The sequence below is a fragment of the Pseudarthrobacter sp. H2 genome (assembly GCF_050157045.1).
Classification (GTDB): domain Bacteria; phylum Actinomycetota; class Actinomycetes; order Actinomycetales; family Micrococcaceae; genus Arthrobacter.
In genome coordinates this window covers 5,047,845-5,102,907 of sequence record NZ_CP189594.1, presented here as the reverse complement: position 1 = coordinate 5,102,907, position 55,063 = coordinate 5,047,845, and the positions used below count along the sequence as shown (strand labels likewise).

The following is a 55,063-nucleotide window of genomic DNA, read 5'->3' as shown; positions in this document are numbered from 1 at the left end:
AGCGGCGGCTGGCCGGGCACCGCCCGCCCGTGGACCTCGTAGTACATGCGAAGGCCGTGGTTGTCCGCGTAGCCGTGGGTGAAGGTCACACGGCATCCTAACCTCGGCTGGCGGGCGGCGATAGTATGTGCCAGTGGCTGACAGGGTTTCGAAGCGCGACGTCATCGCGTTTCGTCTGGGCGCCCACCACCTCACCGAACGGTTGGGCGAAGGCGGGCTGCTGGACGCGGCCGGCCGGTGCGGGATTCAGAACAGCCCGCCCGGGTCGGCGTTGCTTGCCCTGCACGCCAGGGTGCGAAACCTCACGCAGGAACAGCTGGCCCACGCAGTCGCCGAGGAGAAGAGCCTGCTGCAGACCTGGTGCATGCGCGGCTCGCCGTTCTACTTCCCGGCGTCGGACGCACCGGTATTCACCACCGGCTTGCTACCGCCGACAGAGGAGGCGATGCGCCATTTCGTTCTTGGCGTGGAGCAGGCGTTGGACAAACTCGACATGAGCCTCGTCGAGACGGTCGGGCTGACCGGCGCCGAGATCGGTGACGTGCTGTCCGGGCGCAGGCTCGCCATCAACGAGCTGGGCGCGGAGATCGCCACGCGGATTGCCCGCAGGCTGCCGAAGCGACAACGCGGCATCTGGGCGGAAGAAGGTCCCTACGCCCCGGGGCAACCGCTCGGTGAAGGTGTCGTACACTTCTGCGTCCGCATCCTCACGTTGCAGCGGGTGGTCTGCTTCGCGCCGCGCGCCGGAAACAAAGCACCGTTCGTCCTGGTCTACGAGTGGCTTGGCCTTCCGATTCCGGACATCGGCCCGGAGCTCGCGCGCGCCGAACTGCTTCGCCGCTATCTGCGCTGCTACGGACCGTCGACACGCGGAGGCTTCGCCGCGTGGGCGGGGATCCATGCCGGTGACACCGACCCCTGGTGGAGCTTGGTCGAGGACGAGCTGACGCAGGTCGAGTTCGGCGGCACGTCATGGATCCTCACCGAGGATCTCGACGCACTGCGGTCGGCACCGATGCCGAAAGGGGTGCGCCTTCTCCCGCCACGTGACCCCTATACCAGATGCGCGACCGCGAAACGATCGTCGACAAGAAGTTCCACCGGGAAGTGTGGAAGACGGTCGGCGAACCGGGCACGGTCCTCGCAGGCGGCAAAATCACCGGCACATGGCGTCCACGCAAGAGCGGCCGGAAGCTGACCATCACCGTCAAGACGTTCGGCTCGCTGCCGGATCGGGACAAGAAGTCGCTACAAGGTGAGGCCGAGCAGGTCGTGCCGTTGCGAGGCGCGTCGTCCGTGGACGTCGAGTTCGACACCTATTGAACCTCCTCGCCACGAGCGCCCGCGTGATCGCGGGGGGTCGGGATTCCGGAGTGAGGAACCCTTTGGGATGCAATTGGTCCGGCCAAGCCCCTGGTCGGATGAGCGGGGCGCCACTCGGGCGGGTTCCGTTGGCATGCAGCTCTGCGCAGTAGGTGACTGATGACATCTGCAACGCCCTGATGAACCAAGAAGCAGGTTCACACCGAGCGGACGACGCCGGGACCGCCCGCCGCCGTCCGCCGGCGCTTGGTGCCGCTCCCCTGCAGCGCCGACCAGCCGCCGTCGGACGCGAGGCCGAGATGTGGGGCACCTCGCCGGATGTTTCCGAGCCGGACCGGGCGATGTTCGAAACCGCTGTCATCGAAGTTGCGGCCAATCGTCCGGCACGGTTCCGATGAGGGCGGCACGGTCTGCAACCTCATCCTCGACAGCTACTGGACGCTCAGCCGGACCCGAACCGCCGAGTGGTGACATGATGGGCGCATGAGCCGAGTCACGTGCGATCTGACCATCTCCCTCGACGGATTCGCCGCCGGCCCGAACCAAAGCCTGGCGGAGCCCCTGGGCGAGGGCGGAGAACGCCTGCACAGGTGGCAGTTCGAAGAACCCGAGTCCAACGCAGCCGAGCTCGAAGGCATCCTTGCGGCCGGCGCCTACATCATGGGACGGAACATGTTCGCAGGGCCCGGAGCGTGGGATGAGGAATGGCGGGGATGGTGGGGTGAGGAACCGCCCTATCACGCACCCGTGTTCGTTCTCACCCATCATCCACGCGAGCCTCTGGAGATGCAGGGCGGCACCACGTTCAACTTCGTGACCGATGGGATCGAATCCGCGCTGGCCCAGGCACGGAAGGTCGCTGGCAGCAAGGACGTGGCCATTGCCGGAGGAGCGCAGACCGTCCGCCAATACCTTTCGGCGGGGCTGATCGACGAGCTGCGGCTCCACATCGCGCCCATCGTCCTGGGAGCGGGCGAGCGGCTGCTGGACGGCGTCGCGAACCTCAAGCTTGAGCCGACGGAAGTGAGCGGTACCCGCCTCGTCACCCACGTGCGCTATCGGGTAATCCCCTGAAAAGCTGACGCTCAAGGGAGCGGATCGAATCAGGCGCGGCGTGCCTGGAAGGGGCTGATCATTGAGGCTGCCACGAGCAGGAGAACAGCGATGAATCCGTTGCTGACGACGGTCATCGCTGCCGGTGCCGTGGCATTCGCGTACCGGGAGATGGCCGATAGCGTTGTGGAGTCCCGCGACTTCGTGGCACTCCCGGCGATCGAGGCTCAGGCGCTGGGCCGGCGGCGGGCTCCTGGAGTCTACGCAGACCGACTTCTCCCGTGCCTAGCGATTTCAGGCAGCCTCATAAGGTTGGGGCTTCTTGCTGCGCCAGTCTGATCATGCGCAGTTCGTCCTCCACCGCGCGGGAAGGCCAATAGTCTTTCGCCAGCTCACTTGCCCGGATTTTATCTGCTGCCGGGAAGAGCTTGCCGAGCAGCCCTGCCGCCTGAAGCAGGGCGATCAGCGCTGTGGTCCTGGCATCGGCCGCCTTGGCATCAGGCTTCGCGGCAACGGGCGCCGTGGAATCAGCCGCCCCGGCATCGGCCGTCCCGGCATCGGGCGCCGTGGACTCAGACGCTCCCGCATCGGGCGTCCCGGCATCGGTCGTCCTGGCATCTGGCTTCGCGGGTTCCGACGGCGCACCGCTGAGTGCGGCCTGGATCTTTTGCAGGATCGCAGCCTCCGGACCGTGATCCTTCTCCGGGTACCGCGTGGACTTGAACAGACCCAGGTGCTTTTCGCCGACATGTTCCACGATGCCCAGTGACGCCATCCCCTCGAAGACACGCTGCACTTCGGCGCGGCCCTCCAGCATCGAGACCCACCGCTTGGGACTGTGGGGCCGTGATTTGCCACGGATGAGCTCCAGCTCGTGCCGGAAGTCCGTTTGCGGGGCGGTTCCGGTAGCCCTGACACGCTTCCCCTGCAGCCCGATTGCACCGATCAGGTCCAGCTCGGCCAATATTGCCCCTGCCAAAGTTGTCCTGAGTGCGTACACCGGCACTTCAGGTTTGCCGTCTTTGTCGTTCGTTGCCAGCAGGAGGAATGCCTGGGGAAGGCTCAGCTCCGCCGCCTTAGGTTTTTCAGCATCCATACCATCATGGTGGCGCAGTTGGGCAGCCACCACAATGAGGACTACAAGCGTCTACGTCGGCATCTACATTGCCCTGCCGCTGGCCGACCGCTTCTCCAAGATTGCGGCAGCAGTGCGCGGACGACGGCGGGACCTCCCGCCGTCGTCCGCCTGCGTTTGGCATGGTGCTTACAGGGCACTTAGCCTGACGGGGCCCCTCGCAGATCAGACGTGCTGGTCAACGAGCACCGGGTTGCCATCCGGATCCAGGACGATAAAGCTCGCCGGCCCCGTCGTTTCCTCGTCTGCCTCGGAAAGGAACTCCGTGCCTTTGGCCTTCAGTTCCCGCTGGAGATCGCGCACATCCGTGAACGGGTCCACCGCCTCCGCGTTCTGGTTCCAGCCCGGGTTGAACGTGAGCATGTTCATCTCAAACATCCCCTGGAAGAGGCCGATGACGGTGTCACCGTTCTTCAGAATCAACCAGTTCTGCGTAATGTCGCCCCCGAGGCTGCTGAAGCCAAGTTTCTCGTAGAACGCAGCAGAAGCCGCGATGTCCTTGACTGTGAGGCTGATCGAAAAGTCCTTGACTGTGAGGCTGATCGAAAAAGCGCCGAGCTGCATGCGGTACTCTCCGGGGGACGGATCTTACCGATGATACCCGCGGCTTTTCAGTCGGAGCCGCGGGACGGGCCACGCCGGGGTGGTCAGGCGGCCAGCGGCAAGTCGAAAAGCTGCTCGGCAAGCCGGATTAAGTGGCGGGGAGCGTCGGATTCATCTCCGCGGCTTCCGTGTCCGAGGAACACCGCCGTTCCGTTGAAAGCGTCGTCGAGATAGACGCCGGCTTCGCGGATGAGCACTTCGGCTCTGACATTCTGGGGCAGGCGGTTGCCCTCGTCGTTCAGGTATACATGCCAGTCTCTGCTGGTGATGGATTCAAAGTTTCCTGCAACCAGTTTCTGCAGGGCTGGCATGTCCGTGTCCACGGTTTCGATGCGCACCGGTTGAGTGAGGTGGGCCGGGACGATCAGGGCGTTGTAGGTGGTGTTCATGGTCTTGTCCTTGTGACTGAAACGAATGGCGTGCGGTCCCGGTGGCGGCCGCGCGGCGCGGCGGGAGTGGGGCGGGGCAGCCGATTGGGGCTCGGAGTCTCGAATTCGGCTGCCGCGGCATGTTAGCGCTGGTTTTTGCGCGGCTTTACGAACTGAATTTCACTAGTTTCGCTTTTAGCTCTTTTATCGGCTCTCTTTTCGAGAATCGATTTTCCCGCTTTTTTGGCACTGACGCTCCTGGGCGATTTTCCTGACAACGGAATCACACACCTTTCTATGCTTTGTGTCTACCCGATACCATACACACTTATATTTTTTATGCCAGTCCCTCGAAAAGGCACCACAATCGGAAAATTAATTTCCGCTTGCTGAATTGCATCCCGCACAAATTCTGCCTGGACGGGCGCCGGACACACGACGACGGCGCTCCCTCCCGCCGTCGCCCGTTGAAGCTTGGGAGGCCTCGCCGCCGTCTGGCGTGTCGCAGCCGGAGCGGTCGCGGGTACGCCACGTTGCTGGCACACTGGGCCAATGAACGAGGCGCTCTCCCCCTCCCGAAAGCCCGGCATCCGCGCTGCGATGTTTGTTGATTTCGACAATGTCTTCACCGGCCTGCAGGCACTGGATCCGCTGGCGGCGAAGCGGTTTGCCGAGGACCCCAAGCACTGGGCTGACGCGTTGTCAGCGGGAGGTTCCGGAGAGGACGCCCGTCGCTTCCTGATCCGCAACTGCTACCTGAACCCGGTTGTGTACTCGAAGTACCGGACGTACTGGACCCGCGCCGGTTTCCGCGTGATCGACTGCCCGTCGCTGACGCAGCGGGGCAAGAGCAGCACGGACATCAATCTGGTGCTTGATGCAGTGGACGCGCTGTCCGGCAGCGTCGGCATCGAAGAGTTCTTCATCGCCTCGGCCGATGCCGATTTCACGTCCCTGATCCAGCGGTTCCGGGCCGCTGACCGGATGACCACAGTCATCGCAGCCGGCGCCGTGGCCTTCGCCTATCGGGAGATGGCCGACCATGTGGTGGAGTCCCACGACTTCGTCGCGATCCTCAACGGCACTGCTGTGGAGCCGGTTCATGCGGCGGCGCCCGGGAAGCAGCAGAACGCAGCCACGACGAAAACCAAGGCCACCTCGCCCGCGATCCGTGAGGTCCTCGAGTTCGTCCGCACCGCTCCGGGACCGGTGGTCGGGGCCATGGTGGCCCACCGGGCACTCACGGCGGACCCTTCCCTGAAGACGGACTGGGGCGGCTGCGGAAAGTTCGGGACCTGGGTGTCCCAGATCGGCCAGGGCGTCGAATATTCCCCGGCACAGGGAGGCTGGGTCTGGGACGCGAAGCGGTTCTCAAGCGAGGATCTTCCAGCGCCGACTGACCGCCAGCCCGGCATCGAGGAGCAGGTCACCAGGGTCACGGACGTGCCGGCACTTTCTGCAGCCCAGTTCCGGCAGATGTTCCAAGCCATGGAGGCCAGGCTTCGCGAGCATCCGCTCAACCGCACCGAGCTGTCCCGGCTGGTGCGGGATGACTGCGTCAGCGCGGGCCAGCCGGTCTCCCGCAACGCCGTGAGTTTTGTCCTTCAGGGCCTGGCCTACGTCAATTTCCAGCTCAATGACGAGGCGACGGCGGAAGGCCTGGCCGCAGCGTGGACCGCAAACGTGGAGGAACTCTGCCGGGTGGCGCTGCTGGAGTTCGACGCCGCAGAGAAGCTCGCCGTACGGCGCTGGGCGAGCGGCGGACTACTGGACGCCTGACCTGCGACATTTCCCAGGCCAGCCACACTCTGGCAGTTCCCAAACGTCCGTTTCTCTCGTTTCGCCAGTACCCGCTGGTTACCCTGAGCGTGGGAGGGAAAATGACAGTTCGGAGCGCAGGCATTCTGCTGTACCGCCGGAGCCATGCATCGGAATTGGAGGTGTGGATAGCGCACATGGGCGGACCCTTCTGGGCCAACAAAGACGCCCGCGCCTGGTCCATTCCCAAAGGGGAGTACACCCAAAACGAGGATCCTCTGGCGGCCGCGCATCGCGAGTTCGCCGAGGAGATGGGCACTCCTGCACCCGCCGTCGACTACATTCTGCTGGGCGCCTTCCGGCAACCCTCGGGCAAGGTCATCACCGTCTTCACGGCCGAGTCGGCATTTGACCCCGAACGAATCGTGAGCAACGCCTTTGAACTGGAATGGCCGAGGGGCTCCGGCATAGTCCGGAGCTACCCTGAGATCGACGACGCCTCCTGGGTCAGTGAGCCCGAAGCCCGCATCAAACTGGTAAGCGGCCAACTGCCAATCCTCGACGCCCTCGTCCAGCACCTCCTCAACCAGTCCCGAGCTTGACCAAACGCAGCCGAGAACTAAACCGGCTTGCTGACGGGCCGCACAGGCTTCAGACGCGCGGCGGCGGGTATCGTGTGAAAAGCTTCCCGACGGGCCCGGAGAGCCATCGGCCGTACCCCAGCAACATCCAAGGAGACACCCATGACCAGCACTTTCAACGTCGTGGTCCAGTACCGGACCAAGCCCGGCACCACCGACGACGTCCTCAAGCATCTTCACACCATGGCCACCGAAACCCGCATGGAACCGGGCAACATCTCATACGAGTTCTTCCGTGGCGTAGAGGACGACAGAAAGATCACCATCCTTGAGAGCTACCGCTCCGAGGAGGATTTCGAACTGCACCGCCAGACCCCACACTGCCTGAACCTCGGTCCGGCCCACATCATTCCCCAACTGGAATCACGGACTCTCTCCACATACGTCACGGCCGCCAGTCCTGCTTAGACGTCCTGGCGAGCAGCCAGGACGTCATGACCGGTGCCGGCTTTCTAACGCCGACCCGATCTGCGCGGGACGCTGCGTACGTGGAGCGGACGACGGCGGGACTCCCCGCCGTCGTCCGCTTGCGTTTGGTCCCGCCGACCTACAGCGCCGACCAGCCGCCGTCGGACGTGAAGAGGACGCCGTTGACGTTGGTTCCGCCGGCGCATAGCGACCAGCCTCACAGCTCGAGGTCTCGCTACAGGCGAGTCAATTGGCGGACCGGGACACCAGCCAGCCATGACTTGACGTCCTCGAGCGCTCCGCCGTAGAACTGCGCGTAGCTCTCGTGGGTGACATATCCCAGATGCGGTGTCAGGAGAGTGTTCGGGGCGGCCAAGAGCGGATGACCCGCCGGCAATGGTTCCTGATCGTAGACATCGACGGCTGCGCCCCGGATCCAGCCTTCTTCAAGGGCACGAATCAGGGCGGACTGGTGCACGAGGGGTCCCCTGGCCGTGTTGACGAGCATTCCGCTTGTGCCCAGCAGCCGTAGTTCAGCTTCACCGACTGTCCCTTCGGAGCGCCGGGACAGGCGGAGGTGAAGTGACACGATGTCGGATTCCCGGAAGAGTTCGTCCTTGCTGACTTTCCGGACCCCAGCGGCTGTTGCTGTCGCCTCGTCCAGGTTCTGGCTCCATGCCAGCACATTCATGCCGAAAGCGTGCGCGTAGGCCGCGACCTTGTGCCCGATCTTGCCCAGCCCGACTATCCCCAGGGTCTTGCCCGCAAGTTCGGAACCAACAGAGTGCTGCCAACGTCCGGCCCGGAGCGCGTTCTCTTCAGCGGTCAGGTTTCGGGCCAACGCCATGAGCAGCGCCCACGTCAGTTCAGGGGCGGCCGACGGCGATCCGCCCGTTCCGCAGACGGTGACGCCATGCTCCTCGGCCGCGGCGAGATCGATGACGGCGTTTGCGGCGCCGGTCGTGAACAGCAATTTCAGGCGGGGCAGCTTCGCCAACACAGCTCGCGGAAACGGTGTCCTCTCCCGCATGGCGACAACGACGTCGAAGCCCGACAGGGCGTGGACTGCGTCGGCTTCCGAGGCGAAAGGCGAGCTGAAAACGGTAACGGCCATGCCGTCCGCAGCCAGGGAGTTCCAGTCCGCGTAGTCGCCCGAAACCTGCTGGTAGTCATCCAGAATTGCCAGCCGATACTCGGTCATATTTGTACAGTCCCCTAATTCCAGACGGGTTTCCTGAGAAGGTGCATGGAGTTCTGGCTGTCGGCCAGATTCACCTACCCTGCTGCGATCCCAGTGTAAACGGGCGCAGCACGTGGGCCACAGGATCGGTCCAGCGACCCCGCTCCTGATGCGGCGGGAAACCGCGAGGTCGGAGCCATGACCCTCGCCGACTCGAACGTCATGGCTCTGATCACCCCCGGCATAGGCACTGCCAAGGACGAAGACTAGATACGCAACTGACGACACGGGCTCTGTCCGCCTCGAAGGGCCCCACTTTCGTAGACTCAATGGAGATCCGACATGTCTCGTCTCCAGAGACAAGCCCGCCACAGGAAGAGCCATCGATGAAGATTATCGTCCTAGTCAAGGAGGTTCCCGACACCTACGGGGACCGAAAACTGAACCTCGAAACAGGCCTCGCCGACCGGGAAGCCAGCGAGACAGTCATTGATGAGATCGGCGAGCGGGCCTTGGAGCTGGCACTGAGCTACGCCGACAAAAACGAGGGCACCGAGGTCGCAATCCTCTCCCTCGCTCCCGAGGGTGCAACCGCGACGATACGCAAGGGGCTGGCGATGGGTGCGGGGAGCGCCACCCACGTCTGTGACGAGGCGCTGCGGGGTGCGGATCTTGGCCTGACCGCTGAAACCCTCGCAGCGGCGATCCGTCGCGTTGAGTTTGACCTTGTGATCACTGGCAACGTGTCCACCGATGGGTCCGGCGGCATGATTCCCGCGATGCTTGCCGAATTGCTTGACGTGCCGCTTGCTACCGGCCTGAGCTCCGTAGAGATCAGCGACGGCGCCGTGTCTGGCTCCAGGCCCCTTGAATCCGGCGTGCAGAAGGTGTCCGCGAACCTGCCCGCGGTGATTTCCATTACCGAGGCGCTTCCCGGGCCGCGCTTCCCGAACTTCAAAGGGATTATGGCCGCGAAGAAGAAGCCCCTGGCGGTGCTTACCCTCGCAGACCTCGGGATCACGGCCGACAACCCGGACGCGGCCCGGTCGATCATGCTGACCGTTGCAGAGAAGCCCCCGCGCGCGGCGGGCGTAAAGATCATTGACGAGGGTGACGCCGGCGAGAAGCTGGCTGACTTCCTTGTTGAAAACCGACTGGCGTAAGGAGTATCGACATGACTGAATTCCCTCGTGACGCAATCCTCGTCGTCGTGGAAACCCGGACTTCCGGTGAACTCGAGAAGGCTGCAGCCGGGCTCTTCGGCGCTGCCGCTGCAGTTGGCACGCCCATTGCATTGGTACTTGCCGCACCCGGCGCCGGGAGCGCCGCCGCCGCGGAGGCCGCGGCCCTGGGTGCCGCGCGCGTACTGGTCGCTGAGACTCCGGATACGTCGGCGCTCGGCGTGCCGGGCGTTGACGCGCTTGCCGCCGCTGTGGAGCAGGTGCAGCCAGATGCGATCCTGATTTCGCATTCTCTGAATGGGCGTGACCTCGCCGGCCGCTACGCTGCCCGTTCGCGTGCAGCGATTTCTGCCGATGCGATCGGCGTGTCACGTGATGACGAGGGCGTCGTGGCACACCACTCCGTCTACGGCGGTGCCTACGATGTGACGTCAACGTCCACGTTTGGGGCTCCGGTGATCACGGTTCGCCAGGGCTCCATCGAGGCGCGTGCTACGGCTCAGCCGCAGGCGTCCGAGACCCTGGCAGTGCCGCGCTCCGGGAAGCCGGCCGCGCGGATCGACTCGTTCGAGGAGGTAGTTGCCGCCACCTCGCGGCCGGAGCTGCGTGGTGCCGCGAAGGTTGTCGCGGGTGGCCGCGGCCTCGGGTCGGAGGAACAGTTCGCCCTCGTTGGACAGCTCGCCGATGCACTCGGTGCCGCCGTTGGCGCTTCGCGTGCCGCGGTGGATGCGGGCTACATCCCGCAGTCGCAGCAGGTCGGCCAGACCGGGGTTTCCGTGTCATCACAGTTGTATATTGCGCTGGGCATCTCCGGCGCGATTCAGCACCGGGCCGGCATGCAGACCGCGAAGACGATCGTCGCCATCAACAAGGATTCAGACGCGCCGATCTTCGAGATCGCCGACTTTGGCGTGGTGGGCGACGTCTTCAAGGTTGTACCCCAGCTGATTAGCGCACTTGAGGCTCGGAAGAAGTAGTGATGGCAACTCAGTCTCGGTCTATTCGGCGGGGCCTGCCGCGCGTCGAAGGCGGTGACCCCTGGCCTGCAGCAGGCGAAGCGCCCGCACGCACTGTCACGGCAGGAGCGGCAGCCCCGCCGGTCCCCGCTTCTGGGGTGGCACCGGTCACCGCCGGGCCAGCGGCCACCGGGCCCTCCATCCCCGCTGCCGGCCAGGAAACGACGCCGGCAATGGCACCGGATGCGGCATTGTCCGCTCCGGTCCCTGCAGTGAAGGCAGGCGCCGCGGTGGCGCGGCCGCTTCGCCGTGGCCTGCCGCGCGTGCCGGGCGGCGAGCCTTGGCCGCCAGCGGGCGAGGCTTCGGTATCAGTGCCGGCCCTGTCCGGGGCTCCCGCCGCAGCCGCCAGGCCCGCGCCGGCCGCAGATACTGCTGCAGATACTGCTGAGAAAGCAGTGCCGGCGGCGACGTCGCCGGCTGCTGCTCCGGCCACCGCCGCACCCGCACCCGCCACACTGACGATGGGAAGCATTCCGCTTCGTCGCGGGCTTCCCCGTGTCCCAGGTGGTGAACCCTGGCCGCCAGCTGGACTTGCTCCGGCGGCCGCTGCCGTTCCCGCTGTGCAGGCGGGTCACGAAGACATAGCACAGGCCCCGGCTGCCGGTGTGGTGGAGGCTGCCAGCGTGGTGGAACCCGTTGCCGAGGTGCAGACCGTTGCCGAGGCTGCCAGCGTGGCGGCGACCGTCGCCGAGGCGGAACCGCCGCGGACCGCGAGTGCACCGGCGGTCACCGCCGCCCCAGCATCGGCGGCACAGTCCTTCGCCGCTGAAAAGCCCGTCGCCGTCGAAAAGCCCGTGAGGCCAAGGGCCGCGGCAAGGCTCTACGGATCGCGCACCCTGGGTCAGTGGATCAAGCTCGCCGTGCTCCTCGCGCTCGGCGCCGTGGCCGCCGCTGGGATTCTTGTGCTCGCCGCTCGCGGTGTCACGACGCTGCCGGGCGTGCCGGAATTCCTCGAAAGGTACCCCGGCGCGTATGACCTGCCCGATACGGCCGAGCCCGGCTTCCCATGGTGGGCGCAGTGGGCGCACTTCTTCAACATTTTCCTGATGGTGCTCATCATTCGCTCCGGCTATCAGGTGCGCACCGAGCAGAAACCGCCGGCGTTCTGGACGCCGAAGCGCGATGGCAAGAAAATCAGCATCAACCTGTGGCTGCACCAGTCGCTCGACATTTTATGGCTGGCCAACGGACTCATCTTTGTGGTGCTGCTGTTTGCCTCGGGACGCTGGGTGCGGATCGTACCGAGCAACTGGGAGGCGTTCCCGAATGCGCTCTCCGCGCTCCTGCAGTACATGACACTGGACTGGCCCGTTGAGTCCGGCTGGGTGAACTACAACAGCCTGCAGCAGATCATGTACTTCGTGGTGGTGTTCATCGCGGCCCCGCTCGCGGCGATCACGGGTGTGCGCATGAGCGAGTTCTGGCCGAAGGACGCGAAGACGCTGAACAAGATCTACCCGGTGGAGGTTGCGCGCGCGATTCACTTCCCGACGATGCTGTTTTTCGTGCTCTTCATTCTCGTCCATGTGTTCCTGGTGTTCGCGACCGGTGCGCTGCGAAACCTGAACCACATGTTCGGCGGCACCGACGCGGTGAATTGGGTCGGGTTCTGGCTCTTCGCGGCCGCAATCGCCATCACGGCAGCCGGTTGGTACGCGGCCCGCCCGCTTGTGCTCGCTCCAATCGCGAAGCTGTTCGGTCAGGTGAGCAGCCGCTAGGCTTCACCGCCTGCGCAGGGAGGATCCCGTGCCGCGCGCCGCTCAGGCGCTCTGGCCCGGGATCCTCACGTGTTGTGCTGTCCGACATCGCGTTCAACCGGACGACCCCACCGCGGGATACCCTCCGACGTCGGCTGCCGCAGCCGCACGCTCACCGCTGGCACATGGAAGGATTCACTTATGACTATCGATAATGATGATGCCAACCTCCCGGCGCCAATGGACTCCCACGGCACAGACGACTCAACCGAAGTCAGCCGTAGTTGGGACCACATCGGGGCCATCATTGTCGATGCGTCCCTGCAGCGACGACAAAACTACCACGCGACGGTCAGGCCGCGCGTTCTCGCTCTGGTCGAGGCTTGGCCGGATGCCGCCACGACCAGTGGATTCCGGCAGCGCCTCGACGCGGGGACGCTTTCCGAAGTTATCAGCTGGCCGTCGCCTGGCCGTCTGGCCCAGGTAGAGGACATGACGCACGTGCTCGAGAGTCAGGGCATCGAGACGGTAATGGAACTCCGAGGAGCGCTTCGTGACCAAGCCACCAGAGCCGTTCTCCGGGAGGCTCTTGGGGCCGTGCGGCATGTCAGTCCCAAAACGCTGGACTACATCGACACCCTGAGCGGAATATCAACGGGCGGGGCTGTCGAAGAGTAAATGCGGGGAGTGGCAGGCTGCGCAGCCCTGTCCGATCCGGCCTTCCAGGGTGACGTCGGAGGCAGCGGCGCAAGCCAAAGAGTCGGCGCATCTTTCGGACCTTTCATTGGACGGGGAGGCGCCGCATGATAGGCGCATGACTCAAATCGCACCAGCCGACGAATCCGCTGTTGCCAAGGCACAACGCGAGCTCGAAGCGGCCGGCGTCCGCACCGTGATCGGCACGGTGGTGAACGCTTCGGGCATCACGCTGGCCAAGAGCGTTCCGTTGGCCCGGCTCAAAGCCTTCCACCAATCCGGGATGGGCGCTGCCCCCGTCTGGCATGTCTTCACCATCGACGGCGGGATAGCGTTCACGGACAGCATTACCCCCGTTGGCGATATGCGCCTCAAGATCGATATCTCGGGACTCCGTGTCCTGCCGGGTGGGCGGGCGTGGGCACCCGGCAGCCTTTTCGAACAGGACGGGGCCGCGTCTCCGGCCTGTGCCCGCGGCCTTCTGGCCGATGTCGACGGCAGGCTCGACGAGGCCGGATACCAGGCACTCGTGGGCCACGAACTTGAATTCTTCCTCGTCGCCCCGGACGGTTCAGCGCTGGAAACCGCACCCTGGGTTCCGTACGGGGCAACCGGTCTTCTGGACCGATCGGAATTCCTTGATGATCTGCTGTCGGCGCTGAACCAGGCCGGCGTTCCGATGGAGCAGATCCACGCCGAGTACGGCAGAAACCAGTTCGAGTTTTCCCTTCCCCCTGCTTCGCCGGTTCGGGCCGCGGACACCGTGGTCCTTTCCAAGATCATCGTTGGCATCGTCGCCAGGGTCCACGGCATGCAGGCCTCGTTCTCCCCGCTTCCCTTTCCCGGCACCGTCGGAAACGGCGCCCACCAGCACTTTTCGCTCCACAAGGACGGCCTGCCGCTGTTCTCCGGCGGCAGCGGGCCGCACGGCATCTGCGCCGAGGGGGGCGCGGCCATTGGCGGAATCATCGCAGGACTCCCCGATATCCAGGGTTTCCTCACGGGATCAATCTTGTCCGGAAGCCGCCTGACGCCCGGCACGTGGTCGGGCGCCTACTTGTGCTGGGGCCTGGAAAACCGGGAGGCCTCAGTGCGCTTTCTGAACGAGGGCAAGAGCAATCCGCACGGAGCCAACGTCGAGGTGAAAATCGTCGACCCGTCGGCCAACGTGTATCTGGCGTCCGCATCCATCCTCGTGCTCGCCCTTGACGGCATCCGCGGCGGGCGCAGGCTTCCGGCAGAGATCCCGGGTGACCCCGCACGGCTGTCGGAAGGCGAGCGGCGCCGGGCCAACGTCCTGCTGCTCTCGGACTCCCCCGCCGCCATCATCGAGACGCTGGACAAGTCAGGCCTTGCACGCGGACTTCTCGGAGATGCCATCGTCGATACCACGGTGGCCGTCCGGCGCTACGAACAGCGAATCTCCGCGGAACTCTCGCCGGACGAGCTTGCTGAACGCTTTCGACTGGCCTGGTCGATCTGATGGCGGGCGGTTCTTTCCCGGACTTCGTCGAACAAGTCAGCCTTGTTGATCACCACGTGCATGGCGCGTTTCACGCTGACGGTGATGAGGCACGCTTTCAGAACTCGCTCAACGAAGGAAACACCGAACCACTGGCCAACCCCGAGGACGCCTACAACACACAAATCGGGCTCGCCATCCGGCGCTGGTGCAGCGGCATTCTTGATTTGCCACGGCACGCCTCACCGGCGGACTACTGGAGCCGGCGCTCCGGGCTTGGAGAACTTGAGGTCAGCCGGCGCATGACCCGCGCTGCTGGCGTGAGTGACTGGCTGATCGACACAGGCTTAGATGCCGCTGACTACCTCGGCAAGGTCGGGATGGCCGAGGCCTCCGGTGGGCGAACCCACGAGATCGTTCGGCTGGAACTGGTCGCCGAGTCGCTGCTCCAGGAGATTGCCAACCCGGCAGATTACGTCGAAGAGTTCGGTCAGCGGCTTCGAGAGCTCACCCTCAGCGCCGTGGGCGTCAAAACTGTTCTCGCCTACCGCGGAGGATTCGACCAGAATCTCAGCCGACCCACACCGGCTGCGGTGGTTGAAGCAGCCCGCCGCTGGCAGGAGAACCCGCGCGCCGGCTCCAACGCGAAGCTCACCGACGTGACACTCATTGCCCACGGGATCCACACGGCGGTGTCGATGAAGCTTCCGCTGCAATTCCATGTGGGATTCGGTGACCGAGACCTGGACCTCCACAAGACCAATCCCCTGTACCTCTTGGATTTTCTGCGGTCCCCCGAAGTCCGGGACACACCGATCATGCTGCTCCACTGCTATCCATTCGAGCGCGAAGCCGGCTACTTGGCCCACGCCTTTGAAAACGTCTACATCGATGTGGGCCTTGCCGTGAACTTCACCGGGTCACGGAGCCGGGATCTGGTGGCCCGCTCGTTCGAACTGGCTCCCTTCACGAAAATCCTTTACTCCTCCGACGCCTTCGGCCCGGCCGAACTCCACTACCTCGGCGCGAGACTGTGGCGCACTGCAATCACCAAGGTAGTCGGCGGATGGATCGACGACGACGACTGTTCCGAGGCGGATGCACGCAAGATCGTGCAACTCGTCGCACACGACAACGCCCGCCGCGTATACGCGCTCCCCTGAGCGCCGGCCCGCAATCCCGAGCAAGCAAAACGGACATCTGTCAGACCCCCAACGCAAGCGGACGACGGCGGGACCTCCCGCCGTCGTCCGCTTGCGTTGGGTGCCGCTCGCCTAAGGCGCTGACCAGCCGCCGTTGGAAGCCACAAGTGTGCCGTCAACGACGGCTTCGAGCTCCTGCAGGCGAGGGAGAGCCCGTGTCGTCAGCAGGTGCTCGCGGGTTTCGGCGGAGACAGCCATGCTGTCCTTCCATAGCGAGCGGCCCGCCATAGCGCCGCCCGCGCCATTGGCCACCGCGATCTCGACCTGCTTGATGAACGTCTCGTGGTCAACCCCCGCAGACAGGACAGCCCACGGCACGCCGGCGGACGCCTCGGTGACCGCGGCGCTTGCCTCGGCAGATCCTGGGTACTGCAGTTTGAGCACTTTGGCGCCGCATTCGGCGGAGAGCCGTGCAGAGTCGGCAACAAGGCCGGCGAACGCCGCGACGTAGGCCTCCTCGCTTTCGCCTTCGAGACGGTAGACCAGGATCTCTACGATGAGGAGGAGACCCTCGTCGGTGCATGCTTTGACGAGTTCGCGGATTTCGTCCGCGACGCGCGAGCCTGCATCCTGAAGGTCGGGGCGCATGTACCAGAGCATCTTGGCGACGTCACCGCCGAGTTCGCGCGCTCTGCGCGGCGACATCCCCGGGACGAACTTTGTGTAGCGCAGGCCGTCGACCGTCTCGAATCCGGAAGCGTCAAGACCGACTACCAGGGCGGTGTCGCGGGAGAGCACGCCCTCATCCGCGACGCGGGGCAGGGCAACTTCGGGATCGAGCAGGATCGCAGGAGCGGCGTTTCCCAGGTAGCGGACCAGGTCCGCCTTCGCGTCGGAGAGTTGCTGGGCGGTGATCGAGTTCGGTCCGTCGGGTGCGTCGTTCATCACGGCTTTCATTCCGTTGCGCTGGTCGGCGGCCACGATGAGCATTTTGCCGCCGGGAGTCGAGATCGCTGCCATGCCGCGGCGTTCGAGCGTCGTGAGTGTATTCACTGGGTTCTCCTAATTGGGTGGTTTTGGTCTATTGAGGGTCTGGAGTCGGCGGCCGGAAACACCGGTAAGCAGCGTGGTGCGGGCACGACGAATCGCGCCCCGTATGGGGTGCCGCCCTGGGAGGTGTGGCCCTCGGCGGAAGGTTGGCGTGGAACCGCTAGCGGCAGCTCAGCGCACGGCCTCCCGCCCTGCGAAGTCCGCCAGGAAAAGCTCGATCTGTTCGTGCGGCCTCAAGAGGCCGTCAACGCGGATATGCGCGACGCCGGGAGGCTGCGTGACTTCGGGAGAGAGGAAACGCTCGGGTTCCTTGATCTTGTCGAGGTCGCGTGCGGCGCCGCGGAGCTGCATGCGTCTCACCACCTCGCCCTGCGGAGTGTCCATCCAGGCGAGGTGCACCCGCGGGGCAGGAATTGAGAGCCGCTCAACGAGTCGTTCCCATGCCGCCGGGAACGTGCGTTCGGAAGTGAACGGGGCGACAACAACCACGCTGTTGCCCAGAGCGAGATTTTCCCGGGTGGTATCGAAGAGGCAGGTGTAGCGGATATCGTTCACGCTCGCCCGCGCGGCGGGTTGTGCTGTGGGGACGTCCACCAGGAACTCGCCGCCCATGTGTTCGAACAACGGGTTTGTGACAGTGTCCAGGTCAAGGATGGTCCAGCGGAGCTGGCAGGCCAGATCCTGGGCAAACGTTGTTTTGCCACTTGCCGGCACTCCGCAGACGATGATCGCCTCGGATGCGCGTTCTTCGGTCATGTTCATGGTCATCCATTTCAAGGTGAGGTCAGTTCGCGGCGCCCCTGCGCCGGAAGAACGGTCAGCGGCTGGTGTAGCCGCCGTCGATGGGGAGGGATGCTCCGGTGATCATGGAAGCGGTGTCACTTAGCAGGAAGACGATGGGGCCGGCGACGTCATCGACCGTGGCCCACCGTCCGAGGGGCATCTGCTCAAGGAAGGGCCCGCCGATTTCCGGCCGTCCCCAGTAGAAGTTGGACATGTCGGTCATGACCACTGTCGGGTTGACGCTGTTGACGCGGATGTTGTGCTTGCCAAGTTCCAGGGCGGACACCCGGGTGATGTTGTCCAGGGCGGCTTTGGACGATCCGTAGGAGATGTGGCCGTGCAGCGCGACCATGCTGGCCTGGCTGGAGACGTTGACGATCGCGCCGCCGTTGCCTTCGCGAATCATGGCGGGTACCGCATATTTGATGACCAGGAGGGCGCCGCGGGCGTTGACGCTGATGACCTTGTCGAAGACCTCGATGTCGGTGTCCTGCGGGGTCGCGATTTCTCCGCCGAAGCCGCCGCAGTTCACGACACCCCACAGTGCAAGGCCCTCGACGGCTTCCCTGATGCTTTCTTCGGAGGTCAGGTCGAAGGCCAAGGGCTGCGCGCCAGTTTCGTCACTAAGCGTTGCCAGGGACTCGAGCGTGCGGGCGCTGGCGATCACTTTTGCCCCAGCGGCAGCAAGCTGCCTCACGGTGGCAGCCCCGATGCCGCCACTTGCTCCGGTGACCAGGATGGTGCGGCCGCTGAAGCCGGTTGCTGTTCGGGCTTCGACTGCTGTGCTGGCTGTGGGTGAGTCGGTCATGAGGTTCTCCTTGTGGATATCGAAGGTTCGGTGAGGTCCTGGACGGCAGTTCGCGCTCCGGACCGTTGCAGGGCTTCCCGGGCCTGCCGGTACGCGGCCGCGAAGCGGGCGTTCCGCCCAAGGTCGCCGAATACGTCGGTCAGGTTGAGGAAGGCGCCCGGTTTTTCGTGGTCCGCACGGATGGCTGCGCGGAGTTCGCCTAGGCGCCGGTCGGTGATGTCTATGGGTTCGCCTTGTTCGTCAGTTCCTTCGAGAAAGCGCGCCCAGGCTGCGATCACCAGGGCCGCTCGGTCTACGGGGCCTCCGAGGCGGAGCTGGTCACGGACGACAGGGAGCACGAATTGGGGATCCGTTCGGAGGCGTCGACCATTTGGCGGGCGAGGGTGTCCCTCACAGCGGGGTTGGAGAAGCGGTGGATGAGTTCGTTCCGGTAGGCGTGCAGATCCATGCCGGACACGGGCCGCAGCGTGGGTGTCGCCTCCAGTTCCATGTAGCCGGCGATGAAGTCGGCGAACAGCGGATCCACACAGACTTCATGGACATACCGGTGACCCGCGAGGTAGCCGAGGTAGCTCATCACCTGGTGGCTCGCGTTCAGGAGCCGGAGTTTCATCAGCTCATAAGGCTCCACGTCGTCCACCATCTGCACACCGGCGTCTTCCAGGGGCGGTCGGCCGGTAGGGAACTTGTCCTCGAGGACCCATTGTTCAAAAGGCTCGGCAATCACCGGCCATCCTTCCGAGAAGCCGTAGGCCGCGGCCACCGCAGCCCGGCCGGCGTCGGTGGTGACGGGAGTGATGCGGTCCACCATGGAGTTGGGAAAGGCTACGGTTTCGCTGATCCAGCCAGCCAGCCCCGGATCCTTGAGTCGGGCGAAGGACACGAGCGCCTTGCGGGCGACGTTGCCGTTTCCCTGGATGTTGTCGCATGACATGACGGTGAACGGGGCAGTGCCCTGCTCACGCCGCTGTGCCAGCGCTGCGGTGATCAGGCCGAACGCGGAGCCTGGAACGGTGTTCGGGTCCAGGTCATGGAGGATGTCCGGCGTACGGGGATCGAATTCCCCCGTGGTGTCGTTGATGCTGTAGCCGCCCTCGGTAATGGACAGGGAGACTATGCGGGTGGCAGGATCGGCAAGTTTGCGGATGACCGCTGCGGGATCGTCGGGCGCAAAGAGATATTCGGTGATGGAACCGATGATTCTGGCGTCCTCGGTGCCTTCGGCGCCCTTCAGCACCAAGGTGTACAGGCCGTCCTGGTTGGTGAGGACATCGTGCATGCGGGCGTCCGAGGGCAGGACGCCGACCCCGCAGATACCCCAGTCCTGAGAGCCCCCGAGGTTTAGAAGCCGGTCGATGAACATGGCCTGGTGCGACCGGTGGAACCCGCCGACGCCGAAGTGAACGATGCCTGTCCGGACGGCGCGCCGATGGTACGAGGGGATGGGTAGCCGGTCCTCCAATTCTGGAAGGGCCGCTTCATTCAGGGACGTCATGTCATTCTTCTCTTCGGTCGGGAGAGTTGGGACGGTGCTGTTGCCCGCATGTGAGGGGCGGGCAACAGCACCGGAAAGCCGGTTAGCAGGAGGATTTGTAGACGTACTGGGCGCCGTCACCGCTGATGTTGTCCGCGGTGATCTGCTTGAACCCGGTCTGGATCTCCTTCTGGGTAGACTCACCCTTGATGGCCTTCATGGCCTGGTCCACGCCCTGCGTGCCGATGGATGCAGGTTCCTGCGCGATCAAGGCCTGGACGACGCCTTCCTTGAGCTGCTTGACCTGCGCAGGCCCGGCATCGAAGCCGACGATCTTGACCTGGTTCTGTTTGCCCGCCTGGCGGATGCCTGTTGCCGTACCTTCTGCTGCGAAGGTGTTGGCTGCGAAGACGCCGACAATGTCCGGGTCCTTGGCCAAGGCAGCAGAGACGAGCTTTGCCGCTTCGGCGGGGTCGTTGTGGCTGTACTGCACACCGAGATACTCGAAGGACGAGTCAGCTTTGGCGCCGTCTTCGAAGCCTGCGACACGCGCATCGGCTGTCGAGACGCCGGGGTCGGTGGAAATGACCAGGACTTTGCCCCCGCTGGGGCTGAGGTTCTTGATGGCCTTGAAGGCCTCCAGGCCGCCGCCTTTGTTGTCCGAGGCGATCGCCGACGCGGCGAACGAGGGGTCCTGCACCGTGGTGTCAACGAGGACCACCTTGATGCCGGCGGCCGCAGCCGCCTTCAACGGCGCCTGCATCGCGGCCACATCGGTCGGCGCGATGAGGATGGCGTCCGGCTGGGATGCCACGACGGAATCGACGATCGGCTTTTGCAGCGTCGGGTCGAACTTGGCCGGCCCCTGCGTGTTAACCGTTGCGCCAGCCGCCTTGGCAGCAGCGTCGATGCCGCACTGCATGCTGACGTAGAACTCGTCGCCGGCGACACCCTGGATGAACGTGAGCTTGGGCTGCTTTCCGGCCGCCGCACTCCCTGCCGAGGCGCTTCCGCCTGCGCAGGCCGTGAGGGACGTTGCGGCGAGGATACCCGCAGCGAGCAGGGTCACTTTAGGGGTTAACTTCATTGTCTAGCTCCTGTTTGTTTGAAAGGGTTAAGTCGGAGGGAGGTCAGCGGGATCGTCGGCCGAAGACCTTCTTCTTGCCGTCAGCCTTGGCGGTATGTCCCCGGGCTGCGGCAGCCCGGCGGCGCTGGTCGACGTAGACGGCGACGACGAGGACGGCACCGACTGCCACCTGCTGCCAGAACGGCTGGATGCCGACGATGACGAAGCCGTTCTGAAGCACTGCGGGGATGAAGAGTCCGACGACGGTGCCGAAAATGGTGCCGACGCCGCCGAAGAGTGAGGTTCCGCCGATCACGACGGCGGCGATGACGTTGAGGTTCGTCGCCGACTGACCCGCGATGGCGGTGGTGCCGTACTGGGACAGTGACAGGATGCCTGCCACGCCGGCGAGGCCGCCGGAGAGTGCGTAGATGGAGATCAGTTGGCGATCCACTTTCACGCCGACCCGTCGGGCGGATTCCTCGTTGGAGCCGACGGCGAAGGTGTAGAGCCCGAATCTGGTCCGGTGGAGCACGATGCCGAAGATCAGGATCAGGACAATCGCGATCAGGGAAATCGTCGGCAATGTGGTACCCGGGACGTTGCCGTACCCGATAGTGTCCTGGAGCACGGCCGGGACTTCCCGGATGTCCACGCCGCCTGTGATGACCTGTGCCAGCCCCAGGGCGCCGCCAAGTGTTCCGAGGGTAACGATCAGCGGCGGCACCTTGGCCTTCGCGATGAGAACCCCGTTGAGGAGTCCCCAACCGAGCCCGCATCCGACGGCGACCAAGATACCCACAATGGCCGTGCCCCAGCCCGAATCACCCATGGCCTGCATGACCTTTGCAGCCACCACCCCGGAGAAGACAAGGTTGGATCCAATGGACAGATCGATGCCCGATGTGACAATGACAAACGTCATTCCGATACCCAGGACGCCAAGGATGGAGACATTCTGGATGATCTGGCGGACATTGCCCCACGTCGGAAATACTTCCGGCGCCAAGGCCGAGAAGACCAGGAAGATGACCAGCAGAACAAGCAGGATCTGGAACGACTGAACCTGGAGCACCTGCCGGAGCGAGTGCGTGCGTGAAATTTCGGTTGCGGTTCCGGCAGTGCGAGGTACGGCTTCGGTGGTGGTCATGAGTGTGCTCCATCAAGTGCGCCTGTCATTGCGCCGACTAGTTCTTCCACAGATGTTTTCTTTGCTTCGTAGGTGGCCACGCGGCGTCCGAGCCGGAGCACCTGGACGCGGTCCGCCACGTCGATGACGTGCGGCATCGAGTGGCTGATGAACACGACGCCCACGCCTTTGTCACGGACGCGGCGGATTGTCTCAAGCACGTTTCTGGTCTGCACCACGCCAAGAGCGGCTGTCGGTTCGTCAAGGAAGATGACGCCCTTGGCCCAGGCAACGGCCCGCACAATGGCGATTGCCTGCTTCTGGCCGCCCGACATGCTGCCGACGGGGTCGGAGAGGCTTCGAACCGTGGCGCCAAGTTCATCGAAGGCTTCCCGTGACTTGGCACGCATCGTCTTGTTGTCCATGAACCCGAGCCGCCCTTGAAAGCCGGGCTTGGGGATTTCGCGGCCCAGGAACATATTTTGGGCCGCGTTCAAGTGTGGCGCCAGGGCTAGGTCCTGATGGACGGTTTCGATGCCCAGGCTGCTGGCCTGGCTCGGGGAACCAAGTTCGACCTCACCGCCGGCAAACAGGATCTTGCCGGAATCCAAGGCCAGGTTTCCCGACAGCGCCTTCACGAGGGTCGATTTTCCGGCGCCGTTGTCGCCGATGAGGGCAACCACCTCGCCTGCGTGGACGTCGAAGTCGACGCCGTCCAAGGCGCGTACGTTGCCGAAGCTGCGGGTCAGGCCGCGGGCTTCCAGAACCGGGATTGTTGTCATGGTGTAACACCTGTCAGCTGGTACGGGACGGTTGCAGAGGCTCCGGCCAAACAGCCGGAGACACTTCGTCGTGTTGTCACTTCTGTCTTCCTCTTCGTTCAGGCCTGGCGAAAGTCTCGCGGCTGTTGGCGTACCTCAGGTCGATGATCAGATCGGCCCGTTCCCGGGTGGAGGCGACAACATCGGCATTGCGTTGGTCGCTGCCCAGCGCCCATTCCTCCGCTTCCTCAGGCAACTTGCCGAAGCCTTCGTGCCGCCTCAGCAGCCGGAGCTGCCGCTCGCCGTCGCTGACGTCCAGGAACCAGACCTCGTCGATCTGTTCCCTGCATTCCCGCCAGCCTTCGGCGTCCAGAAGGAGATAATTTCCTTCGGTGATGACCAGCGGTACGTCGCGGGCCACCGGTACCGCACTGCCGACGGATTCTTCCAGGCTGCGATCGAACACCGGGGCATAGACCACCGGTTCGTTGTTGGTCTTGAGCCGGCGCAGCAGGTTGGCATATCCCCACGGATCAAAAGTGTCCGGAGCGCCTTTCCGGTCCCGGGAGCCGTGAGCGGCAAGGACCGCGTTGGCCAGATGGAAAGCATCCATGCCCACCAGGGCAGCCTGGCCACCCAGGGCATCGGCGATGGCCTGCGCCACCGTGGACTTTCCGGCACCGGGCGCACCAGCTATTCCCAGGATGCGCCGGCTTCCAGCGGCAGCAAGTGCGTCGGCCCGCTCCACCAGCTCCTCCAGCGAGCAAGTCAGCCGCTCAGGCCCCTGGGCTGGTGCCGGGGGCCGGTCTTCAGCGGTGTTCATCACTGCCTCCTCCGTTGGTCATGCCACGGTGAAGAAGCTCTGCTGCTACACCTTTGAAGCGCTGCCTGAAACGAACCGGTAGGTCCTGATCGCGGGGCTCGAACTTGTGTTTCGAGGACTCGCTGTGACCTGCCTGACAAAAACCTAAGGGCCCATGTCATCGATGTCAAGGAAATTTCAAAAACTCATGTCATCGATGACATGAGTTTCTTGAAGTTGCTGTGATCATGGGGCAGGATGGGGTGGGCGGCCGATTGTCACCGATGACATGTTCAGCGCTGGCGTCGTCCCCGCTTTTGAACAGCGCCGCTGTAGGGTGTGCCCAGCGAACAACGAAGGAGCCGAACCGTGACGACCATGCAGGATGTGGCCACGCGTGCCGGGGTGAGCGCCAAGACGGTGTCCCGGGTCTTCAATGATGACCCGCACGTCACGGAAGACACGCGGGAACGCGTTCAGTCGGCCATGCGCGAGCTCAAGTACGTGCCGAACATGCTCGCGCGCACGTTCCGCGAGGGCAAGTCAGCCGTCATCGGCATCGCCGTGCCCGACGTCGCGGATCCCTTCTTCGCCGCCGTCACGAAGGGGATCGAGCTGGCGGCGCGTGAACACGACATGGCCATCGTCGTCACCAGCCTCGGAGACAACCCGGCACTTGAGCAGAGCATCATTGAAACGACGGTCCGCCGCCAGATCGACGGCCTCATCATCGCCCCGATCGCCGCCGACCAGTCCTACCTCGCGCGCTGGCAGGACAGCTTCCCCATCGTGTTCATTGACCGCATCCCCACCAAGCTTCACGCGGACTACTTCGTCGAGGACGACTTCGGCGGGGCCTTTGAAGCGACGCAGCACCTCATCGCCCATGGGCACCGCCGCATCGCCATCGTTGGAGACTCAACCGAGGTCCCCACCACGAAGCTCCGCCTCGAGGGTTATCGCGCCGCCCTTGTGGATGCCGGCCTGGGGCAGGACGATGACCTGGTTGCGCTCGGGTCGCGCGACGCGGATGCTGCCGCCCACGTCTGCAGAACCCTGCTGGCGCTGCCCGATGCACCCACCGCCATCTTCTCCTCAAACGCCCGGTTCTCAACCGGCGTCTTCCCGGCACTTCAGGCCTTGAACCGAACCGACATTGCGCTGATCAGCTTCGGCGACTTCCCCATGGCGGATGTCCTCCAGCCCTCGGTGTCGGTCATCGATCAGAACCCGCGTCAGGTCGGACGAGTCGCCGCCGAACGCATCCTCGCCCGAATTGCAGCACCCACCAAGAAATTCAGGCGGAAGAACGTCATTCCCGTCAAGCTGATTGAACGCCAATCGTGCCAGTCGCCCGTTGCCCATCTGCTCCCGCAGTCAACCATTGATCCGCGCATATAGCCTGCTGAGCGGCGGACGACGGCGGCGCCGGAGCCAGCGTTGAGCTCAGATGGGATGACGACGGCGGGACCCCCGCCGCCGTCTGCTGAGGAGGAAGGTGATGGGAGAGCCGAGGCAACGGGCAGGAACATGGAGCGCCGATCCTACGCCGCGATGAACAGTGCCCAGTCAGGAAAGGGATCCAGCGGCAATGGCGGCCCGGTCTCTCCGGGTCCGACGGCGCCGGCAGGTACGTCGAGCCAGTCAGGCGGTTCCAACTCCCGGCCTTCATCCGCGTGGCCGAGGTACTGCGGCCAGTGTGGTGGTTCCCAGTCTTGTTGTTCGCTGGGATAGGAGCGCCCCGCAGGTGAGATCCAGCCGGGTGGCTGGTCCCGGGTCGCGTCAACCGGCCTCCATGCTGTGGTGTGTCTGAGTCGGTGGTGCCGCCGGCATGGCTGGCCCAGGTTGGTGACGCCGGTGCCGCCTCCCTCGGACCAAGCCAACAGATGATCCGCTTCGTTATCCAGGGAATGGTTATTACAGCCCGGAAAAGGGCACCGGCCGTCCCGAAGCCGCAACCATTGGCGCATCGCCTTCGGAACCCGGTAGCTGGTCCGTCCGATCTCCAGCGGCGCTCCGCTGCGCGGATCGGTCAGCACACGCAGGAACGATCCGGCGCCATCCCCCACAAGCCGGCGGGCGATGCTCGGCGGAACGGGACCATACCCGTCCAGCGTGGCCGGTTCCGTCACGGCGCCCAAAAGAGACAGCACCGGCACGGTCACCAGGACCTGCGCCTTGGGTGACGGAGTTCCTTCCGCCACCCCCGCCAGCAGCCAGTCAGCGGCGACGTCCGCACGGAGCTGGGTCAGGGTCCGGGATTCATTCGGCCCCTGCAGGGCACGGGCCGCTTCCGTGGCACGGGACCATCCAGCCACCGCCACATCCGCAGTCACATAGGCCGAGAGCCAGGCCATGCCGTCCCGGTCCGGCACATATTCCAGCCGACGGTCCTCCACACCCTTGCGGTGGCGGGCTTCGATGCTTACGGGATGATGCAGCTCACGCCATCTGCGCGCTTTGGCCCGGAACCTGCCCGGCACGAGCTCCCCCGCCGGGCAGCCACGCGCGGCAAAGGGAGCTTCGACGTCCAGGAAATGAGCCTCCAAAGCAGCCGCCGCAGCAGGGTCCAGACCGGACGTTTCATCACACATCACCCGCGCGTGTTGCCATGAAATGCTCCCTGCCTGCAGCGCAGACAGTGTCAGGGGCAACCCTGTGGTCAGGGTGGCTGACTCCGCCAGGAGCGCCGCCGCCGATCTTTCACTCACGGTCAGGACACAGGCCACCTCTGCTGTCACCGCCATTTCCCGGGCGGTGCGCTCCTGCGGGGAAACGGCTGGGCCCGCCATGGCGACGGCAGCGCGGGCATATCCGGCGGCGAAGTGCACTTTCAGCGCGGCCAGCCTGGCTTCCATGCCGCCCACCTCAGCCATTCCGTCCAAGCACGCGTCCGCTTCGTCCTGAAGAGGGTCGGGCCCAGTCGAGGCCGCGTTCCCGGCTCCGCGACCGGCAAATGCAGCCAACCTAGCAAGGGAGGCCTCCATGGCCTCCACCGTCTCCGCAGCTGCTCTGCCTTCCATACCCACAGCATGATAGGAGCCACTGACAATAACGTCAGAGTTGCAGGCAAAGTCCGTCATCCAGGATCTGCCTGACCCCGAACTTTCCTACAGTGAACATCCGCGGATTATCGTCGGAGTTGCTCAGCATGGCGGTGGACAGGATGAGGGCCCAACCGCGGGCCCTCATCCAGGTGTCCCCTTCCACTGCGGCGCCAAAGGCGCCCATGAAGCGGTGGCGAGTGCCGGCCTCGAACATCAGCCACCCCACCGCAAGATCGACAGCCGGGTCCCCCGCCCCGACGTCGCCGAAATCGATGACGCCGGCCAGGGAGCCGTCGTCCGCCAGCAGGATGTTGCCAGGGTGGAGGTCCCCGTGGAGCATCATCGCCGGACCATCCCAGGCTTTGGCGGCACAGGCCTGCGCCCACACTGCTCTCAGCGCTGCCGCCTGCGGGTAGCGTTCGCGATCCCCGAGCCGTTCCACCAGCACAGCGTCACGGTCTGTCAGCGGCACGCCTCGGAAAGGATTCACCGGGACGTCGGTTTCGGCGGGCACGTGAAGGGACAGCAGGAAATCGGCCAGGCTTTTAGACGATATGAGGTGGGGGTGGTTGGGTTTCCTGCCCCGTCCGGGGCGGCCATTGTCGCCGGGCGGTCCCGCGGCGCCGGCTTGATGCTGGTGGGTTTCCGTCGTCCCGGAGGTGGCGCCGCGGGGCCTATGGCCCGGCGGGGATGGCCTTGTATCCGGACGGGCAGGGAACGGGCCAAGGCTGATGAGGGGGCCGGGGCCTTCTGTTTCACAGCGTCCGTGGATTGCCAGTGAACAACCTCCTGGCCCCGGAGGCCCTCGGAGAGTTGCATTGGTAGTGCCACATGTGAGTTTTGGGAGGTCCCGGTTATGTTTCAGCATACGTTTATTGGGTTGGATGTTCACGCGGCGTCTGTTGTCGGCTGCGCGCTGGTCCCGGATACCGGGGAACTGGTCCGGATGCAGATGGATTCGGACCCGGCGGTCGTTTTGGATTGGGTCCGCCGCTTCGAGCCGCCGGTGAAGGCCGTGTACGAGTCGGGCCCGACCGGGTATGTCCTGGCCCGGTTCCTGCGGGAGGCCGGCGTTGACTGTGTGGTGGCGGCGTCCTCAAAGCTGCTGCGGGCACCGGGAGACAAGATTAAAACGGACAAGCGGGACGCCCGGCTTTTGGCGGAAATGCTCGCCCTGGGCCAAGTCACGCAAGTGCAGGTCCCGACGCGGGAGCAGGAGGACCTGCGGGACTTGTCCCGGCTGCGGGCCACGGCCGCGAAGGACCTCGCCCATGCCCGCCAGCATGTCAACGCGATCCTGCTCCGCCACGGAATCAGGTACCCGGAGAAGACCAAATGGACGAAGGAGCACGGGGCCTGGCTACACCGGCAGCACTTCGACTCCCCGGTACTCCAATTCACCTACGAAGCCGACGTGGAGCAGGCCGAACTGCTGGCAGCGCACCTCAAGCGCATCGACCAGCGCGTCGCGGCGGTCGCCAAGGACTGCCGGTACACCCCGGTGATTGAGGCGTTGATGTGCCTGCGCGGCATCCAGGTCACGACCGGGTTCGGGCTCGCCGTGGAGATCGGCGACTGGACCCGGTTCACCGGCTCGTCGATCGGTTCCTACCTGGGGCTGGTGCCCAGTCAGCAGTCCTCGGGCCAATCCCGGCACCAGGGACCGATCACGAAAGCCGGCAGCAAATACGCCCGCAAACTCCTCATCGAGGCTGCCTGGCAGCATCAGCGCCCCTACTCCCGGCCCGGGGAACGGCTGCTGCGCCAGCTGGGCCTCGTCGCCCCGGCCACCCGGATCCGGGCCCTGGAAGGCAACCATAGGCTCCACCACAAATGGGAAGTATTCGAAGCCCGCAAGAAAAGGTCCGTCACGGCCAACACCGCGATCGCCAGGGAACTCGCCGGCTGGTGCTGGTCCCTGGCCGCGCCCCTCCAGCAAGGCGAACACGGGCAGGGGGGCCGCATGAACGCGGCGTAAAGAACGTGCCCTCCGGATGCGTGGCGGGCGTGACGTGGCAGCACTTTGGGGCCAACTCGAGACGCGACTATGAGCACACGGCCCATGCCGTTGACGCTCGATTTTAGACAGCGATACGTCCCAGCCGAACAATCGTCATGCGGTAACCAACCCGCGCATATCAGCCTGACACTGCAGTCGAATACAAGACTCGCCAGCACGACCGCCACACCCGGACGGCACCCCAACCAGCGGCCCCCACCAAAGAAGTTGGGAGCCGCTCACCACTGCCCCTTGACAAACCTACCCACATATCAGCCGCCGGCCCGCGGCCCGCCGGGCCGACGTCGGCCGCAGCGGCTCCGGGGACCCACCGCTCGATGCTCCACGGCCATGGAAAGTCCGACGTCGGCCTGCCGGCATGGACGGGGACAGGAACAGCAACCGGGGAGCGGCGAGCTATGTCGGGAAGGTAGCGCTGCTCATGAAGTATCAGCGAAACGGCCTCCGCCCTGCGCGGCAGCCGGACGGCCAGGCCGTCACCGAGCCGGAAGGTCGCGTTGTCCCAGCCGTTCGCAACCCGCGCTATCGGACAATCGCCGAGGTCGGGCCGCTGGTCCCGGACGAGGCGCCGGACCACCGCGTTAGTCACTTCCACCGTGGCTGGCGGCATTTCCGCCATTCAGAAATCCGCCTTCCTTGTCCCTGCAGTGCAGTCCGATCCTTCCCATGTCCGAATATAGTTCAAGACACCAAGAGCGGTCGGGGCGCGGAACGAGGTCAGCGTCGAAGGGTTCATGGTGACCGACGCGGGGTCTGTGACTGACAAGGTGTTGCGACGCAAGGAGTCCCGCCATGATCCAGCCCGCTGGAGGACATGGAATCGATCGACAGCGGGACGTCCCGCCGTCGTCCGGGGGACGCCGCCCATGAAGTTGCGGCCAACTCATCCGGCGGGGACCACCGGATTCTCAGCTGTCAGCCCGCGCCCTGGCCCTCGCGGGCCACCTCCTCCAGAATCCTGGCTGTTGGCGCTGCAGTCATCAGCTGCCCTATCACCTCGGGTTTGTCCCACACCTGGCTGCGCAACTTTTCCAGAAAACCGGTCGCGGCGTCCTTGGTGGCGAAGTCTAGGAGCACGGCCACGCTGTTCTGGTCCTCGGTATCCCGGAACAAGCGGACAGACCGGGCGCCCGAGGCGGCGCGGCCTGCGGGATCCGTGTCGAACACTTTCTTGAAAGCCTCGTATTCCCGGACCGGATAGCTAATCTGCACGGTGAACATCGTCGTTCCTTTCCCTCGGGCTGTGGCAGGGACCACGATAGGCCGCCCAGCGTCATCCCGGTAGGGCCGGAGGGCGGACTTGATCCGGCGCTGGGCTGCCCTCCTGACGACCCGGTGAACGAGCGACACAAGCGGACGACGGCGGGACATCCAGCCGTCGTCCGCTCGCGTCTGGGTTCCGCTCCCCTACAGAGCGGACCAGCCGCCGTCGGAGGCGAGGATGGCGCCGTTGATGTTGGTGCCGTCGTCGCTCAGCAGGAAGGTGATGGAGGCGGCGAGCTGCGCGGCGGTGGCGGGCGTGGGGACGGTGGCCTGCATCAGCGGGCCGAGGCGTTCGGCCGCGAGCTGGGATCCCCAGGTGGCCACGATGTTGGTGATGGTGGGGCCGGGGGCCACGGCGTTGAAGCGCAGGCCCTTGGGCCCGTACATCACGGCGGAGTTCCTGGTCAGGCCGACGACGGCGTGCTTGGACGCGGTGTAGGCGGCGCCGGCGGCGAGCATCAGCGGCACCACGGCGCGGGTGAGGCGCATGAGGGCGGTGACGTTGATCCGGAAGACGCGGTCCCAGAGGTCGTCGTCCACCTCGTGGATGGGGGCGAAGTTGTCCATGATGCCGGCGACGTTCGCCAGGGCGTCTACCCGTCCGCCGGCGGCAGCGACGACGGCGGCCACGGTCTCTTCGATGGAGATGTCGCCCGCAACGGGAACCAGGTCCAGGCCGGCGTTCTCGGTTACGAGGTCGTCGAGCCGTTCCTTGCTGATGTCGGCGGCGATGACGCGGCCCCCTTCCTTGGCGATGCGCAGGGCGGTGGCCTGGCCGATGCCCGAATAACGCCCCAGTAACGCCGCATAACGTTGACTGCTGGTTACAGCCTTGAGAGTCAGATTCGTCGAGAAGTAGGGACTATCGATGCCGGAGAGCACGCTGCCAGGGGCAGGGCTGCTGAAGGCGATCTCAGATCAACTGCCTCCACTGGGAGCTGTCGAATCATTGCACAACCAACTTTCCGGCCTGAGAGGAAGAGAACATAATGAATGACCGAAAAGCCGACGGCGCTGCCAAGCACCGCGGCGACCTCGCCAAAGCATTGTCGGGCGTTGCCGAATCACTCAGCGGCTCGCCCCGCCTGACGGGTGGCCAGATTGTTGTGCGCCAGATCGGAGAGAATCTGGCAACCTTTGTGATCAGTGAGTCGGACGGGACCCTCTCCGTGGCGGACACCCAAGGTGTGGTTAACGACGCCGACACCCGTGTGGAGATCCTGGGTGACGGACAGGTCCTGGCGGCAATTCTCCGCGGCGAACGGGACGCCCGCGAGGCCTTCTTGGCAGGCGGCATACGCGTGCGCGGAGACCTTCGATACTTCAGCGACCTCGCCGTCGCCGCCCGAATCCTTCCCACCCCACTCTGACCCGCTGACCCCAGGAGCATCCCATGGCAGAGACCACAGGGCTCGTCCAGCGCTTGACCGTCGGTTCGTCGGTCTCCTGCGTATGGATCGGTCCGAATCCAAACAATACGACGTTGCTCGTCGTCTCCAACAACGGCATGACTGCCGATATCGCATTCGCCGCGAGCCTGGTCCAAACGCTCGCGTCTGCCGCCACGAACTATCGCAGCGTCGCGGCAATTCATGGCAACAATAGCTCCACGATCACTGCCTTACGCGTGGACCCGGTGTAATGAGCCATGGCAACAACGCGAGGCTACGTCCAAGGACTAACCTGGACCTCCGGCCCGACTGGATGCGTATGGGTGGGGAATAGTTCGGCGGCCGCAGAAATCGTCGTCATTCAGCCGAACAACGACGGTGGCGCCATCGGTGACTTGGTGGTCCATGCGCAGGCCGCCGGGAGGCTTGTCGAATTTATCCACCCCGACAACTCTGCAGTTGTCACGAGCGCCGCGCTCGTCAGTGATAGCTCTGGACAATTCCCCATTCAGATGGATGCCATCGAGGCCACTCAGGCCCTTCAGGATTTGGCACATTCCATTCCGCTTATCACCGGCAAACGGACCGTCGTCAGGGCCTACCTGAGTAACTACGGAGCCAACCCCGTGACGGTGTCGGCCGAGTTGACCGTGCGGCAACCGGGCGGAGGGAGTGTGGTCATCTCGTCGTCGAACGTCGCAACCCTGAGCCCCTCCGACGCCGGGGATATCGTGGCCTCCCGCAACGATGCTGCGCGAAGCTTGAACTTCGTCCTCCCGTTTGCGGCTGCCGGGCCAGTGGAGCTGCACCTCACACGGGTGACAGACACTACTCTTGAAGTCGATCTCCCGATCGGCAGCGGCAAGCGTCCCACCGTGCACTTCCAGACCGGTGCGCCCTTTCGTGTGAAGATCGTCGGGCTCATCTACAGCTGGGGGACGCCGGCCATTACCGTAGCGCCTGTGTCGAGCGACTACGCGCTCCTCCAGTCGTGGCTTGGCAGGGCGTATCCAGCGTCGTCCGTCCAAAGCGCAGTCGTCACGGCGGCGGCTACCGCCGCGCCCCCCTTCGGGTGCGGTGACATCAACGCGCAAATAGCCGCACTCCGTGCACAGGACGTCAACTCGGGCACCGATGCGCGGACGCACTACTACGGGATCGTGAGCGACGCTGGATTCTTTATGCGAGGCTGCACCGCGGGAATTCCCGGGAACCCTGATCCGAGCGTCGTCGCGTCTGGCCCGACGGGATCGAATTCGTGGGGATGGGACTTCGATGGGTCCTACGGAGACTGGTACGGTGGCCACGAGATCGGCCACACGATGGGCCGGCTGCACCCAGGATTCTGCGGTGAATCGGCGGACGATCTTGCAGGATATCCGTTCCCCGCGGGACAGCTTTCGACGACGGATACCGGCTTCGGCGGATTCGACGTCGGCGATCCTGCGAATTCGCTCCCGATGCGGGCCCTGCCCGGCAGTCAGTGGCACGACGTCATGACGTACTGCAACAGCCAGTGGCTGTCCCCTTACACGTACGAGGGGATCCGGCGGCGGCTCGTCGCCGAGAACGCGCTTCCGGCGGGCGCCGGTGCGAGCGCCAGCGCGGGGCCGGGGAGCGGTACAGGGGGCCGTCCCGACCAGCGCATCCCCAACGTCCCACTTGGCACCCACGTGGCACCCGGGGCCGTCCCAACTGCTGACACGAAGTTGGCGGGAAGCGGCGCGCCAGTTCACGTTGTCGCGCAGGTGAATTTCACACGGCGCACGGGAAGCATCGACTTCGTGAATCCCGTCCCGAACCTCAGCGTGTCGGCCCTGTCCGAGGGCAGCAGGGTAGGCCTTTTGCTGCGGTCTTCGTCTGGAGCTGCGTCCGAAATTCGCGCACCCTACAGGATCAATTCAGATATCGAACCGGGCGACGACGAAGCGGGGTTGGTCGACACCGTGGTGAGCGCGCCAGCGGACACCTCGGTTATCGAGCTGACGATTGACGGTGCCGCCGTCGCCGAGTTCCGTCCTGGCCCGGAGCCGTCCGCGCCGTCTCGTGGGCTTCAGCTGAAGGCAGTCGCGGGCAGGCTCAGCGTCACCCAGCGTCTTGACGGGTCGCCCCACCCTGGACACCGGTTCACTGTCCAGACGAGCCCCGACGACGGGCGGACGTGGCAGACGGTCGCGGTGGGGCTTACCGAGCCCCACGTCGACCTCATTGGTGAGGCCTATGAGCCGGGGAAGGAAGTGCTCGTTAAGGTCATCGCAACCAACGGAATCACGGCTACGGAGACCGTCGACAGGGTGACCATCGGCGACCAGTAGAGGTCGAAGGTGCCCCGCGGGGAATTCCAGTACTTAAGCGGGAATCTGGTGAGCGGACGACGGCGGGGCTTCCCGCCGTCGACCGTTTCCGTTTTGTCAGGCGTCGCTGTGGGCGAGGTTGCTGGAGAGTTCGCGGTGGGCGTCGGCCTGGACCTGAAGGGCCTTGCCCCGGGCCTCGAAGACGCCCACGGCGTCGGCTCCGGCAGCGAACCGCAGCGGGGGTTCGTCCAGTTCGGCCAGCTGGATCAACGCGTCGGCGAGTTTGGCCGGGTCGCCGCCCTGGAGGCCGTTCATGCTCTTCCACGCGGTGACCGTCTGCGCGGTGCGTTCGGCGTAGTCCCCGATGGTGGATTCCGCGTAGCTGGTGGATTCGGGGGTGAGCAGCTCTGTGCAGATTGGGTGGCGAGAGCCGCTAAGCTCCTGGCAGTTGCGACTTCACTGTTGCCGCTACGGCCTCACCATCCGAGCACGACGCGCAACCATGAGGACCATACGCACGTAGCATGGAACCCTGACCGGGCCGGTGCAGTCTCGGAACAACGACAGCCTGAGGGGGCAGCGCCATGAATCGTTACTCAGTTCCATTGATCACAGCCGTGCTCGGCGCGGCAATCCTGCTCGGCGGCTGCACCGCCCCGTCAGGTCTCAAAGCCCTGGACCGCCAGGCAACCGCGGAGGACAAAATGCCGGAAGGCATCACCTTCCAAGGAACGGACGTAAACACCGAAAACGCCCGTCTGCTTGCTTCAAAAGACGGGGTGAAGTACTTTGCCGCGAAAAACGAGAACATACATGAGGCGTGTGTGGTTATCGCCCCCGAGGCCAACCCCTCGCTATGGGTAGCTGGCTTCAGTAGCTACGCCCGCGGCGGTGAGATCGTCAAAGTCACCGGCTCCACTGGTCAGTCAGCCGTCCACGTGACTGACGGCGCTGACACCGGCCAGTTGCAGTCAGAAAGCTGGACAAAGGTGCATGACAACGTCCTCACCTCAGGCCGGTAGCCAAAGGAATCCATTACCGCCTCATTACCAGGAATTACAGCCCCCTGACGGGATATCGACCCGAGCAATTTCGCGCACTCGAATGATCGCGTTGACCACGGCCCGTATCTGCTTGTCAGGCGGCCAGCCGGGCCGTCGGGACCGGGACGTAAGTGGTGCCATCACGAAGCATGGCTCAGAGGACTGCCCCCTTGAACGACGCAGCGGCATTTAGACGGCGGTGCAGCCGCCGTCGACGAGGCATAGATGGCTGTTTTGAGGTAGCCGATGCTGGGTGATTCTACTTATGGCTGGGTGCTAGCTGTTTTTGCCGCGAGCGGCGACGGCCCATTGTCCGGTGATGATGCCGTTGCTGACAATGTGGACTTCATCTACGAGGTTCATGGTCAGGCATACGTGGTTGGGTACCACCCGTAGCCGGCTGCCACGCTCCGGGATTTTCTGTCCCTGCGGCCACTCCACTGTCGCGTGGTGTTCCGACAGGGCGATAATCCTCGCGTCAGGGTAATCGATCAGTCGGCCGTAGCCGGTGGCCCATGGGGCGCGGTCGCTGCCGAGAATTTTGCTTCCGGCATCAAGGATGAAGCGCCCCGGCTCGTCCGGCTCCGTGGCGTGGTGGCTGACGACCGTGCTGACCACGGTCAACGCGATGTCATTGGTCTCGCAGCGGCTGAGTTCCCACTGCTGCGCGTCACCGAAGACGTAGACGCCGGGGCGGAGCTCGGTGGCAACTGTTTTCTCGTCGAGTAACGCCGTGGGGGTGGAGCCGCCGCTGATCTGTGTCAATGTGAATCCGGCAGCCTGGAGTAGTGCAGCGGCCTGGCTCAGGGCTGCATCCTCATCCCGTGCTGCAGCAGTGGGCACTCCCGGCGCATAGCTATGTCCAGGGAAAGTAAAGACTCCAGCAACATTCATCCCTGCCTGCGCTGCCGCGCGCGCAACATCGACGGCGGCGGCGGGATGAACTCCGCTGCGGTGGTGACCACTGTCGATTTCCACACTGACGGTAATTTTCCCGGCATCATCTCCCAAATTCATTCCCATGGCTGCGGCACTTTGGGGTGAGTCCACACCGACGGTAATACGGGTCGTTGCCGCTAGGCGGCGCAAACGCTCAGCCTGGGGCGGGTTCACCCACAGAGGATAGGCGATGAAAATGTCCTTGACCCCGTTGTTGGCGAACACCTCGGCTTCACCGATAGTCGCCACGGTGATCCCCACGGCTCCAGCGGCGAGTTGTTTCGCCGCGATCTCCAGAACTTTATGGGTCTTCACATGCGGGCGCAGCTTCAATCCCCGGGCGCTGATCGCTGTACTCATCCGCGCGATATTCCTGTCCAGAACATCACTATCGATGAGCACCGCTGGAGTCGCGATCTCGGCAGGGCTGGTCATCTAAAACCTCGTATCAAACAGGCGGAAAGGGTCAGTTGTTGACCCTGACAGTCTACGGACCCAACCACCCCAACTCGTCTCAGGCACGAGAGCGCCCGGAAGCAGCCCTGACAGCCTGCTCAAGGACGCCTCACCCGGGGAGATCTTCGCTGCGGTCCGCGGCGCCGTCCAGGGCAAGAGCGTCATGAGCGCCCCCGTGGCCTCGCGGCTCTTCCAACAGTTGCGCAACCCGGACGAAATCCTGACCCCGCGCGAGGCCGAGCTGCTGGGCCTCCTGACCGAGGGACTCAGCAACCGTGAACTCGGCCAGCGGCTGTTCATCTCCGAGGCCACGGTGAAGACCCACCTGGCCCACATCTACGCCAAACTCGGAGCCGAGACCCGTGCTGCGGCGATCGCCACAGCCACGGGTCCACCATCCCAGGCCCATGTGCCAATGTGGTTACTTCCACTGGGTACAGAAACGTCCGCAAGGGAGGCCTGCAGCTACCCGAGCCCGAGGCGCATCGAGACTTGGTACCGGTCTGAGCGGTAGGTGGAGATGGAGTATTCGATAGGTGTGCCTGGATCGTCGGGTCCGGTGAAGGAATGGCGGCGGAAGAGCAGAACGGGCGCCCCGGGTGCGATGTCCAGCAGGGCGGCCGTTTCCTCCGGTGCCGCGGCGGCCTCAACGGTCTGTTCGACATGCTGCACGGGGTGCCCGGAGGCTGCGAGGACCCCGTAGAGAGATCCCGTCAGGTCGCCCGAGAGCAGACCAGGCAGCAGATGGGGCGGCAGCCACGAATCGTCCACGCTGACTGGAGCCCCGTTGGCCAGCCGCAGCCTACGCACCTGGTACGCCTCCTGCCCTGCGGCAAGTCCCAGATGCTCCGCCGCCGCTGCCGGCGGCACCGCAGTCAGGGCGGTGATGACGCGGGTACTGGGTTCGAAACCGGCGGCGCGCATATCCTCGTTGAAGGAGGCCAGGTGCAGGGTTGAGCGCACCAGTCCATGGGAGACGAAGGTTCCTTTGCCCTTGATCCGCACCAGCGCTCCGTCCTGGACGAGGTCCGAGATGGCCCGGCGCACCGTAATGCGGGAGACGCCGAACTGCTCCTCAAGCTGGCGCTCTCCAAGCAGCGCGTCCCCGGGCCGCAGCGAGGCGGCCACCAGGTCCTGGATCTGCTTGCGGACCCAGACGTGTTTTAGTTCCCCTGCCGTATCCATGTCCCCTATTTTCCGGGAAAGTTGAACAGGTGCCCACCCGCCTCCACGCGGCCTCCGGATGCCGGGGATTCAACGGCCTCCGGTTTGGTGTCCAGCACCACCACGGGGCTGCACATGCTGAGGTTCTTCGAGCGGACCAGTGTGACGTCCACGCTGATCATGGGGTCCCCTGCACGGACCTGGTCGCCTTTTTGCGCAATCACCGTGAAGCCCTCGCCTTTCAGGCCCACGGTGTCGATCCCGACGTGGACCAGCACCGCAGGTCCGGAGGCGTGCTGGACGATGTAGGCGTGCGGCATGACCTTGACGACGCGGCCGTCCAGCGGGGCGACGGCGGTGAGCACGCCCGCGTCATCGTCGGGAATGACGGCGGCCCCTCCTCCGACGAGCCCCTTGGCGAAGACGGGGTCCGGCACCTCGCTAAGCGGGATGAGCCGACCGGGCAGGGGAGAGACCACCGAGAGGGCATCCGTCGGTGCGACGGCGCTCACATCAGGTCCTGGATGTCTTCTGCCAGGCTCTCGGCCTCTGGGCCCACGACCACCTGGACCACCGTGCCCGCCACCATAACGCCGTGGGCGCCCGCGGCCTTGAGGGCAGCCTCGTCAACGCGCGCGGCATCCACCACTTCGGTGCGCAGGCGGGTGATGCACCCTTCGATCTCTTCGACGTTCTCGGCGCCGCCAAGGGCGGCGAGGATGATTTCTGCTTTGGACATGTCCACTCCTGGTGTTGGTTCGCGGTGAATGACTGCGGGCTCAGAAGGCTTTTTACAGCCTGAGGTTGACAACTGAGCCCGGCGCCCTTCACAGTGATGATTGTCACTGGTTATAACCAGTTAGCAAAACAATACTGAATCCCGCATCCCCGCACAAGCTCCCCCTTTCGAAACGAGGAAAAACATGTCCACGGAAAACCCGTCCGCTTCCGCCGGGGCCGGCCCGTTGGCCGCGCCGGCCCCCGAAAAGGCCAAGGGCAGCGGCAAAGCGCTGCAGAACATGCAGCGCTTCGGGCGCAGCCTCATGCTCCCGATCGCCGCCCTTCCTGCGGCTGCGCTCCTCCTGCGGCTCGGCCAGGACGACCTGCTGGGCCGGTTCGAAGGCCTGACCACCGTGGCTCAGGTCATCGGAGCAGCCGGCGGCGCCCTGTTTGAAAACCTTCCGCTGCTCTTCGCCGTCGGCATTTCCTTTGGCTTCGCCAAAAAAGGTGACGGCTCCACGGCACTGGCCGCCGTCGTCGGATACCTGGTCCTGACCAACGTCTTCAAAGTCATGGCACCCCTGGTGCTGGGCGCCGCCCCGGAAGGCGGTAAGGATCCCGTCATCAACTACGGGGTGCTTGCCGGCATTGTTATGGGCCTGACGACGGCGTGGCTGTGGCAGAAGTTCCACCGGACCACGCTGCCGGACTGGCTGGGGTTCTTCGCGGGCCGCCGGCTGGTACCCATCCTGACCTCCTTCGCCGCCATCGTGATCGGTGTGGCGATGGCCCTCATTTACCCGTTCTTCAACACGGGACTGACAGCGGTGGGCAATGCCGTCGCGGACAACACGGTGGTCGGCAGCGGAATCTACGGCACCCTCAACCGGCTGCTCATCCCGTTGGGGCTGCACCACATCCTGAACTCCATCGTCTGGTTCATCATCGGCGACTACAACGGCGCCCACGGCGACCTGAACCGGTTCTTCGCCGGAGACCCCTCCGCCGGCGTCTTCATGACCGGGTTCTTCCCCATCATGATGTTCGCCCTGCCCGCGGCTGCCCTGGCGATCTGGCACGAAGCCAAGCCTTCCCAGAAGAAACTTGTGGGCGGCGTCATGCTCTCCACCGGCCTCACCGCCTTCCTCACCGGCATCACCGAACCGCTGGAATTCTCGTTCATGTTCGTCGCCTGGCCGCTGTATCTGGTCCACGCCGTCCTGACCGGAACATCCATGATGCTGGTCAATTTCCTGGGCATCCACCACGGGTTCGGCTTCTCCGCCGGAGCCATTGACTACACCCTCAACTTCGGCATCGCCCAAAATCCGCTGTGGCTGATCCCCATCGGGCTCGGCTACGCCGCCATCTACTACGTGGTGTTCCGCTTCGTCATCCGGCGCTGGAACCTGCGCACCATGGGACGCGAAGATGAAACAGACGAGAACGATTCAATGGCCAAAGCCGATGCGAGCTGACCGGGCACGTCCCCTGAACGCCGACGGCGGGCTGGGGCTGCGGGGCCGCCTCGTCACCGGCCGCCCCGGCGAAGAAATGATCGACGACGGCACCGTGGTCGTGGCCGGGGGCCGCATCCTGTGGTGCGGCCCCACGGCCGACCTTCCGCCCGGTGTCGACGTCGAAATCCAGCAGGTGCCACTCATCCTGCCCGGACTCGTGGACGTGCACTGCCACGGCGCCCTGGGGCACACGTTCTCCGCTGATGCGGAGGGAGCGCGCCTGGCAGCGGGTCACCACGCCGTCCAGGGAACGACGTCGGTGCTCGCCTCGCTGGTCTCGGCGCCCTCGCACGTACTGCTGGAACAGATCGCGGTGCTGCGGGATTTGGTGGACGACGGAACCCTGGCCGGCCTGCACCTGGAGGGTCCGTTCATCGCCAAGAGCATGTGCGGAGCCCAGGACCCGGCAGCCATCATCGACGGCGACCCGGCGCTCCTGGACCGGTGGCTCGAGGCGGGACGAGGCACGGTGCGCTCGATCACCCTCGCCCCGGAAACCCCGCACTTTGCCGAACTGGTGAAGCTTTGCCGCGAGTACCGTGTGGTCCCGTCCCTCGGCCACACCGACGCCACTGCTGCGCGGACGCGGGACGCCCTGGCGGGCACGCCGGACAACGGTCCGAGCAACGCGGGTCCGTGGTCGGCGACGCACCTGTTCAACCGGATGCCCCCGCTGGGCCACCGGTCGCCCGGGCCCATCGCGGTCCTGCTGCAGGCGGCCCGGCAGTCCCCGGAAAAGATGGTGGTGGAGCTGGTTGCCGACGGCATACATCTGGACCCGGAGATCATCCGCATGGTCTTCGACCTGGTGGGTCCGCGATCGATCGCACTGGTCACTGATGCCATGGCGGCGGCCGGGATGCCGGACGGCCCCTACAACCTCGGCAGCCTGGAAGTTATCGTCCAGGACCGTGTTGCCCGGCTGGCCCCGGGAGCGGAAGGTGCGCAGCCCGGGGCGATCGCAGGGGCCACAAGCCGCCTGCTGGAAAACGTGCGCCGCTGCGTCGGCTGGGGCATCCCCCTCGCTGATGCCGTCATGGCGGCGTCCTCGACTCCGGCCAGGCTTGTTGGTCTCAACCAGGTTGGCGCCATCGCCGGAGGTTACCGGGCCGACCTGCTCATCACCACTGAACAACTTGAACTGTTGCAGGTATACCGTGCCGGCACATCACTAACGCAGGAAAGGAATGACCGTGCAGATAGTTCTGTGTGAGTCCGCTGAGCATGTAGGGGTCCGGGCCGCGGACATCATCGAGGCGCGGGTGCGGCAGGGACCGGCCGTACTAGGACTGGCCACCGGTGGTTCACCGAAATCCACCTACCAGGAACTCATCCGGCGGCACCGCGAAGAACAGCTCAGCTTCGGCCAGGTCACGGCCTTCACACTGGACGAGTATGCCGGGCTGCCGCCGGCGCACGAACAGTCCTACTACTCCACCATCCGGAGGGAACTCACCGACCACGTGGAGCTGCCCCTGGACCAGCTCATCACCCCGCAGGGAGACGCCCCGGACCTGATCGCCGAGGCTGAACGCTACGACGCTGCCATCGTGGCCGCAGGAGGGGTGGACATCCAGATCCTCGGAATCGGAGCCAACGGCCACATCGGCTTCAACGAACCTACATCATCGCTGGCATCGCGCACCCGGGTGAAGACCCTTGCCGGAGCCACCCGGGCGGACAACGCCCGGTACTTCCCCGAAGGCGACGTTCCCCGACTGTGCCTGACCCAGGGCCTAGGGACTATCCGCGATGCCAAACTCGCCGTACTCGTTGCCATGGGAGAAAACAAGGCCGGCGCGGTCCGAGCAATGGTCGAAGGGCCGGTCAGCGCCCACTGCCCGGCCTCAGTTCTCCAACTGCACCGCAGGGCCGTCATCATCCTGGACCCGGCAGCCGCCTCCCAACTGACCATGCAGGAGTATTACCGCGAGGCCCAGGAATTCAACGACCAACTGGACCACAGCCCCACAAGACCCTGGCTCTAACACCGGCCAAGGGCCTGGTGCCCTCCGGACAGCCTTAGGCCGGAGGGCACCAGGCGAGGGCGGGTCATTTCCCAACCTCGAGGGCATGTTCCGAGCACGGGTTCCATGCACGACCTGTGCGGGCCCAGGCAATGTCTTTCAGGAGCCTGCCGCGGACTCTTCCCTGCCAGGGCCGGGAAGCCCGATCGGTATTCAATCCAGCTACCACTCACCCGCCCCGCCAAGACCCCGCCCCAAACGATTTGGCCACCACTGAACGGCCGTCCTCAACGCCAGGAGTTACCCGTGAAACTTGAAATAGCAGTGGCCAGCGCTGAGGGTGCCGGAATCGCCGCCACTGAGGGTGCCGACCGGATCGAAATATGCAGCAGCCTTGAACTCGGCGGCATCACGCCGTCGCAGGGCCTGATGGACGCAGCAGCGGAGCAAGTAGCCGGCCGGTTGGAGATCCACCCGCTAATCAGGTGCCGCCCGGGCGACTTCATCTACTCCGCCGCGGAGCTGGACACCATGGGACGCGAGGCTCAGCACCTGCTGAGGCAAGGTGCCCACGGGGTCGTATTTGGAGCCCTGGGGCCCGGAGGCGAAGTTGATGTTCCCGCCACCCGCCGCCTCGTTGAGTACGCCCGGAACGCCAACCCCTCGGCGCAGCTCACATTCCACCGGGCCATCGATCAGACCCCGAACGCAGAAGCAGCCCTGAACGTATTGATAGGCCTCGGTTTCACCCGTGTTCTGAGCTCCGGTCAGGCCGCTTCGGCGGGTGCAGGCCTGAAAACACTGGCACGCATGGCCAGGTTCTCTGCCGGCCGCCTTCAGGTCATGGCCGGCGGCGGGCTGAGGATCCACGACATTCCAACCATGAAACGGTCCGGGATGGACGCCGTCCACCTGTCCGCCAAAAAAGCGGTGTCAACCCTTCCGCCCGACTCAATGCCCACGGGTGACCGGGATAGAACTGATCCCACGGAATACCACGTAACGGACGCAGAGACAGTCCGGGCCGCCCGCACGGCCGGCAACTGCTGCTTACTGCCGTGGACCGGATGCTGACATCGAATGTCCCGTAAGCCGGCCCCCACCAAGCGGCCAAGGAACAGCCCCGCTAAACCTCCGCCACCGGCGCCGCGAACTGCGCCGCATACAGCGCCGCGTAGGCCCCGCCCGCAGCCAGCAATTGGCCATGCGTGCCCTGCTCCACGATCCGTCCGGCCTCCATCACCAGGATGAGGTCGGCGTCGCGGATCGTGGAGAGCCGGTGCGCGATCACGAAGCTCGTCCGGTCGGACCGCAAAGCGCTCATCGCCTTCTGCACCAGCACCTCGGTGCGGGTGTCCACCGAGCTCGTGGCCTCGTCCAGGATCAGCACCGACGGCCGGGCCAGGAACGCCCTCGCAATGGTGAGCAGCTGCTTCTCGCCGGCCGACACATTGGAACCCTCGTCGTCGAGCACGGTGTCATAGCCTTCCGGCAGGGACCGCACGAACCGGTCCACATAGGTTGCCCGCGCCGCCTCCAGGATCTCCGCCTCGGACGCGGAAGGCCGGCCGTAGGCGATGTTGTCCCGGATCGACCCGCCGAACAGCCAGGTGTCCTGCAACACCATGCCCATCCGCGAGCGCAGCTCGTTGCGCGTCATCGCGGTGACGTCCACGCCGTCGAGCGTGATCCGCCCCGCATCCAGTTCGTAGAACCGCATCATCAGGTTCACCAGGGTGGTCTTCCCCGCCCCGGTGTGCCCCACGATCGCCACCGTCTGCCCCGGCTCCGCCACCAGGCTCAGATCCGCGATCAGCGGCTTGTCCGGCGAATAGGAGAACGAGACGTTCTCGAACACCAGCCGCCCGCGCAACGCCTCCGGCACCACCGAAGGTGAAGGATCCGCACCCTGCTCCTCCGTGTCCAGCAGCTCGAACACCCGCTCCGCCGAGGCCACCCCGGACTGCAGCAGGTTGGCCATGGACCCGAGCTGGGCCAGCGGCTGGGTGAACTGCCGGGAGTACTGGATGAAGGCCTGCACGTCGCCGAGCTGCATCGCACCCGAGGCCACCTGCAGCCCGCCCATCACGGCAATCCCCACGTAGACGAGGTTTCCGATGAAGGTCATGGCCGGCATGATCAGGCCGGAAATGAACTGCGCGCCGAAGCTGGCCTGGTACAGCTCCGTGTTCTTCCGCAGGAACCGCTCCTCCACCTCCCGCTGCCGCCCGAACACCTTCACCAGCGCGTGCCCGGTGTAGGTCTCCTCGATCTGCCCGTTCAGCTCGCCGGTGTGCTTCCACTGCGCCACGAACAGCTTCTGCGAGCGCTTGGCGATGACCGCCGTCGTCGCCAGCGTCAGCGGAATGGTCACCAGCGCAATGATGGCCAGCGTCGGCGAGAGGATGACCATCATCACGAGCACCCCCGCCACCGTCAGCAGGGACGTGACAGCCTGGCTGATGGACTGCTGCAGGCTCTGGGAGATGTTGTCGACGTCGTTGGTCACCCGGCTGAGCAGCTCGCCGCGCTGCACGGAATCGAAGTAGCGCAGCGGCAGCCGGTTGATTTTCGCCTCGATCCGTTCGCGCAGCCGGTACATGGTGCGCTGCACGACGCCGTTGAGCACGTACGCCTGCACCCAGCCGAACGCGGAGGCCAGCACATACAGCGCCAGCGCCCACAGCAGCACGGCGGACAGCGCGGTGAAGTCGATCCCGGTGCCGGGGGTCAGCGCCATGGCGCTGAGCATGTCCGCCTTCTGGTTATCCCCGGCGGCGCGCAGCTGCGCGATCAGCTGGGCCTTACTGACCCCGGGCGGGAGCTGCCTGGACACGACGCCGGAGAAGATCAGGTTGGTCCCCTCGCCGAGCAGCCGCGGCCCGATCACCGAGAACGTCACGCTGCCGACGGCGAGCACCAGGACCAGCACCAGCCAGAGCCGCTCCGGGCGCAGGGTCCCCAGCAGCCGTTTCGCCGAGGGCCAGAAGTTCATCGGCTTCTCCGCCGGGATGTTCATCCCCGCGAACGGTCCCCCGCGGCCCGGTCCGCCCGGCGGGCGCGGCGGCATGCGGACGACGGCGGGTTCCCCGCCGGGCCTGGAAGCGGCGGGCACGCCGGCGGCAGGTGCGGACGGGGTGGGGGCCTTGTCGGTGCGGCTCATACCGTCTCCTCCGCGGCCAGCTGCGAGTTCACGATCTCGCGGTACGTTTCCGAGGTGCCGAGCAGCTCGCTGTGCGTGCCGTGCGCGACGATCCGGCCGGCGTCGAGCACGAGGATCTGGTCGGCGTCGGCGATGCTGGACACGCGCTGGGCGATGATCACCAGGGTGGCGCCGGCGGTGTGCTGCCTGAGGGCCTGCCGGAGCCGGGCGTCCGTGGCGGTGTCCAGCGAGGAGAACGAGTCGTCAAAGATGTACAGCTCGGGCCGTTTCACCAGCGCCCGGGCGATCGCGATCCGCTGCCGCTGCCCGCCGGAGACGTTGGTGCCGCCCTGCGAGATCGGCGCGTCCAGGCCGCCCTCCATCTCGGCCACGAAGTCCTGCGCCTGCGCGATGGCCAGCGCCCGCCAGAGCTCCTCCTCGGTGGCGTCGGGTTTGCCGTAGAGCAGGTTGCTGCGGACCGTGCCCGAGAACAGGTAGGGCTTCTGCGGGACCAGGCCGATGTGCCCCCAGAGCAGGTCCGGGTGCAGCTCCTTCACGTCCACCCCGCCGATCCGCACCGAGCCGGACGTCGCGTCGAAGAGCCGGGGCATGAGGTTCACCAGGGTGGTCTTGCCCGAGCCCGTGCTGCCGATGATCGCCGTCGTCTGCCCGGCACGGGCGGTGAAGCCGATGCCGGCCAGGACCGGCCGCTCGGCACCCGGGTAGGCGAAGCCGACGTCGCTCATCTGAAGCTCGCCCCGTCCGGTGCCGCCGGCAAAGCCGAGCGGGTGCGCCGGCGGCCGGACGCTGGATTCGGTCCCCAGCACCTCGCCGATCCGGTCCGCCGAGACCGCCGCGCGCGGGATCATGATGGCCATGAACGTGGCCATCATGACCGACATCAGGATCTGCATCAGGTAGCTGAGGAAGGCGATCATGGTGCCCACCTGCATGGAGCCGTCCTCGATCCGGAACGCGCCGAACCAGATCACGGCCACGCTGGAGACGTTCAGGACCAGCATCACCACGGGGAACGCGAGCGCCATCAGCCGCCCGGCGCGCAGGGCCGTGTCCGTGACGTCCTCGTTGGCCTTCCCGAACCGGGCGGTCTCGATGTCCTCGCGGACGAAGGCGCGCACCACCCGGATGCCGGTGAGCTGTTCACGGAGCACCCGGTTGACGGCGTCGATCCGGGTCTGCATCAGCCGGAACAACGGGACCATCCGGGTGATGATCACCCCGATCCCGGCCAGCAGCACCGGCACGCTGACGGCGATGAGCCACGACAGCTGCACGTCCTGGCGGATGGCCATGATGACCCCGCCGATGCTGAGCATGGGCGCCGCGACCATCAGCGTGGCGGACATCAGCACGAGCTGCTGGACCTGCTGGACGTCGTTGGTGGAGCGGGTGATCAGGCTCGGCGCGCCGAAGCGCGTGACCTCCTGCTCGGAGAACTCCGCCACCCGCGTGAAGACCGCCCCGCGCAGGTCCCGGCCCAGGCCCATCGCCGCCTTCGCGCCGAAATACACTGCGGTGACGGCGCAGGCGATCTGCAGCAGCGTGATGACCAGCATCAGGGTGCCGGTGCGCAGGATGTACCCGGTATCCCCCTTCGCGACGCCCTCATCGATGATGTCCGCGTTCAGGGTGGGCAGGTACAGCGACGCGATGGACTGCGCCAGCTGGAACACGACGACGGCGGACAGCAGCCGCCGCTGCGGCCGCAGGTATTCAACGAGCAGTCTCCAGAGCATCCGGTCTCCAACCATGCCTGCATGCGCTTCGGGATCTTCACGCACGGTGATTCGAAGGCCAGTGTACGTCCGGATTCCGGGGGAAGACCCGGAGATTCTCCACCTGGTCGCGGTAGGGTCCATAGCAATTGGTTGACACGGGAGGCGGCGGCGCATGGCACATCGGATCGGCATCATCGGCGGGGGCATCGTGGGCATGGCGATCGCCCGGGCCTTGACCCGGGCCGGGGACTTCGAGGTCACCGTCCTGGAGAAGGAACACCGGGTGGCGGCGCACCAGACCGGCCACAACTCGGGGGTGGTCCACGCCGGCCTCTACTACCAGCCCGGCTCGCTCAAGGCCGTCCTCTGCGCCCGGGGCCGGGCCCTCACCCGCGACTACTGCCAGGACAAAGGCCTGCCCTACCGTGAACTCGGGAAGCTGGTGGTCGCCGTCACCGACGAGGAGCTCCCCCGGCTGGACGAGATCGAACGCCGCGCCAGGGAAAACCAGGTCCCCGGCGTGAAGCGGCTCGACGCCGCGCAGCTGCGGGAGATCGAGCCGCACGCCGCGGGCGTGGCCGCGGTCCACTCGCCGGAAACCGCCGTCGTGGACTACGCGGCGATCACCGAAGCCCTCGCGCAGGACGTGCGGCAAGGCGGCGGGTCCGTGCTGCTGGGCCAGGAGGTCGTGGCCGTGAAGAACGCGGCCGGACTCGTGCAGGTGTCCACTCCGGCCGGCACGCACACCTTCGACCGCCTGGTGGTGTGCGCGGGGCTGCAGTCCGATCTGGTGGCGAAACTGGTGGGGGCCAGCCCGTCCCCCGCGATCCTGCCGTTCCGCGGCGAATACTGGGTGATGGCCGCCGAGCGGAGCCACCTGGTGAACGGCATGATCTACCCGGTCCCGGATCCGCGCTTCCCCTTCCTGGGCGTGCACTTCACCCGCGGCGTCTACGACGACGTCCACGTGGGCCCCAACGCGGTGCCGGCCCTGGCGCGGGAAGGCTACTCGTGGGGCCGGGTGTCGCTGAAGGACACGCTGGCGTCGCTGAGCTGGCCCGGGGCGCCGGCCCTGGCGCGGAAACACTGGCGGATGGGGGCCCGGGAAATTTCGGCGTCGCTGCTCAAACCGCTGTACTTCCGGCAGGCCCGGCAGTTCCTGCCCGCCCTGAAACCCAGCGACCTGGCGGCGAAGGCCGGCGCGGGGGTCCGGGCCCAGGCCTGGGACGCGGACGGGTCCCTGCTCGACGATTTCGCCGTGGACCGGCTCGGCGCCGTCACCCTGCTGCGCAATGCGCCCTCCCCGGCCGCGACCTCCGCCCTGGCGATCGCCGACCATGTCCTGGAGCACTACCTGCAGATCGCCAGGCATCCGCTGCCGTAGCCGGCACCCGGACAGGCCTTGCCCTGCAGGCCGAGTCCGGAGCACGGGCGACGCCGGACGCCGTCCTCCGGCACTGGGTCATGGGCCACCGGCGGGCCGCGGAGGCCGTCGGGCGTACCGAGCAAACCCTGTAGGTGGGCTGGTTCGGACCTCCAATGGTGCCTGCTGCAGCAATCAGCGCCCGCATTATTCGCAAGCCACCCTAATTGCCGAATTTGGTCATTGCGTAGATCCGCGAGGGGCATTTCGTGGTCCTCTTCGGTGTCGCAGGCGGCGATGCCGCTTCGATGGGCCCGGGGCGCCGTGGTCATGCTTGTGTCATGACCACGGCGACATCAGGGTGTCGTATACGCGTTCGTCGTCATCGCCGTGTCGACATAGCCGACGTGCGCGCCGACGACGTGGACGCCTTCGGGGGCCAGCTCCAGGCGCAGCGAGTTGGTTGCCGATGCCGCAATTGGCGCCGGTGACGAGGACGATTGCTCCATTGAGTGTGGGCATGTTCACGGTCTTTCTATTACGGGCGCGCCCTCAACGTCGGGCCAACTGGCCTTCAAGACGAACAGGATGCCTGTTACTGGAGAAATCTGAAGGCACTCCATTTGGCGGGTCTGAGTCGACAGTCGTCGTGGTGCTGTGCCGCGAAGAACGGCTTCCGCTTCGAACCTGCCCGGTGAACGGCGGGAGCGTTGCAGGAGAGGCAGACAAGCATTTTACGATGGCGGTTCTGCCATTGGTGGTCCTTTTGACTGAACTCCTGTGCGTCCCAGTCGTGTCCGTCCAGAAGACTCTTAGCACGTTTCATCGCTCTTCCTTTTGGTCTGAATGGAAATTGACTGCCGTCTTGCCTGGCACTTAGCCGAAAAGGAGACTTGCTTCGTCCCATCGTTCCTGAGGTACGGTTTTCAGGCTCCCCAGGGCGGTATCGAAATCAATCGATTCGATTGACGTTCCCTTGAGGGAGACCATGGTCCCCCAGCGGTTGTGCGCCACAGAGTCGACTGCGGCCATGCCCAGCCGTGTGGCCAGGACGCGGTCGAATGCAGAGGGCACTCCCCCACGTTGAATGTGGCCGAGCACGGTAGCGCGGGTCTCGATTCCAGTCCGTGCCTCGATTTCGGGGGCGAGCTTTTCGCCAATTCCGCCCAAGCGCGGCCGTCCGAAGGTATCTAGTCCTCGATCGGAGTGCGCAGCCTCCTGGCCTTGTTCGATGAATCCCTCCGCCACGACTACCAGGGGCGCACGTCCGCGCCGCTGGGCGTCCTGGACCCACGTCGCGATCTGGGCTGCCGATACTGGTTGTTCAGGGATGAGAATGGCGTGGGCCCCTGCTGCCATGCCCGCGTGGAGGGCGATCCAGCCGGCATGGCGTCCCATGACTTCTGCGACCATGCATCGGTGGTGTGATTCACCGGTGGTTCGCAGCCTGTCGATGGCTTCTGTGGCAATCTGGACGGCGGTGTCGAAACCGAACGTGTAGTCGGTAGCTGCCAGGTCGTTGTCCACAGTCTTCGGAACACCGACAATGTTGAGGCCCTCTTGCGACAGGCGCTGGGCCGCGGCCAGGGTTCCTTCCCCGCCGATGGCAATGAGGGCGTCGATGCCCAATGATTCGAGGGTCAATTTTATGTTGTGGGCGCCGCCGTTGGGTCCGTCGAACGGATTCGTCCGCGAGGTTCCCAGGATGGTGCCTCCCTGTTTGGAGATTCCTCGTACTTTTTCTCTGGGAAGTTCCAGCACCTCCCCGTCCACTACTCCGCGCCATCCGTCGCGGAATCCGACGAAGGTGTGGCCGTAGGCCTTGATGCCTTTGAGCACGGCCCCGCGGATGACCGCATTTAGTCCGGGGCAGTCGCCACCGCTGGTCAGGATACCTATTTTCATGCTTGGATCTTTCTTCATGCTGGGTGTGGAGTGGAGGCGGCCGCCGCCAGGTCCTGGCGTCCTGTGGCGGCTGCTATCTGCAGGAATTCCGATCGGCCGATGCGACTGGTCTTCTTGTCCTGGTGGTCAAGGGCCGTTCGATGAGTTCTGACCAACTGAACAGGTCGAACCCAAGGTATGGACGCGCGCGAACATCGAGTCCGATGCCGTTGCCGTGCTGCGGCTATCAGACATGGGGGTGGCCGGCGCTCAGGGCGGCGGAGTTGAGCCAAGTTGGTGCTTAAGTGGAGGCGTTCCGGGCAGTGGCGAGAGCTTCCTCAACGTCGGCGAGCAGTTCCTTCCAGCTGGCTACGAACTTCTCCAGGCCTTCGGATTCCAGCTGTGCCACGACGTCGATGTAGGAAACGCCCACGCTCTCCAGTTCGCTGAGGACCGCGACCGCATCGTTGAAGTGTGCGGAAACCGTGTCTCCGGCAATGACACCGTGGTCGAACGCGGCGTTCAGGGTCTTCTCCGGCATGGTGTTCACAACGCCCGGTGCCACGAGTTCGGTGACGTACATGGTGTCCGGGTAAGCCAGATCCTTCACCCCGGTGGAAGCCCACAACGGACGCTGCGGCAGGGCGCCGGCTTCCGCCAAAGGCGCCCAGCGGTGGGTGGAGAAAAGCTCCTCGTAGACCTGGTAGGCCAGGCGGGCGTTGGCAATGCCTGCCATTCCTTTAAGCGACTTGGCCTGGAGGGTGCCGATGGCGTCCAGGCGCATGTCGGTTTCCAGGTCCACGCGGGAGACGAAGAAGGACGCCACGGAGTGGATCCTGGAGAGGTCGTGGCCGTTGTCCCTGGCCTGCTCCAGGCCCGACTGGAAGGCGTTGATGACGCCGCGGTAGCGTTCCAGCGAGAAGATCAGGGTGACGTTGACGCTGATGCCCTCAGCCAGGGTGGCCGTGATGGCTTCGAGGCCTTCGAGGGTTGCCGGGATCTTGATCAGGACGTTGTCCTTGTTGACCTTCTTGTAGAGGTGCCTGGCTTCGGCGATGGTGCCAGCGGTGTCCCAGGCGAGGCGGGGATCCACTTCGATGGACACGCGGCCATCAACACCCTTGGTGGCGGCGGCGACGGGAGCGAACAGATCGCAGGCGTCGGCCACGTCGGTGGTGGTGATTTCGAAGACGGTCTCTTCAACGGTGGCGCCAGCCGCGGCCTGGGCGGCGATGACGGCGTCGTAGTCCGTGCCTGCGGTGATGGCGGCGTGGAAGATGCTGGGGTTGGTGGTGACACCGACAACGTTCTTCTCTTCGATCAGCTTGCGCAGCGTGCCGGTGGTGAGGCGGCCGCGGGAGAGGTCATCGAGCCAGATCGAGACGCCGGCGTCGGAGAGCTGCTGGGTGGGGTTGGTCGTCATGTCAAAGCTCCTGTGGATATCTGGTGTTTCGGATTGGCAGCAGCGTCCGATCAGGTCTCGTGGGGGCGCCGCTTGTCATGGTCATGTGTTTTTGGTGGGTCTGCCGGGAGCAGGTGCTCCCGGCAGACCGGGTGTGGGTGCTGCCGCCGGTCCCGGCCGGCTATCGGTCTCAGCGGCAGCATTCCTGGGTGCCCTTAGCTGCGTGCGTCGTGGTCTGCCTGGAGGATCTGCACCAGTGCATCCAGTGCGTTATCGGCGCCGGTTCCTTCGGCGCGGAGCACGACCGTGGTGCCGTGGGTTGCGCCCAAGCCCATGAGCGAGAGCATGCTTGAGGCGTCAACTGCTTCGCTGTCCGGGGCGCCTTCGACTGAGATGGTCACTTCGAGGGGAAGTTTGCCGGCTGCTTCGGCGAAGATAGCGGCGGGGCGGGCATGCAGACCCACCCGGCTTGCAATGGTGGTAGTGCGTTCTGTCATCGTTATGGTCCTTTGTGTGGATGGGGTGGTGGCGTCAGAAGGCGCATGCCTTCACTCGTTTCGGGGCGAGGGCGGCGCTAGGCGATTCCGGCGGGTTATGACGCCGGGCTTTGGGCCTTCTCCTTCTGGGCAGTCTCTTTTGCGGCTGCCTTTTCCGCGGCTTCGGCTGCCTTTTCCTCGGCGATCCAGGCGTCCCGCTTGGCGCCGGGAATCCATCCGGTGTTGACGACCTTGAGTTGGAAGATGATGGCGGATGTGACCAGCGCGACGGCGATCAGGATGGTCAGTACGGCGCCGACGGCGGTGCCGCCCCGGAGGCTCAGACCGATGAGCGTGCCGAACCAGCCGAAGTCGGAGTCACCGAAGGTGCTGTTGGACAGGCCGAACTGGCCCAGTACCAGGAGGAGAATGGCGGGAAGGATCGTGATGATCACACCGTTGACGAAGCCGCCAAGAGCAGCGCCGCGCCGGCCGCCGGTTGCATTTCCGTAGACTCCGGCGCCGCCGCCGGTGAAGAAGTGCGGAACCATGCCGGGAAGGATGAGCGCCAGGCCGAAGACCGGGTTCAGCCAGAGCGCCAGGAGGCCGAGTGCGAGGAGTCCGCCTGCGAATGAGCTCAGGAACCCGATCAGCACGGCGTTCGCACCGAAGGGGAACACAATGGGGATGTCGAGGGCGGGTTTGGCGCCCGGGACGACTTTTTCTGCGATTCCCTGGAAGGCGGGGACGAGTTCGCCAAGGACGGTGCGGACACCATAGAGAATGATAGCCACCCCGACTCCGAACTGGAGTGCCTGGGCGAAGCCTGCCATGACAAATGCCCCGGCATCACCGGCCTTGAAAATTCCCAGCGCTTTGTCCAGCGGCAGTGCGATGAGGCCCCAAATGGTGAAGACCATGTAGATAAGAACCATTGAAAGGGACGTGGCGACCATGGAGTCACGGAGGAATTTGAGTCCCTGCGGGAACTGGATTTCCTCGGCCGATTTGCTGCGGCGCCCGACGGCTTGGCCTGCGGCGCCGGCGGCGATGTATCCGAGCGAACCGAAGTGACCTATGGCGATGGCGTCGTTTCCGGTGATTTTCTTCGTCCAGGGGTGGAGGAACGCGGGCATGACCACCATGATGACGCCGAGCAGGACTGCGCCGATCAGGACTACAAGCCAGCCGAGGTTCTCCCCGAAACCAACGGAGAGTACGACGGTGATCATGGTTGCCATGAACACCATGTGGTGCCCGGTCAGGAACACGTACTTCAGCGGGGTGAACCGTGCCAGGACGAGCATGATGAGGAAGCCAAGGGTCAGCACGTAGGCGCTTTGTGCGCCGAACTGCTTTTGGGCCATTGCTGTAATGACCTCGTTGGTCGGGATGACGCCCTGGGCGCCTGTCACTGCGAGGATGAGCTTACCGAGCGGGTCCAGGGAACCGACCACAACGGTGGCCCCGGCGCCGAGGATCAGGAAGCCTACGGCTGCCTTGAGGGCACCGCCGATGACCTGGCCTGCGTTTCGCCGCAGCGCCATCAGGCCGATGGCGGTAATGATGCCAATGAGGTAGGCGGGCACGTTCAGGATCTGTTGCCCGATGAAATTGAGGATGACTACGAGCCACTCCATAGCGGGTGCTCCTTTTCCGTTTTAGGTATGGGGTGGACGGTTACTGGACGGTTTCGGTGAGCTTCGCTTCGATTTCGTCGAGATCGAAGAAGTTGTCGATGATGATGACCTTCGCGGGGACCTGTCCGAGTTCGCCGGCGAGTTCATCGGAGGTGAGGACGATTTGGGCGGTCTGTGCCGCGCCCTTCGCGACGCCGATGTCGGCGGCTTCGACGTCCGCGTCGATTCCGAGCTTTGCGAGGACTTTTTCCGCGTTCATCTTGAGCAGAATTGAGGTGCCAATGCCCATGCCGCACACTGCAACGATTTTCATGGTGGTGCCTTTCATTAAGGTGGATCCGGATGTCTGTGGGTGTTGGTTCAAGATCAGGAAGCCGAGGCGGCTTCACCGAGGATCGTGCGCACTTCGTCGTCCGTGGTGGCTGCCTCCAGACGCGCCCGGACGGCTTTGTCGGAGAGCACACCGGCCACTGCCTTCAGGACGTCGATGTGGGTGGTGTGGTCAACGGCCGCCAGCCCGATGACCAGGGTTACGGGATCATTTTTCGGGTGCCCGAACTCCACTGGCGTTTTGAGACTGACCCAGCTGAGTCCGCCGTGGAGGACGGCGTCGGAGGGGCGTGCGTGGGCGAGAGCGATTCCAGGTGCGATGACGATGTAGGGACCGTGCTCCACGACGGCGGCAATCATTTGGTCCGTGTACTCATCAGTCGTCGCCCCTCCCGCAACGAGGCCGTCGCCGGAAAGGCGGATGGCTTCACGCCAGTCGGCTGCGGTTGCTTTCGTCGAGATGGAGCAGAGGGATTCAGCGAGGTTGAGGGCCATGAGAGAACTCTTTCCTTGAGGTTTTGGGCAGGGGGCATCGCGGAGGCGCGGCGTGGGCGGTGCTGGAGGTGAAGCGGGCACGACGGCATGGCCGCGGCGTCCGTGCAGGTCTAGGTGTTAGCGGGGAGGTGTGTTGGCCGCGGGACGGCGGTCAGATGCCGGTTCCGCCGGAGTCCCGGACGATGAGCCGGGGAGAGAGGCGTACTTCGCGGGGTTTGAGATCGGGTTCCCGGAGCCGTTGGAACAGCATTTCGGCGGCAAGGGTTCCGAGTTCTTCGATGGGCTGGGCCATGACGGTCAGGCGGGGGTGGAACAGGTCTGCCCAGGGGAAGTCGTCGAAGGCCACGAGGGCTATGTCATCCGGTACCTGCAGGCCGAGGTCCCGGAGGGCTGCCATGGCTCCGATGGTCATTTGGTTGTTACCCGTGATGAGCGCGGTAGGTGGTGATTCCAGTGCCATCAGCGCCTTGATGGCCTGCCGTGCGGGTTCGGCTTCGGAGTGTCCGTCCCGGATGAGGGTCTCGTCGACGCCGAGTCCGGCCTGTCGCAGGCCGAGGAGGTAGCCGTTGACTCTTTCGACCGTGGTGCGAAGCCCTGGCCGGCCGGAGACCATGGCGATGCGGCGGTGGCCCCTTTCGGCCAGGTGCCGGACCAGTTCCGCGGTGGGCTCGGTGTTTTCAACGCCGATCGCGTCTACGGGCTGCGACGGGTCCAGATGCTCGGGGACCCTGTCAATGAGGATGGTGGGGATTTTCCGGCGTGAGATCTGTCGCAAGGCTTCCTGCGGGTCCGCCGAGGGGGCAAGGATGATTCCGTCGGGACGGTGGGCGAGGAGGTCGCGGACGGCGCGGAGCTCCCGGTCGGGATCATCGTGGGTATCGGCCAGGAGGAGGCTGTAGCCCAGATCGGTGACATGTTTTTCGATGGAGTGGACCACTTCACCGAAGTACGGGTTCGACATTGCCGAGATGGCAAGGCCGATCGAGTGTGTTTTGCCGGTGCGCAGGGACTTCGCGATCCCGTCATTGAGATAACCGGTTGCCTCGATCGCTGCGGCAACGGCCCTCTCAGTTTCCGGGGCGATGCGGCGGGTCTTGTTCACCACATGGGAGACCGTGGTCTGTGAAACGCCGGCGACCTGTGCCACGTCGCTCATGGTTACCATGTGATCTCCTTCCGCTGCATTCATTGTTCCATCTGCCTGCTTTTCCCGTTGCACGACGGGCGGTGGG

General features: G+C 65.0%; 53 protein-coding genes and 4 pseudogenes (1 of these 57 running past the window's edge). 24 read left to right on the top strand and 33 right to left on the bottom strand.

What is annotated here, in order from left to right; genetic code table 11:
* Positions 1-89, bottom strand: the 5' portion of a protein-coding gene (locus ACQCSZ_RS23650) for an alpha/beta fold hydrolase (protein WP_427006012.1). It extends 697 nt beyond the left edge of the window; 89 of the gene's 786 nt are visible here — the first part of the coding sequence; the start codon lies at positions 87-89; the stop codon falls past the left edge of the window.
* Positions 90-127: 38 nt separating this feature from the next.
* On the opposite strand from ACQCSZ_RS23650, the pseudogene ACQCSZ_RS23645 reads away from it, so the two are divergent.
* From ACQCSZ_RS23645 to ACQCSZ_RS23635, 3 genes and pseudogenes are all read left to right on the top strand, one after another.
* A pseudogene (locus ACQCSZ_RS23645) lies at positions 128-1,323 on the top strand (winged helix DNA-binding domain-containing protein).
* 152 nt (positions 1,324-1,475) lie between these two features.
* On the top strand, positions 1,476-1,721 hold the full coding sequence (locus ACQCSZ_RS23640) for a hypothetical protein (RefSeq protein ID WP_427006011.1): 246 nt from the start codon (positions 1,476-1,478) through the stop codon (positions 1,719-1,721).
* Positions 1,722-1,806: 85 nt separating this feature from the next.
* The gene (locus ACQCSZ_RS23635) at positions 1,807-2,397 is read left to right on the top strand and encodes a dihydrofolate reductase family protein (RefSeq protein WP_427006010.1); all 591 of its coding nucleotides are present in this window, start codon (positions 1,807-1,809) and stop codon (positions 2,395-2,397) included.
* A gap of 283 nt (positions 2,398-2,680) precedes the next feature.
* On the opposite strand, the gene ACQCSZ_RS23630 is transcribed toward ACQCSZ_RS23635, so the two are convergent.
* From ACQCSZ_RS23630 to ACQCSZ_RS23620, 3 genes are all read right to left on the bottom strand, one after another.
* On the bottom strand, positions 2,681-3,472 hold the full coding sequence (locus ACQCSZ_RS23630) for a GOLPH3/VPS74 family protein (RefSeq protein WP_427008441.1): 792 nt from the start codon (positions 3,470-3,472) through the stop codon (positions 2,681-2,683).
* A gap of 204 nt (positions 3,473-3,676) precedes the next feature.
* A complete protein-coding gene (locus tag ACQCSZ_RS23625) occupies positions 3,677-4,075 on the bottom strand; it encodes a VOC family protein (protein WP_427006009.1) in 399 nt (132 codons plus the stop codon).
* Positions 4,076-4,158: 83 nt separating this feature from the next.
* Positions 4,159-4,503 (bottom strand): DUF3846 domain-containing protein, encoded by a 345-nt coding sequence (locus ACQCSZ_RS23620; RefSeq protein ID WP_427006008.1) that lies wholly within the window; start codon positions 4,501-4,503, stop codon positions 4,159-4,161.
* Between the two features lie 531 nt (positions 4,504-5,034).
* Here ACQCSZ_RS23620 and ACQCSZ_RS23615 point away from each other — a divergent pair.
* The 3 genes from ACQCSZ_RS23615 (at position 5,035) to ACQCSZ_RS23605 (ending at position 7,289) form a co-directional block, all read left to right on the top strand.
* Positions 5,035-6,261 (top strand): NYN domain-containing protein, encoded by a 1,227-nt coding sequence (locus tag ACQCSZ_RS23615; RefSeq protein ID WP_427006007.1) that lies wholly within the window; start codon positions 5,035-5,037, stop codon positions 6,259-6,261.
* A 101-nt stretch (positions 6,262-6,362) separates the two neighbouring features.
* A complete protein-coding gene (locus ACQCSZ_RS23610) occupies positions 6,363-6,842 on the top strand; it encodes an NUDIX domain-containing protein (protein WP_427006006.1) in 480 nt (159 codons plus the stop codon).
* 141 nt (positions 6,843-6,983) lie between these two features.
* Positions 6,984-7,289, top strand: a complete 306-nt coding sequence (locus ACQCSZ_RS23605) for a putative quinol monooxygenase (protein WP_427006005.1) — start codon at positions 6,984-6,986, stop codon at positions 7,287-7,289.
* Positions 7,290-7,524: 235 nt separating this feature from the next.
* Here the strand turns inward: ACQCSZ_RS23605 and ACQCSZ_RS23600 are convergent, their stop codons facing one another.
* Positions 7,525-8,490 carry a D-2-hydroxyacid dehydrogenase family protein gene (locus ACQCSZ_RS23600; protein ID WP_427006004.1) on the bottom strand — a complete coding sequence of 322 codons (966 nt, stop codon included), beginning with the start codon at positions 8,488-8,490 and terminating at the stop codon, positions 7,525-7,527.
* 365 nt (positions 8,491-8,855) lie between these two features.
* Between ACQCSZ_RS23600 and ACQCSZ_RS23595 the strand changes: the two genes are divergently transcribed.
* From ACQCSZ_RS23595 to ACQCSZ_RS23570, 6 genes are all read left to right on the top strand, one after another.
* The gene (locus ACQCSZ_RS23595; RefSeq protein ID WP_427006003.1) at positions 8,856-9,632 is read left to right on the top strand and encodes an electron transfer flavoprotein subunit beta/FixA family protein; all 777 of its coding nucleotides are present in this window, start codon (positions 8,856-8,858) and stop codon (positions 9,630-9,632) included.
* An 11-nt stretch (positions 9,633-9,643) separates the two neighbouring features.
* Positions 9,644-10,627 carry an electron transfer flavoprotein subunit alpha/FixB family protein gene (locus ACQCSZ_RS23590; RefSeq protein ID WP_427006002.1) on the top strand — a complete coding sequence of 328 codons (984 nt, stop codon included), beginning with the start codon at positions 9,644-9,646 and terminating at the stop codon, positions 10,625-10,627.
* 662 nt (positions 10,628-11,289) lie between these two features.
* The gene (locus ACQCSZ_RS23585; protein WP_427006001.1) at positions 11,290-12,384 is read left to right on the top strand and encodes a cytochrome b/b6 domain-containing protein; all 1,095 of its coding nucleotides are present in this window, start codon (positions 11,290-11,292) and stop codon (positions 12,382-12,384) included.
* A 180-nt stretch (positions 12,385-12,564) separates the two neighbouring features.
* Positions 12,565-13,041 (top strand): hypothetical protein, encoded by a 477-nt coding sequence (locus ACQCSZ_RS23580; RefSeq protein WP_427006000.1) that lies wholly within the window; start codon positions 12,565-12,567, stop codon positions 13,039-13,041.
* A gap of 136 nt (positions 13,042-13,177) precedes the next feature.
* On the top strand, positions 13,178-14,542 hold the full coding sequence (locus tag ACQCSZ_RS23575; protein ID WP_427005999.1) for a glutamine synthetase family protein: 1,365 nt from the start codon (positions 13,178-13,180) through the stop codon (positions 14,540-14,542).
* On the top strand, positions 14,542-15,684 hold the full coding sequence (locus ACQCSZ_RS23570; RefSeq protein WP_427005998.1) for an amidohydrolase family protein: 1,143 nt from the start codon (positions 14,542-14,544) through the stop codon (positions 15,682-15,684). Before ACQCSZ_RS23575 ends, ACQCSZ_RS23570 begins: the two co-directional genes overlap by 1 nt.
* Positions 15,685-15,795: 111 nt before the next feature.
* Here ACQCSZ_RS23570 and ACQCSZ_RS23565 read toward each other — a convergent pair whose 3' ends face one another.
* The 8 genes and pseudogenes from ACQCSZ_RS23565 to ACQCSZ_RS23530 form a co-directional block, all read right to left on the bottom strand.
* The gene (locus tag ACQCSZ_RS23565; protein WP_427005997.1) at positions 15,796-16,716 is read right to left on the bottom strand and encodes a hypothetical protein; all 921 of its coding nucleotides are present in this window, start codon (positions 16,714-16,716) and stop codon (positions 15,796-15,798) included.
* 168 nt (positions 16,717-16,884) lie between these two features.
* On the bottom strand, positions 16,885-17,475 hold the full coding sequence (locus ACQCSZ_RS23560; protein ID WP_427005996.1) for an AAA family ATPase: 591 nt from the start codon (positions 17,473-17,475) through the stop codon (positions 16,885-16,887).
* 55 nt (positions 17,476-17,530) lie between these two features.
* Positions 17,531-18,304 carry an SDR family oxidoreductase gene (locus tag ACQCSZ_RS23555; protein WP_427005995.1) on the bottom strand — a complete coding sequence of 258 codons (774 nt, stop codon included), beginning with the start codon at positions 18,302-18,304 and terminating at the stop codon, positions 17,531-17,533.
* Positions 18,301-19,667 (bottom strand): annotated as a pseudogene (locus ACQCSZ_RS23550) (mannitol dehydrogenase family protein). Before ACQCSZ_RS23550 ends, ACQCSZ_RS23555 begins: the two are co-directional and overlap by 4 nt.
* Positions 19,668-19,881: 214 nt before the next feature.
* The gene (locus ACQCSZ_RS23545) at positions 19,882-20,865 is read right to left on the bottom strand and encodes an ABC transporter substrate-binding protein (protein WP_427005994.1); all 984 of its coding nucleotides are present in this window, start codon (positions 20,863-20,865) and stop codon (positions 19,882-19,884) included.
* 43 nt (positions 20,866-20,908) lie between these two features.
* Positions 20,909-21,994, bottom strand: coding sequence for an ABC transporter permease (locus tag ACQCSZ_RS23540; RefSeq protein ID WP_427005993.1), 1,086 nt, complete (start codon positions 21,992-21,994; stop codon positions 20,909-20,911).
* On the bottom strand, positions 21,991-22,755 hold the full coding sequence (locus tag ACQCSZ_RS23535) for an ATP-binding cassette domain-containing protein (protein WP_427005992.1): 765 nt from the start codon (positions 22,753-22,755) through the stop codon (positions 21,991-21,993). The genes ACQCSZ_RS23540 and ACQCSZ_RS23535 overlap by 4 nt, the downstream gene beginning before the upstream one ends.
* Positions 22,756-22,831: 76 nt before the next feature.
* Positions 22,832-23,557: a nucleoside/nucleotide kinase family protein gene (locus tag ACQCSZ_RS23530; RefSeq protein WP_427005991.1), complete on the bottom strand. Its 726-nt coding sequence runs from the start codon at positions 23,555-23,557 to the stop codon at positions 22,832-22,834.
* A 357-nt stretch (positions 23,558-23,914) separates the two neighbouring features.
* Here ACQCSZ_RS23530 and ACQCSZ_RS23525 point away from each other — a divergent pair, with 357 nt between their 5' ends.
* On the top strand, positions 23,915-24,937 hold the full coding sequence (locus tag ACQCSZ_RS23525) for a LacI family DNA-binding transcriptional regulator (RefSeq protein WP_427008440.1): 1,023 nt from the start codon (positions 23,915-23,917) through the stop codon (positions 24,935-24,937).
* Between the two features lie 143 nt (positions 24,938-25,080).
* On the opposite strand, the gene ACQCSZ_RS23520 is transcribed toward ACQCSZ_RS23525, so the two are convergent.
* Together ACQCSZ_RS23520 and ACQCSZ_RS23515 are read right to left on the bottom strand one after the other, a co-directional pair.
* Positions 25,081-26,523, bottom strand: a complete 1,443-nt coding sequence (locus ACQCSZ_RS23520; protein WP_427008439.1) for a DUF222 domain-containing protein — start codon at positions 26,521-26,523, stop codon at positions 25,081-25,083.
* A gap of 70 nt (positions 26,524-26,593) precedes the next feature.
* Positions 26,594-27,451, bottom strand: a complete 858-nt coding sequence (locus ACQCSZ_RS23515) for a phosphotransferase (RefSeq protein ID WP_427005990.1) — start codon at positions 27,449-27,451, stop codon at positions 26,594-26,596.
* Between ACQCSZ_RS23515 and ACQCSZ_RS23510 the strand changes: the two genes are divergently transcribed.
* A complete protein-coding gene (locus ACQCSZ_RS23510; protein WP_427005989.1) occupies positions 27,440-28,561 on the top strand; it encodes an IS110 family transposase in 1,122 nt (373 codons plus the stop codon). The two genes, ACQCSZ_RS23515 and ACQCSZ_RS23510, sit on opposite strands and share 12 nt — an antisense overlap.
* Positions 28,562-28,721: 160 nt before the next feature.
* On the opposite strand, the gene ACQCSZ_RS23505 is transcribed toward ACQCSZ_RS23510, so the two are convergent.
* The 3 genes from ACQCSZ_RS23505 to ACQCSZ_RS23495 form a co-directional block, all read right to left on the bottom strand.
* Positions 28,722-29,213 (bottom strand): phosphotransferase, encoded by a 492-nt coding sequence (locus ACQCSZ_RS23505; protein ID WP_427008438.1) that lies wholly within the window; start codon positions 29,211-29,213, stop codon positions 28,722-28,724.
* Positions 29,214-29,518: 305 nt separating this feature from the next.
* Positions 29,519-29,824, bottom strand: coding sequence for a hypothetical protein (locus tag ACQCSZ_RS23500; protein WP_427005988.1), 306 nt, complete (start codon positions 29,822-29,824; stop codon positions 29,519-29,521).
* A 186-nt stretch (positions 29,825-30,010) separates the two neighbouring features.
* Positions 30,011-30,709 carry an SDR family oxidoreductase gene (locus tag ACQCSZ_RS23495; RefSeq protein WP_427008437.1) on the bottom strand — a complete coding sequence of 233 codons (699 nt, stop codon included), beginning with the start codon at positions 30,707-30,709 and terminating at the stop codon, positions 30,011-30,013.
* Between the two features lie 146 nt (positions 30,710-30,855).
* Here ACQCSZ_RS23495 and ACQCSZ_RS23490 point away from each other — a divergent pair, with 146 nt between their 5' ends.
* The 3 genes from ACQCSZ_RS23490 to ACQCSZ_RS23480 all read left to right on the top strand — a co-directional run bounded on the left by ACQCSZ_RS23490 (position 30,856) and on the right by ACQCSZ_RS23480 (position 33,572).
* Entirely contained in the window at positions 30,856-31,236 is a 381-nt protein-coding gene (locus ACQCSZ_RS23490) for an SCP2 sterol-binding domain-containing protein (RefSeq protein WP_427005987.1), read from the top strand.
* A 23-nt stretch (positions 31,237-31,259) separates the two neighbouring features.
* A complete protein-coding gene (locus tag ACQCSZ_RS23485; RefSeq protein ID WP_427005986.1) occupies positions 31,260-31,508 on the top strand; it encodes a hypothetical protein in 249 nt (82 codons plus the stop codon).
* Positions 31,509-31,580: 72 nt separating this feature from the next.
* Positions 31,581-33,572: a hypothetical protein gene (locus ACQCSZ_RS23480; protein WP_427005985.1), complete on the top strand. Its 1,992-nt coding sequence runs from the start codon at positions 31,581-31,583 to the stop codon at positions 33,570-33,572.
* 96 nt (positions 33,573-33,668) lie between these two features.
* On the opposite strand, the gene ACQCSZ_RS23475 is transcribed toward ACQCSZ_RS23480, so the two are convergent.
* Positions 33,669-33,866, bottom strand: coding sequence for a hypothetical protein (locus tag ACQCSZ_RS23475; protein ID WP_427005984.1), 198 nt, complete (start codon positions 33,864-33,866; stop codon positions 33,669-33,671).
* 290 nt (positions 33,867-34,156) lie between these two features.
* On the opposite strand from ACQCSZ_RS23475, the gene ACQCSZ_RS23470 reads away from it, so the two are divergent.
* A complete protein-coding gene (locus tag ACQCSZ_RS23470) occupies positions 34,157-34,573 on the top strand; it encodes a hypothetical protein (RefSeq protein WP_427005983.1) in 417 nt (138 codons plus the stop codon).
* Between the two features lie 297 nt (positions 34,574-34,870).
* Here ACQCSZ_RS23470 and ACQCSZ_RS23465 read toward each other — a convergent pair whose 3' ends face one another.
* The gene (locus ACQCSZ_RS23465) at positions 34,871-35,968 is read right to left on the bottom strand and encodes an alanine racemase (RefSeq protein WP_427005982.1); all 1,098 of its coding nucleotides are present in this window, start codon (positions 35,966-35,968) and stop codon (positions 34,871-34,873) included.
* Positions 35,969-36,083: 115 nt separating this feature from the next.
* On the opposite strand from ACQCSZ_RS23465, the pseudogene ACQCSZ_RS23460 reads away from it, so the two are divergent.
* Positions 36,084-36,374 (top strand): annotated as a pseudogene (locus tag ACQCSZ_RS23460) (response regulator transcription factor); the annotation flags it as partial.
* 80 nt (positions 36,375-36,454) lie between these two features.
* Here the strand turns inward: ACQCSZ_RS23460 and ACQCSZ_RS23455 are convergent.
* From ACQCSZ_RS23455 to ACQCSZ_RS23445, 3 genes are read right to left on the bottom strand one after another with little or no spacing between them, the layout of a single operon-like run.
* The gene (locus ACQCSZ_RS23455; RefSeq protein ID WP_427005981.1) at positions 36,455-37,174 is read right to left on the bottom strand and encodes a GntR family transcriptional regulator; all 720 of its coding nucleotides are present in this window, start codon (positions 37,172-37,174) and stop codon (positions 36,455-36,457) included.
* A gap of 5 nt (positions 37,175-37,179) precedes the next feature.
* Positions 37,180-37,665 (bottom strand): PTS sugar transporter subunit IIA, encoded by a 486-nt coding sequence (locus ACQCSZ_RS23450; RefSeq protein ID WP_427005980.1) that lies wholly within the window; start codon positions 37,663-37,665, stop codon positions 37,180-37,182.
* Entirely contained in the window at positions 37,662-37,892 is a 231-nt protein-coding gene (locus tag ACQCSZ_RS23445) for a glucose PTS transporter subunit EIIB (RefSeq protein ID WP_427005979.1), read from the bottom strand. The genes ACQCSZ_RS23450 and ACQCSZ_RS23445 overlap by 4 nt, the downstream gene beginning before the upstream one ends.
* Positions 37,893-38,076: 184 nt before the next feature.
* On the opposite strand from ACQCSZ_RS23445, the gene ACQCSZ_RS23440 reads away from it, so the two are divergent.
* From ACQCSZ_RS23440 to ACQCSZ_RS23425, 4 genes are all read left to right on the top strand, one after another.
* Positions 38,077-39,351, top strand: a complete 1,275-nt coding sequence (locus ACQCSZ_RS23440) for a PTS transporter subunit EIIC (protein ID WP_427005978.1) — start codon at positions 38,077-38,079, stop codon at positions 39,349-39,351.
* Entirely contained in the window at positions 39,341-40,606 is a 1,266-nt protein-coding gene (locus ACQCSZ_RS23435) for an N-acetylglucosamine-6-phosphate deacetylase (protein ID WP_427005977.1), read from the top strand. The genes ACQCSZ_RS23440 and ACQCSZ_RS23435 overlap by 11 nt, the downstream gene beginning before the upstream one ends.
* Entirely contained in the window at positions 40,587-41,381 is a 795-nt protein-coding gene (gene nagB, locus ACQCSZ_RS23430; RefSeq protein ID WP_427005976.1) for a glucosamine-6-phosphate deaminase, read from the top strand. The genes ACQCSZ_RS23435 and nagB overlap by 20 nt, the downstream gene beginning before the upstream one ends.
* Positions 41,382-41,666: 285 nt before the next feature.
* Entirely contained in the window at positions 41,667-42,434 is a 768-nt protein-coding gene (locus tag ACQCSZ_RS23425) for a copper homeostasis protein CutC (protein ID WP_427005975.1), read from the top strand.
* 52 nt (positions 42,435-42,486) lie between these two features.
* Here the strand turns inward: ACQCSZ_RS23425 and ACQCSZ_RS23420 are convergent, their stop codons facing one another.
* Together ACQCSZ_RS23420 and ACQCSZ_RS23415 are read right to left on the bottom strand one after the other, a co-directional pair.
* A complete protein-coding gene (locus tag ACQCSZ_RS23420; protein WP_427005974.1) occupies positions 42,487-44,523 on the bottom strand; it encodes an ABC transporter ATP-binding protein in 2,037 nt (678 codons plus the stop codon).
* Positions 44,520-46,259 carry an ABC transporter ATP-binding protein gene (locus tag ACQCSZ_RS23415; RefSeq protein ID WP_427005973.1) on the bottom strand — a complete coding sequence of 580 codons (1,740 nt, stop codon included), beginning with the start codon at positions 46,257-46,259 and terminating at the stop codon, positions 44,520-44,522. The genes ACQCSZ_RS23420 and ACQCSZ_RS23415 overlap by 4 nt, the downstream gene beginning before the upstream one ends.
* Positions 46,260-46,413: 154 nt before the next feature.
* Between ACQCSZ_RS23415 and lhgO the strand changes: the two genes are divergently transcribed.
* Complete coding sequence (lhgO, locus tag ACQCSZ_RS23410) at positions 46,414-47,625, top strand: L-2-hydroxyglutarate oxidase (RefSeq protein WP_427005972.1); 1,212 nt, start codon at positions 46,414-46,416, stop codon at positions 47,623-47,625.
* Between the two features lie 350 nt (positions 47,626-47,975).
* Here lhgO and ACQCSZ_RS23405 read toward each other — a convergent pair.
* From ACQCSZ_RS23405 to ACQCSZ_RS23370, 8 genes and pseudogenes are all read right to left on the bottom strand, one after another.
* Positions 47,976-48,074 (bottom strand): annotated as a pseudogene (locus tag ACQCSZ_RS23405) (short-chain dehydrogenase); the annotation flags it as partial.
* Positions 48,075-48,480: 406 nt separating this feature from the next.
* Positions 48,481-49,509 carry a 6-phosphofructokinase gene (locus tag ACQCSZ_RS23400; RefSeq protein ID WP_427005971.1) on the bottom strand — a complete coding sequence of 343 codons (1,029 nt, stop codon included), beginning with the start codon at positions 49,507-49,509 and terminating at the stop codon, positions 48,481-48,483.
* Positions 49,510-49,789: 280 nt separating this feature from the next.
* Positions 49,790-50,911, bottom strand: a complete 1,122-nt coding sequence (gene tal / locus ACQCSZ_RS23395; RefSeq protein ID WP_427005970.1) for a transaldolase — start codon at positions 50,909-50,911, stop codon at positions 49,790-49,792.
* Positions 50,912-51,105: 194 nt separating this feature from the next.
* The gene (locus ACQCSZ_RS23390) at positions 51,106-51,387 is read right to left on the bottom strand and encodes an HPr family phosphocarrier protein (protein WP_427005969.1); all 282 of its coding nucleotides are present in this window, start codon (positions 51,385-51,387) and stop codon (positions 51,106-51,108) included.
* A 95-nt stretch (positions 51,388-51,482) separates the two neighbouring features.
* Positions 51,483-53,006, bottom strand: coding sequence for a PTS ascorbate transporter subunit IIC (locus ACQCSZ_RS23385; protein ID WP_427005968.1), 1,524 nt, complete (start codon positions 53,004-53,006; stop codon positions 51,483-51,485).
* Positions 53,007-53,046: 40 nt separating this feature from the next.
* Entirely contained in the window at positions 53,047-53,319 is a 273-nt protein-coding gene (locus ACQCSZ_RS23380; protein WP_427005967.1) for a PTS sugar transporter subunit IIB, read from the bottom strand.
* 53 nt (positions 53,320-53,372) lie between these two features.
* Positions 53,373-53,831 (bottom strand): PTS sugar transporter subunit IIA, encoded by a 459-nt coding sequence (locus ACQCSZ_RS23375; protein WP_427005966.1) that lies wholly within the window; start codon positions 53,829-53,831, stop codon positions 53,373-53,375.
* A gap of 151 nt (positions 53,832-53,982) precedes the next feature.
* Positions 53,983-54,996: a LacI family DNA-binding transcriptional regulator gene (locus tag ACQCSZ_RS23370; protein WP_427005965.1), complete on the bottom strand. Its 1,014-nt coding sequence runs from the start codon at positions 54,994-54,996 to the stop codon at positions 53,983-53,985.
* Positions 54,997-55,063 lie beyond the last annotated feature (67 nt).

What these genes read in the sequence shown, in the direction of transcription:
- ACQCSZ_RS23595 (WP_427006003.1), top strand. Translation starts at nt 8,856, where the DNA reads ATGAAGATTATCGTCCTAGTCAAGGAGGTTCCCGACACCTACGGGGAC.
- ACQCSZ_RS23605 (WP_427006005.1), top strand. Translation starts at nt 6,984, where the DNA reads ATGACCAGCACTTTCAACGTCGTGGTCCAGTACCGGACCAAGCCCGGC.
- ACQCSZ_RS23375 (WP_427005966.1), bottom strand. Translation starts at nt 53,831, where the DNA reads ATGGCCCTCAACCTCGCTGAATCCCTCTGCTCCATCTCGACGAAAGCA.
- ACQCSZ_RS23385 (WP_427005968.1), bottom strand. Translation starts at nt 53,006, where the DNA reads ATGGAGTGGCTCGTAGTCATCCTCAATTTCATCGGGCAACAGATCCTG.
- ACQCSZ_RS23520 (WP_427008439.1), bottom strand. Translation starts at nt 26,523, where the DNA reads ATGGAGGCCTCCCTTGCTAGGTTGGCTGCATTTGCCGGTCGCGGAGCC.
- ACQCSZ_RS23490 (WP_427005987.1), top strand. Translation starts at nt 30,856, where the DNA reads ATGAATGACCGAAAAGCCGACGGCGCTGCCAAGCACCGCGGCGACCTC.
- ACQCSZ_RS23440 (WP_427005978.1), top strand. Translation starts at nt 38,077, where the DNA reads ATGTCCACGGAAAACCCGTCCGCTTCCGCCGGGGCCGGCCCGTTGGCC.
- ACQCSZ_RS23540 (WP_427005993.1), bottom strand. Translation starts at nt 21,994, where the DNA reads ATGACCACCACCGAAGCCGTACCTCGCACTGCCGGAACCGCAACCGAA.
- ACQCSZ_RS23455 (WP_427005981.1), bottom strand. Translation starts at nt 37,174, where the DNA reads ATGGATACGGCAGGGGAACTAAAACACGTCTGGGTCCGCAAGCAGATC.
- ACQCSZ_RS23465 (WP_427005982.1), bottom strand. Translation starts at nt 35,968, where the DNA reads ATGACCAGCCCTGCCGAGATCGCGACTCCAGCGGTGCTCATCGATAGT.
- ACQCSZ_RS23390 (WP_427005969.1), bottom strand. Translation starts at nt 51,387, where the DNA reads ATGACAGAACGCACTACCACCATTGCAAGCCGGGTGGGTCTGCATGCC.
- ACQCSZ_RS23615 (WP_427006007.1), top strand. Translation starts at nt 5,035, where the DNA reads ATGAACGAGGCGCTCTCCCCCTCCCGAAAGCCCGGCATCCGCGCTGCG.
- ACQCSZ_RS23530 (WP_427005991.1), bottom strand. Translation starts at nt 23,557, where the DNA reads ATGAACACCGCTGAAGACCGGCCCCCGGCACCAGCCCAGGGGCCTGAG.
- ACQCSZ_RS23635 (WP_427006010.1), top strand. Translation starts at nt 1,807, where the DNA reads ATGAGCCGAGTCACGTGCGATCTGACCATCTCCCTCGACGGATTCGCC.
- ACQCSZ_RS23475 (WP_427005984.1), bottom strand. Translation starts at nt 33,866, where the DNA reads ATGAACGGCCTCCAGGGCGGCGACCCGGCCAAACTCGCCGACGCGTTG.
- ACQCSZ_RS23545 (WP_427005994.1), bottom strand. Translation starts at nt 20,865, where the DNA reads ATGAAGTTAACCCCTAAAGTGACCCTGCTCGCTGCGGGTATCCTCGCC.
- ACQCSZ_RS23580 (WP_427006000.1), top strand. Translation starts at nt 12,565, where the DNA reads ATGACTATCGATAATGATGATGCCAACCTCCCGGCGCCAATGGACTCC.
- ACQCSZ_RS23505 (WP_427008438.1), bottom strand. Translation starts at nt 29,213, where the DNA reads ATGCCGCCAGCCACGGTGGAAGTGACTAACGCGGTGGTCCGGCGCCTC.
- ACQCSZ_RS23555 (WP_427005995.1), bottom strand. Translation starts at nt 18,304, where the DNA reads ATGACCGACTCACCCACAGCCAGCACAGCAGTCGAAGCCCGAACAGCA.
- ACQCSZ_RS23400 (WP_427005971.1), bottom strand. Translation starts at nt 49,509, where the DNA reads ATGAAAATAGGTATCCTGACCAGCGGTGGCGACTGCCCCGGACTAAAT.
- ACQCSZ_RS23630 (WP_427008441.1), bottom strand. Translation starts at nt 3,472, where the DNA reads ATGGATGCTGAAAAACCTAAGGCGGCGGAGCTGAGCCTTCCCCAGGCA.
- ACQCSZ_RS23515 (WP_427005990.1), bottom strand. Translation starts at nt 27,451, where the DNA reads ATGCTGAAACATAACCGGGACCTCCCAAAACTCACATGTGGCACTACC.
- ACQCSZ_RS23575 (WP_427005999.1), top strand. Translation starts at nt 13,178, where the DNA reads ATGACTCAAATCGCACCAGCCGACGAATCCGCTGTTGCCAAGGCACAA.
- ACQCSZ_RS23535 (WP_427005992.1), bottom strand. Translation starts at nt 22,755, where the DNA reads ATGACAACAATCCCGGTTCTGGAAGCCCGCGGCCTGACCCGCAGCTTC.
- ACQCSZ_RS23415 (WP_427005973.1), bottom strand. Translation starts at nt 46,259, where the DNA reads ATGCTCTGGAGACTGCTCGTTGAATACCTGCGGCCGCAGCGGCGGCTG.
- ACQCSZ_RS23590 (WP_427006002.1), top strand. Translation starts at nt 9,644, where the DNA reads ATGACTGAATTCCCTCGTGACGCAATCCTCGTCGTCGTGGAAACCCGG.
- ACQCSZ_RS23420 (WP_427005974.1), bottom strand. Translation starts at nt 44,523, where the DNA reads ATGAGCCGCACCGACAAGGCCCCCACCCCGTCCGCACCTGCCGCCGGC.
- ACQCSZ_RS23380 (WP_427005967.1), bottom strand. Translation starts at nt 53,319, where the DNA reads ATGAAAATCGTTGCAGTGTGCGGCATGGGCATTGGCACCTCAATTCTG.
- ACQCSZ_RS23525 (WP_427008440.1), top strand. Translation starts at nt 23,915, where the DNA reads ATGCAGGATGTGGCCACGCGTGCCGGGGTGAGCGCCAAGACGGTGTCC.
- ACQCSZ_RS23570 (WP_427005998.1), top strand. Translation starts at nt 14,542, where the DNA reads ATGGCGGGCGGTTCTTTCCCGGACTTCGTCGAACAAGTCAGCCTTGTT.
- ACQCSZ_RS23620 (WP_427006008.1), bottom strand. Translation starts at nt 4,503, where the DNA reads ATGAACACCACCTACAACGCCCTGATCGTCCCGGCCCACCTCACTCAA.
- ACQCSZ_RS23435 (WP_427005977.1), top strand. Translation starts at nt 39,341, where the DNA reads ATGCGAGCTGACCGGGCACGTCCCCTGAACGCCGACGGCGGGCTGGGG.
- ACQCSZ_RS23485 (WP_427005986.1), top strand. Translation starts at nt 31,260, where the DNA reads ATGGCAGAGACCACAGGGCTCGTCCAGCGCTTGACCGTCGGTTCGTCG.
- tal (WP_427005970.1), bottom strand. Translation starts at nt 50,911, where the DNA reads ATGACGACCAACCCCACCCAGCAGCTCTCCGACGCCGGCGTCTCGATC.
- lhgO (WP_427005972.1), top strand. Translation starts at nt 46,414, where the DNA reads ATGGCACATCGGATCGGCATCATCGGCGGGGGCATCGTGGGCATGGCG.
- ACQCSZ_RS23600 (WP_427006004.1), bottom strand. Translation starts at nt 8,490, where the DNA reads ATGACCGAGTATCGGCTGGCAATTCTGGATGACTACCAGCAGGTTTCG.
- ACQCSZ_RS23445 (WP_427005979.1), bottom strand. Translation starts at nt 37,892, where the DNA reads ATGTCCAAAGCAGAAATCATCCTCGCCGCCCTTGGCGGCGCCGAGAAC.
- ACQCSZ_RS23610 (WP_427006006.1), top strand. Translation starts at nt 6,363, where the DNA reads ATGACAGTTCGGAGCGCAGGCATTCTGCTGTACCGCCGGAGCCATGCA.
- ACQCSZ_RS23370 (WP_427005965.1), bottom strand. Translation starts at nt 54,996, where the DNA reads ATGGTAACCATGAGCGACGTGGCACAGGTCGCCGGCGTTTCACAGACC.
- ACQCSZ_RS23625 (WP_427006009.1), bottom strand. Translation starts at nt 4,075, where the DNA reads ATGCAGCTCGGCGCTTTTTCGATCAGCCTCACAGTCAAGGACTTTTCG.
- ACQCSZ_RS23560 (WP_427005996.1), bottom strand. Translation starts at nt 17,475, where the DNA reads ATGAACATGACCGAAGAACGCGCATCCGAGGCGATCATCGTCTGCGGA.
- ACQCSZ_RS23500 (WP_427005988.1), bottom strand. Translation starts at nt 29,824, where the DNA reads ATGTTCACCGTGCAGATTAGCTATCCGGTCCGGGAATACGAGGCTTTC.
- ACQCSZ_RS23510 (WP_427005989.1), top strand. Translation starts at nt 27,440, where the DNA reads ATGTTTCAGCATACGTTTATTGGGTTGGATGTTCACGCGGCGTCTGTT.